The organism is Pseudomonas sp. NPDC086581 (assembly GCF_044746165.1).
Taxonomy (GTDB): Bacteria; Pseudomonadota; Gammaproteobacteria; order Pseudomonadales; family Pseudomonadaceae; genus Pseudomonas.
In genome coordinates, this window is the sequence record NZ_JBIVBR010000001.1 from 778,561 (window position 1) to 835,141 (window position 56,581).

A 56,581-nucleotide genomic window follows, 5' to 3' on the forward strand; every position below is an offset into this window, starting at 1 on the left:
GCCTTCAGGGACGGGGCCAGCCGGGTAATATCATCGGGAGTGATCATTACTATCGCCCCAAACGAATTCATATCGTTTTTGACCGATATATAGTTCGTCTCAACGCGATATACCGATGTGCCCCATGACTGAACAAACCTATCTCGATCCTGACATCGACCTCGAAGAAATCTTCAAGGCCCTGGCCCACCCAGTGCGGCGCGACATGCTGCACTGGCTCAAGGACCCAGAGCAGTTCTTCGTCGAGCAGGAACACCAATCCTTCGAGATCGGCGTCTGCGCCGGCAAGTTCGACCAGCGCACCGGCCTGTCGCAATCCACCGTCTCCGCGCATCTGGCCACCCTCCAGCGCGCGGGCCTGGTGACCAGTCGAAAAGTCGGCCAGTGGAACTTCTTCAAACGCAATGAAGAGACCATCCAGGCCTTTGTTCGCCACCTGAGCGAAGCGCTGTAACCGGCTACTGCCAGCCAAGACAATCCCACTTTCCAGGAGCAGGCACATGCCCACTTCGCTTCTCGTCCTCGCTTTGTCCGCGTTTGCCATCGGCACCACGGAATTCGTGATCATGGGCCTGCTGCCCGAGGTTGCGGGCGACCTCTCCGTGACCATTCCCGCCGCCGGCTGGCTGGTCAGCGGCTATGCCTTCAGCGTCGCCATCGGCGCGCCGATCATGGCCCTGCTCACCGCCCGCCTGCCGCGCAAGACCGCGCTGCTGATGCTCATGGGCATCTTCATCCTCGGCAACCTGCTCTGCGCGGTGGCCGCCAACTACGGCCTGCTGATGCTGGCGCGGATCATCACCGCCCTGTGCCACGGCGCCTTCTTCGGCATCGGCTCGGTGGTCGCCGCCAGCCTGGTGCCAGCCAACCGCAAGGCTTCCGCCGTGGCCCTGATGTTCACCGGCCTGACCCTGGCCAACGTGCTCGGCGTACCGGCCGGCACCGCCCTGGGGCAGATCGCCGGCTGGCGCTCGCCGTTCTGGGCGGTGACCCTGATCGGGGTGTTCGCACTGATCGGCCTGTGGAGCGTGCTGCCGAAGAAACACGATGAAGAAGCCGTGGACATGCGCAAGGAAGTCGCCGCGCTGCGCAACGGCCAGCTGTGGCTGGCGCTGGGCACCACCGTGCTGTTCGCCGCGGCCGTCTTCGCCCTGTTCACCTACGTCGCGCCGCTGCTGGGCGAAGTCACTCAGGTCTCGCCGCGCGGCATTACCTGGAGCCTGGTACTGATCGGCCTCGGCCTGACCCTGGGCAACATCCTCGGCGGCCGCCTCGCCGACTGGCGCCTGGGCACCACCCTGGCCGGCGTGTTCGCCACCATGGCAGTGGTCTCCACCGTCCTGAGCTGGACCAGCGCCGCGCTGATCCCGGCCGAAATCACCTTGTTCATCTGGGCCGCAGCCGCCTTCGCCGCAGTGCCCGCCCTGCAGGTCAACGTGGTGCGCGTCGGCGGCGCCGCGCCGAACCTCGTCGCCACCCTGAACATCGGCGCCTTCAACGTCGGCAACGCCATCGGCGCCTGGGTCGGCGGCAGCGTCATCGACCACGGCCTGGGCCTGACCCGCGTGCCCCTGGCCGGCGCCGTGCTCTCCGTACTCGCCCTGATCGCGGTGATGAACGCCTTCAGCGGCAAACCCAACCAGCCCCAACCTGCCCTCGATTAATCCTCCACCCTCACGCCCCGGAGTAACGCAATGACCACGCTTTTCGACCCCATCGTCATCGGTGACCTGGAACTGCCCAACCGCATCGTCATGGCCCCGCTGACCCGCTGCCGCGCCGATGAAGGCCGCGTGCCCAACGCACTGATGGCCGAGTACTACACCCAGCGCGCCGATGCCGGCCTGATCCTCAGCGAGGCCACCTCGGTGACCCCGATGGGCGTCGGCTACCCGGACACCCCCGGCATCTGGTCCGACGACCAGGTGCGTGGCTGGACCAACATCACCAAGGCCGTACACGCCAACGGTGGCCGCATCATGCTGCAGCTGTGGCACGTGGGCCGCATCTCCGACCCGCTGTACCTGAACGGTGAACTGCCGGTAGCGCCGAGCGCCATCAAGCCCGCCGGCCACGTCAGCCTGGTGCGTCCGATCAAGGAATTCGTCACCCCGCGCGCCCTGGAAACCGAAGAGATCGCCGACATCGTCGAGGCTTACCGCATCGGTGCCGAGAACGCCAAGGCCGCCGGTTTCGACGGCGTGGAAATCCACGGCGCCAACGGCTACCTGCTCGACCAGTTCCTGCAGAGCAGCACCAACCAGCGCACCGACCAGTACGGCGGCTCCATCGAGAACCGTGCACGGCTGCTGCTGGAAGTCACCGACGCCGCCATCGGCGTCTGGGGCGCCGGCCGCGTCGGCGTGCACCTGGCCCCGCGCATGGACTCGCACGACATGGGCGACGCCGATCCGCTGGCCACCTTCGGCTACGTAGCCCGCGAGCTGGGCAAGCGCGGCGTGGCGTTCATCTGCACCCGCGAGAAGGCAGGCGACGACAGCATCGGCCCGAAACTGAAGGAAATCTTCGGTGGCGTGTACATCGCCAACGAACGCTTCACCAAGGACAGCGCCAACGAGTGGCTGGAAAGTGGTAAGGCTGACGCAGTGGCCTTCGGCATTCCGTTTATCGCCAACCCGGACCTGGTGACCCGCCTGGAAAAAGGCGCCGCCTGGAACGAGCCGCACCCGGAAACCTTCTACGGCAAGGGCCCGGTCGGCTACCTGGACTACCCGCGCCTGTAACGGCGGGTTCCAGCGCCAATGAAAAGGGCGCCTTCATTCGAAGGCGCCCTTTTTGTTGTCCTGAAAATTCGCAGCCGACCTGTAGGAGCGAGCTTGCTCGCGAACCGCCCGGCATCGCGACTGAGCCTGTTTGCGAGCAAGCTCGCTCCTGCGAAAAGCCGCCGTTGTGGCGGATAACCCGTGCCGGGTTATGCGCCCTACGCATTGCTCCAGCGCAGCGGGACGGCCACGGTTCGCCCCGCCAACCGATACCCAGTGGTCGAACACCGCGTCGCCTCCGCGCAACCCTTGCAGCTCCCGCACGCAGCTGGCTCGGGCTCGACCTTTTCCACCACGCCCATCGCCAGGAGGCGCTCCAGCAGTGCTTCGAGCAGAGCCTTCGAGGCGCCGAGGCGCTGGGCCAGGGTCGGTACATCCGCCTCGCCCATCTCTCCGAGGAGGTTGCGTACAGCGATTGCCGTGGCCATCAGTGGCAGCTCCCCGCCGGAGCCGCGCGCAGTTCACGCTCGCCGTCCAACTCCAGGCCGCGCCGACCGACCCAGCGCAGTATCAGGAACAGCACCAGGTTGAACGCCAGCACCAGGCCGATGGCCACGGCGCTGTATTGCGGATGTTCGGCGAAGCTGAAGACCTGGTAGCACAGGGTCGCCAGGGAGTAGGCGACATTGAGGCCCCAGAACACCGCGAAGGTCATCCAGCCACGGCCGCTCTCGCGGGTCAGCGCACCGAGGGTCGCCACGCAGGGCACGTAGAGCAGCACGAACACCAGGTAGGCGTACGCGGCCAGCGGGCTACCGAACTTGGCGGCGAAGGTGCCCATAGAGCCCTCCTCCATCTCGCCATCGGCCATGCTCGCGGCGACCGGGTTGGCCAGCACGCTGAGGCTGAACGAGTCACGCAGGCCATCCAGGGTATCCGCGCCGGCCTGCTTGAGCTGGCCCCAGAGGTCGTAGCCGTCGGCATCGAAGGCTTCGCCCTGGATGTGCTCGGCGGTGTACAGGGTGTTCAAGGTGCCGACCACCACTTCCTTGGCCAGCGCGCCGGTGACCAGGCCGACCGTGGCCTGCCAGTTGTCCTCGTGTACGCCCATGGGTTTGAGCAGCGGCGTGACCTTGTGGCTGAGGCTGGCCAGCGCCGAGTCGGCGATGTCGCCCTGCACCGGGCGGCCGTCAAGGGTGACGCTGTTGAGGCCGCCGATCACCAGGCTGACCAGGATGATCACGGTCCCCGCGCGGACCACGAAGGCGCGCAGGCGCATCCAGGTCTGCAGCAGCAGGCTGCGCAGGTGCGGCACGTGGTACAGCGGCAGCTCCATGACGAAGGGCGAGGCCTCGCCACGCATCAGCGTGTGCTTGAGCAGCAGGCCGGTGAGCACTGCCACGACGATGCCCAGCAGGTACAGCGAGAAGATAGCCAGCGCGCCGTTCTGGCCGAAGAAGGCTGCGGCGAACACGGCGAAGATCGCCAGCCGCGCACCGCAGGACATGAACGGCGCCATTATCGAGGTCATCAGGCGCTCGCGCGGGTTGTCCAGGGTGCGGGTGCCCATGATCGACGGTACGTTGCAGCCGAAGCCGACGATCAGCGGCACGAAGGACTTGCCCGGCAGGCCGAGGGCCTGCATCAGGCGGTCCATGACGAAGGCCGCGCGGGCCATGTAGCCGGAGTCTTCGAGCAGGGCGAGGAACAGGTACATCAGGCCGATCTGCGGGATCAGCGGCAGCACCGCGTTGATGCCACCGCCCAGCCCCTGGGCGAGCAGCGCGGTCAGCCAGTCCGGCGCGCCGCCTCGGGCACCCAGCCATTGGATGCCATCGATGAAGAGTGCCGAGGAGCCCTGATCGAAGATCGGCTGCAGCGCGCCGCCCAGGGTGATGGCGAAGAAGAACATCAGGTACATCACGAATAGGAACACCGGGATGCCCAGCCAGCGGTTCAGCGCGATGCTGTCCAGCAGCTGGGTCAGGCGATGCGGCGCGGCCTGGCGGTGATTGCTGGCGCGCTCGCAGAGTTCGCCGATCAGCCGGTAGCGCGCGTCCACCAGCAGCAGTTCCGGGTCCTCGCCGCAGGCGCAGCGGATCGCGTCGCGGGCGGCCAGCAGGCTCGCCGGGTCGAGCTCGAGTTGACGGGCGCTGTGCAGGTCGCCCTCGAGCGCCAGCAGGGCCATCCAGGCCTGGGTCGGCGGTGCATCGGCGGGCAGCAACTGCGTGACGACATTGTGTAGCGCGGCGGGATACGGCACGTTCAGCGGCGGCTGATCAGTGACGCTATCGAGGGCGTCCTTCAGCGCGTCTATGCCTTCGCCACGGGTCGAGACCAGCGGCACCACCGGGCAACCCAGCTCACGCGACAGCGCCTCGCGGTCGATGTTCAGGCCCTGGGTGCGGGCGATGTCGAGCATGTTCAGCGCCACCACGCAGGGCAGGCCCATCTCGCGCAGCTGCACGGTGAGGTAGAGGTTGCGTTCCAGGTTGGTGGCGTCCACCACGTTGACCAGCATGTCCACCTCGCCATCGACGATACAGCGCCGTGCGATCTGCTCGTCCAGCGAGGCCTGGGTCGACAACGTGGTCAGCGAGTAGGTGCCGGGCAGATCCACCAGGCGCACACTGTGGCGCGCGGTGCGGAAGCTGCCTTCCTTGCGCTCCACGGTGACGCCGGCCCAGTTGCCGACGCGCTGGCGCGAGCCGGTGAGCTGGTTGAACAGGGTGGTCTTGCCAGCGTTGGGGTTGCCGATCAGGCCGATGCGCAGTTCGTCCATGCTGGATCAGTCCTGCGCTTCGAGCTGGAGGAAGGCCAGGTCGCGGCGGCGCAGCACCAGGCTGCACTGGCGGGTATCCACCTGCACCGGATCGCCCAGCGGCGCGACTCGACGCACCTTCAACTCGGCGCCCGGCAATAGCCCCATGGAGAACAGTCGCTGACGGAAGGCGGCGCCGATCCCGGGGCGGTATCCGGCAATGCGGTACCGGCGTTGCGCTTGAAGATCGTGCATGGGGTGCCTCCGGGCGGATGATCGAACAAGGGAGAATCAGAATGACTCTCATTTGTTTGCAATTATTCGCCCGATACCCTGCGCTGAAACTGATTCAGGACAAGTTTTGCCGTCGCTACCCCGAAAGAGGCATGGCCAACAAAAAGCCCCCGGACCTTTCAGTGCGGGGGCTTCTTCGTTTGCAGCGCCATCAGCGAGTGCTGATCTGCTGCTGAAGGTTCTGCATCTGCTGCTGCAGGGTATTGATGTTGCGCATCACCTGGATGCGGAACACGTCGAACTCCTTGGTATCGTTGCTGGCCTGGCCCTGGCGGCCGTCAACCTCGGCGCGCAGCAGCATCAGGTCGTCCTGGAGGCTCTTGATCGCCTGGCTCTGGTTGCCCTGCTTCTTCAGGTTGGCGATCTCGGTGTTCAGCGCCTGAATCTGCTGGTTGGCGGCAGTGAGATCAGCCTGCACGTTCTTCAACTTGGCCTGTTCGTCGGTGATGGACTTGAGCCTGACGTCCAGTTGCTGCATGAGCAGCGCGGCGCTTTCCTGCTGCTCCTTGAGCTCGGCGCTGACCTGCGCCAGGCGCTTGCCCTGGGCGCCGTCGAATTCCGACAGCGAGGCCTGCTGGGCCTTGGCCTGCTCGGCGAGACGGCCCTGCAGTTGCTTGACCTGCAACTTCAGCGCTTCGCGGTCGGTCATGACGTTGGACTCGTTGGCGACGAACTTGCCACGAATGTCATCCAGACGACCGGCGGCTTCCTCGCTGATCTTGGCGAAGCTTTCCTGGGTGGCAATGAGTTGCTGCTCCATGAGCATCAGTTGCTGGTGACTCCACCAGCCCACGCCGCCCAGGGCGATGGCCATGGCCGCAACCAATGCCCAAAGCGCTCCGGTACCGCCGCCACGCTTCACCGGCTGGGGCTGCGGGCGGCCGTTGGGCTCGACCACGCGGCGCGGGTGATGACCGAACTCGTCGCGGTCGGCGGCGTCGGTGGAAAGGTGGGGCACATCATCGAATTCGTCGAACGTGTCGTTACGCATGGAGTGAACCTGTGGGGATAAAGCGGCGTGTTGCCTGCGCAGGGCGCAGTATATCCGTTCGCGTGACGCTCAGAGCAGCGTGCCATCACAGGGCGTCACGCACCTCGTCGGCGCACAGAAGACCCGTGACGGAGGTCGCAGTTCCCCAGGCGACCCGCCAATAGTGGCTTTGCGACATCGTGGCACGCCCCTTGCTCCCGCTCCAGGTACTTGGCGCCGCTTTGGCGCCCTTCGCGGGGAGGAAGTCGGGTGATCGAACTCAACAAGGCCATCCTGGATTGCATGCGCGAACTGCGCCGCCGTCTGCGTGAAGAACAGGCACTGGAGATCCAGTACCAGCAGAGCGACGCCATCGAGCGCATGCTCCGCGCCTGCGCCGACTCAGCGCGGGAAGAAACGCGCCAGCTGGGCGAACGCCTGAGCGAGCTGAGCGGCGTGAAGCTGCCCCGCGTGGTGCAGGAGCCGAGTTTCCTGCCAATGCAGGGCAGTGGCGACCAGCAGTACTCCGGGCCGCTGCGGGGCGGCGCTCGGCGCTGACCGAGCCTCGAAAGCGTAGGGCGCATAATCTGGAACAGGTTATCCGCCGGCACCCGCACGGCGGATAACGCTGGCGCGATTTTCGTCCTGCACGCTGCGGAGTTGATCCTGCAGGAGCGCGCCATGCGCGATCGCGGGCATGGCCCGCTCCTACAGGTAGAGCCAACCGTCAGACGCCGCGCAACCGCCACCAGTCGCAGAACTCGTCCAGCGCATCCCACAAGCTCGCCTGCGGGTCGTAGTCGAGGTACTGGCGGGCGCGGGAGATGTCCAGGGAGAAATCCTTGGCCATCACCGCCATCCCCAGGCGATGCAGGGTCGGTTCCGGGCGGCCGGGCAGGACCTTGCACACGCCCTCGTTGAGCAGCGCCAGGTTGTAGGCCAGCCCGTAGGGCATGTGGCGCTCCACCGGCTGCATGTCCAGCCGGCGCAGGACGTAGTTCACCACGTCCCACAGCGGCAGCGGCTGGCCGTTGCTGATGTTGTAGGCCTGGCCGAGCGCCTCGTCGCCCGCCATCAGGCTGGCGAACAGCGCGTCGTTGAGGTTCTGGATACTGGTGAAATCGACCTTGTTCAGGCCCTGGCCGATGATGCGCAGGCGGCCCTTGCGGTGCGCGGCGATCATCCGCGGGAAGATGCTGGTGTCGCCGGCGCCGGTGACGAAGCGCGGGCGCAGCGCCAGCACTTCCAGGCCGAATTCCTGGGCGCCGAGGGCGACCAGCTCGGACTGGTACTTGGTCGAGCCGTAGTGGTTGGCGAAGCGCTTGGGCACCTGCTGCTCGGTGATGCCGACATGGGACTGGCCATCGAAGTAGATCGACGGCGAGGACAGGTGCACCAGCCGGCGCACCTTCTGCTTGAGACAGGCCTCGACCACCGACTCGGTCATGGTCACGTTGGCCTGGTGGAAGTACGCCTGGCTGCCCCACACACCCACCGCACCGGCGCAATGCACCACGGCATCGACGCCGCTGCACAGCGCGCGGACCAGTGCCGGGTCCGACAGGTCGCCCGCCATGAACTCGGCCCCGCGTGCCACCAGCGGCTGCAGCGCCTCTTCGCGGCGTCCGTTCACCCGAACCGCCAGCCCCTGTTCCAGGGCAAAACGGGCAAAACGCCCGCCAATGAACCCGCTGGCTCCGGTGACCAGAATCTTCATGCACGCCACTCCCGTTCTTATAGTCCGGCGACTCTAGCAGGCGCCGTACCGTACTACTCTGGCCTTGCACGCCAGAAACGAATCCTTGCAGACCGCGCCGCTGCACCAGGGTTGCACGACTTGCGATCGGCGACATGCAGCGGGCGGTTGCGGCTACCCTTGAAACACCCTTCGCTTTCTACCGAGGCCGCATGATGAGCAAGCCCCACTGGATGATCTACGGCGCCAACGGCTACACCGGCCGGCTGGTGGCCGAGCAGGCGCAGCGCGAGGGCCTGAAGCCTGTCCTCGCCGGCCGCAACCCGGCCAGCCTGCATGCGCTGGGCAGTTCACTGGGCCTGGAATGCCGGGTGTTCGACCTGAACGACAGCGCCGCCGCCCTGGCCGCGCTGGAAGATGTCGGCGTGGTCGCCAACTGCGCCGGGCCCTTCTCCGCCACCGCCGCGCCGATGATCGAGGCGTGCATCGCGAGCGGCGCGCATTACGTGGATATCACCGGGGAGATTTCCGTCTTCGAATACGCCCACAGCCTCGACGAAGTCGCGCGCACGGCGGGCGTAGTGATCTGCCCCGGCGTCGGCTTCGATGTGATCCCCACCGACTGCGTTGCCGCCTGCCTGAAGGAAGCCATGCCCGATGCCGCGCACCTGGCACTGGGCTTCGACAGCGGCAGCGGTCTCTCGCCAGGCACCGCCAAGACCACCGTGGAAGGACTCAAGCTGGGCGGTAAGGTGCGCGAGGCCGGGCGTCTGCGTGATGTGCCGCTGGGCTACAAGCGCCGCGACATCGACTTCGGCCGTGGCCTCAAGCACGCGGTGACCATTCCTTGGGGCGACGTCGCGACGGCCTATTACTCCACCGGTATCGGCGACATCGAGGTCTACCTGCCCGTACCGCCGGCCGCCGCCATCGGCATGCGGGTGATGGACAGTTTGCGCCCGCTGCTGGGCCGCGACCGCGTGCAGGACTGGCTCAAGCAACAGGTAGACAAGCGCGTTCGCGGCCCTGACGAACTGGCCCGCAGCAAGCTGCGCACCTGGGTCTGGGGCGAAGTGCGCAACGCCCGTGGCGAGCGCCGCACTGCACGGCTGGAAACCGCCAACGGCTACGACGTGACTATCCACGGCGTGATCTTCGCGGTGCGCCACCTGCTGGCCAACCCCAATACGGTCGGCTACTTCACCCCGTCGAAACTCTTCGGCGCGCGCTGCATCGAGCAATTGCCGGGCAGCGGGAGCATCGTCATTCGCGGCTGATCGGCACCATGAGCCCCGGCGCCTTTGCCAGCAGGTGGCGGGTCAGCGCAGTGAGCAACTCACCGCCGTTGCGCCAGTGGTGCCAGTAAAGGGGAACGTCGATCACCTGCCCCGGCAGCATGTCCACCAGCTCACCGCGTTCCAGCTCGCCGCGCACTTGCTGTTCGGGAACAAGGCCCCAGCCGAGGCCGCCGCTGGTCATGCGCACAAAGCCTTCGGAGGACGGGCACAGGTGATAGCTGAAGTGGCCATCGACGCCGAGGTCCCTCAGGTAGCGGTGCTGCAGTTGATCGTCCGGACCATAGACGATGGCCGGAGCACGCACGAGCCCGGCGGGGCTCACGCCCTTGGGAAAGTGCCGGGCGATGAATTCCGGGCTGGCCAGCCCGCGATAGCGCATGGCGCCCAGCGGCTCGGAGCGCCCGCCGGCCACCGGGCGCGGACTGGCGCAGACACAGCCGGCCACCTCACCCGCGCGCATGCGCTTGAGGCCGACTTCCTGGTCCTCCACGACCAAGTCCAACAGCACATGGCGCTCGCCGCAGAAATCGCCGACCGCGTCCGCCCACCAGGTGGCCAGGCTGTCGGCGTTCAACGCCAGGCGCAGGCGCTCGGGCGCCGCGCCGTCATCCAGCGCAGGCACCCATTGCTGCAGATCGCCCTCCAGCAGGCGCACCTGCTGCACATGGTTGAGCAGGCGCTGGCCGAGATCGGTCGGCTGCGGCCTTGCCGCGCGCACCAGCACCGGCTGGCCGACCCGCGCTTCGAGCAGCTTTATGCGCTGGGAAATGGCCGACTGCGACAGCCCCAGCACCTGGGCGCCGCGTTCGAAACCGCCCTGTTCCACCACGGCGGCCAGGGCGGCAAGCAGCTTGTAGTCGAACATGATCAGTTTCCCTAATGAGATATCAGCAGTATTGCTTTTTCTTATACAGGCCAAAGCCGGACAATCGCCAGCATTCCCACTCTTTATGGACTGCCCACCATGGCTGGCGAAACCTCCCTGGCCGCGCTGCTGCGCGACATGACCCCGGTGCTCAACGACGGCGAGTACGTCTTCTGCACCCTGCCGGACGGCCAGCTCCCGACCGGCCTGCAGCCGCTGGGCAGCTTCCGCGAGAGCGAGGGTCTGACGCTGATCCTGTCGCGCGCCGAAGCCGAACAAGCCGGGCTGGCCTTCGACTACGTCGCCGCTTGGCTGACCCTGGAAGTGCACTCGGCGTTGCAGGCGGTCGGTCTCACCGCTGCCGTGGCCGGCGCCCTGGCCAAGGCCGGAATCAGTTGCAACGTGATCGCCGCCTGGTACCACGACCACCTGTTCGTCGCCTACGCCGACGGCCCGCGAGCGCTGGACGTGCTGCGCGCCCTCGCCCGCAACCCGGAAGGAGCCTGAATCATGTGGCAGAGCTACCTCAATGGAGTGCTGGTCGCCGCCGGCCTGATCATCGCCATCGGTGCACAGAACGCCTTCGTCCTCGCCCAGAGCCTGCGTCGCGAACATCACCTGTCGGTGGCCGCGCTGTGTGTGCTGTGCGATGCGATCCTGGTCAGCGCCGGGGTGTTCGGCCTGGCGAAGATTCTCGCCGAGAACCCGACACTGCTGGCCATCGCCCGCTGGGGTGGCGTCACCTTCCTGGTCTGGTACGGCCTCAAGGCGCTGCGTCGTGCAGTCGCACCCGAAGCCATGGCCGATGCGCAGGAAACCGGCCCGCGCTCGCGCCGCACCGTGCTCATGGCAGCACTCGCGGTGACCCTGCTCAACCCCCACGTGTACCTCGACACCGTGCTGCTGATCGGCTCACTCGGCGCCCAGCAGGCAGCGCCCGGCGCCTACGCCATGGGTGCGGCCAGCGCTTCGCTGCTGTGGTTCTTCACCCTGGCCTTCGGCGCCGCGTGGCTTGCGCCATGGCTGGCGCGGCCGGCGACCTGGCGCCTGGTGGACCTGATGGTCGCGGTGATGATGCTGGGCATGGCCGCGCAACTGGTGTTCGCCAGCTGATCTCCGGCCCGCCGACGGAAGCTTTTCGAACGACGTTCCGTCATCCCGGTCTGTGCATAGTGAGCGTCGCGCTCCGACGCAAGCCGCTGTGCAGGGCCTTTGCCCCTACAGTTGCTGCGTGGATATGCCGCAGGTCGGGTGCTATGATCCGACCTTCGCGGCGCCGGCGGGCTCTGAGCCTTCCGGACGCAACTGGCGCGCTGCCTGCCTCTTGATGGGGCGCATTGCAGCTACGCCCGGATGCCGCGACAAACATCGAACCGGCCCCGTGTACCGGTCGCGCGCACGTCGCGCTAGCCCAGACTGAGTGAGATAGGAGAGAGACCATGGCTTTCGAATTGCCGCCGCTGCCTTACGCGAAGAACGCCCTTGAGCCGCACATTTCCGCGGAAACCCTGGAATTCCACCACGACAAGCACCACAACACCTACGTCGTGAACCTGAACAATCTGGTTCCGGGTACCGAGTTCGAAGGCAAGAGCCTGGAAGACATCGTCAAGACCTCTTCCGGCGGCATCTTCAACAACGCCGCCCAGGTGTGGAACCACACCTTCTACTGGAACTGCCTGAGCCCCAACGGTGGTGGCCAGCCCACCGGCGCCCTGGCTGACGCCATCAACGCTGCCTTCGGTTCCTTCGACAAGTTCAAGGAAGAGTTCAGCAAGACCTCCATCGGCACCTTCGGCTCCGGCTGGGGCTGGCTGGTGAAGAAGGCTGACGGCTCCCTGGCCCTGGCCAGCACCATCGGCGCTGGCTGCCCGCTGACCAGCGGCGACACCCCGCTGCTGACCTGCGACGTCTGGGAACACGCCTACTACATCGACTACCGCAACCTGCGTCCGAAGTACGTCGAGGCGTTCTGGAACCTGGTCAACTGGGACTTCGTGGCTGAGCAGTTCGCTGCCTGAATGCACCCTGCTTGATAGGAAAAACCCGGCCTTGCGCCGGGTTTTTTCGTAATGGACGCGTATCACCTTCGTGTCAGCTAACCTGAAAGGCCGGTACAGTCACGAAACACAACGATGGCCCTTTGACGTCATTGCGCCAATTGCCAATACTCAGCCCCAGTCGTTCGCCCCTGGCGAGAAACAAGGAAAGCCCTTGAAACTGGATCCCCGGCACAGCCTCTCCCTCAAGCTGCTGCGAATGGTATTGCTCGCGGCCCTCGTGGTCGGAGTGGTACTCAGCTGTGCCCAGATCGTCTATGACGCCCACAAGGCCCGCCAGGCCGTGCACAACGATGCCCAGCGCATCCTGGCGATGGTCCGCGACCCGTCCACCCAGGCCGTCTACAGCCTCGACCGCGACATGGCGATGCAGGTCCTCGAAGGCCTGTTCCAGCACGAAGCCGTACGCTACGCCGCCATCGGCCATCCCGACGAACCCATGCTGGCGGAGAAATCCCGCCCGCTGCTGGACTCCAACACCCGCTGGCTGACCGACCCGATCCTCGGCGCCGAGCAGAACTACTCCATTCGCCTCGCCGGCCGTGGCGGCTCCAACGAGTACTACGGCGACCTGAAGATCACCCTCGACACCGCCCCCTATGGCGACGACTTCGTCGCCACCTCGGTGATCATCTTCATCTCCGGCATCCTCCGCGCCATGGCCCTGAGTCTGGTGCTGTTCATGGTCTACCACTGGCTGCTGACCAAGCCGCTGTCGAAGATCATCGAGCACCTTGCCTCGATCAACCCGGACCGCCCGAGCCAGCACAAGCTGCCGATGCCCGACGGCCACGAGAAGGACGAGCTGGGTTTATGGGTGAATACCGCCAACCAGCTGCTGGCCTCTATCGAGCGCAACGGCCATTTGCGCCGGGAGGCCGAAGACAGCCTGCTGCGCATCTCCCAGTACGACTTCCTCACCGGCCTACCCAACCGCAAGCTGCTGCAACAGCGCCTGGACCAGATCCTCGAAGGCGCCTCGCGCCTGCAACGCCGCGTCGCCGTGCTCTGCCTGGGCCTGGATGACTTCAAGGGCATCAACGAGCAATACAGCTACCAGTTCGGCGACCAGTTGCTGATCGCCCTCGCCGACCGCCTGCGCACCCGCAGCGCGCACCTCGGCGCCCTGGCGCGACTGGGCGGCGACCAGTTCGCCCTGGTCCAGGCCGACATCGAACAGCCCTACGAAGCGGCAGAGCTGGCCCAGCAGATCCTCGACGATCTCGAAGCTCCCTTCGAGCTCGACCAGCACCTGGTGCACCTGCGCGCCACCATCGGCATCACCCTGTTCCCCGAGGACGGCGAGACCACCGAGAAGCTGCTGCAGAAAGCCGAGCAGACCATGACCCTGGCCAAGAGCCGCTCGCGCAACCGCTACCAGTTCTACATCGCCAGCGTCGACAGCGAGATGCGCCGCCGCCGCGAGCTGGAGAAGGACCTGCGCGAAGCCCTGGCGCGCAACGAACTGCACCTGGTGTATCAGCCGCAGGTGGATTACCGCGATCACCGCGTGGTCGGCGTCGAGGCGCTGCTGCGCTGGCAGCACCCGACCCAGGGCTGGGTCGCGCCGGACCTGTTCATTCCGCTGGCAGAACAGAACGGCAGCATCTTCAGCATCGGCGAATGGGTACTCGACCAGTCCTGCCGCCAACTGCGCGAATGGCACGACCAGGGCTTCGACGACCTGCGCCTGGCGGTCAACCTGTCCACCGTGCAGCTGCGCCACAACGCCCTGCCACGGGTGGTCAGCAACCTGTTGCAGATGCACCGCCTGCCGCCGCGCTCGCTGGAGCTGGAAGTCACCGAGACGGGCCTGATGGAGGACATCTCCACCGCCGCCCAGCACCTGCTCAGCCTGCGCCGCGCAGGCGCCTTGATCGCCATCGACGACTTCGGCACCGGCTACTCCTCGCTGAGCTACCTGAAGAGCCTGCCGCTGGACAAGATCAAGATCGACAAGAGCTTCGTTCAGGACCTGCTGCTGGACGACGACGACGCCACCATCGTTCGCGCCATCATCCAGCTGGGCAAGAGCCTGGGGATGCAGGTGATCGCAGAGGGCGTGGAGACGGTGGAGCAGGAGGCCTACATCATCGCCCAGGGCTGCCACGAAGGTCAGGGCTACCTCTACAGCAAGCCGCTGCCGGCGCGCGAGCTGACCCTGTATATCAAGCAGGCGCGGCGCCTGGCCGAAGCGGCCGGCGGCAATCCGGGCGGGTCCGTCGAGCGGCATTGATCCCTTCGGGTGGAAAACGCCCTCCTCACGCCAAATCCTCCCTGTAGGAGCGAGCTTGCTCGCGAACAGCCCGAGCGCCGGTGCCAAGAGGTTCGCGAGCAAGCTCGCCCCTACAAAGAACGACTCTCCCTGCGCGCTGATAGCGACTTGCTGGCCCCGCGACCGAACCGCGCTATCGAACGCCCTTTTCAAAAATGCAAATCTTTCGCATTATGTTGCAGATTTTCTTGCGCAGTCCTTTTTCGTGCGCCTCTTTTCCATGCAAAGGAACCCGTCATGACTCGTATGCCCTGGGCCACTGCCAGCCTGCTCGCCATCGCCATCTCCCTCGCCGGCTGCGGCGATGACAAGAAAGCCGAAGCCCCTGCCGCCGCGCAGGCGCCCAGCACCCAGAGCGCTGCACCGGCGGCCGCCAAGGTCGACGAGGCCGCGGTCAAGGCCGTGGTGAAGAACTACCTGGACATCGCCGAAGCCACCTACGGCGACGCCCTGACCACCGCCAAGGCCCTGCAGACCGCCGTCGACGCACTGATCGCCAAGCCCAGCGAAGAAACCCTGAAGGCCGCCCGCGAAGCCTGGATCGCTTCCCGCCCGTCCTACTCGCAGAGCGAAGCCTTCCGCTTCGGCAACTCGATCATCGACGACTGGGAAGGCGCGGTTAACGCCTGGCCGCTGGACGAAGGTCTGATCGACTACGTCGCCAAGGACTATCAGCACGCTGAAGGCAACGCTGGCGCCAGTGCCAACATCGTCGCCAACACCGAGATCCAGGTTGGCGAAGACAAGATCGACGTCAAGGAAATCACCGGCGAGAAGCTCAAGGGCCTGAACGAGCTGGGCGGTTCCGAAGCCAACGTCGCCACTGGCTACCACGCCATCGAATTCCTCCTGTGGGGCCAGGACCTGAACGGCACCAAGCCGGGCGCCGGCGATCGCAAGTACACCGACTACGCCCAGGGCAAGGACTGCACCAACGGTCATTGCGACCGTCGTGCCGCCTACCTGAAGGCCGTCACCGACCTGCTGGTTTCCGACCTGGAAGAAATGCACGGCAACTTCAAGGCCGGCGTTGCCGACAACTACCGCGCCAAGGTCGAGGCCGACACCGCCGAGAACAACCTGCGCAAGATGTTCTTCGGCATGGGCTCGCTGTCCCTCGGCGAGCTGGCTGGCGAGCGCATGAAGGTCGCGCTGGAAGCCAACTCCACCGAAGACGAGCACGACTGCTTCAGCGACAACACCCACAACACCCTGTTCTTCAATGCCAAGAGCATTCGCAATATCTACACCGGCGAATACAAGCGCACCGACGGCAGCGTCGTGAAGGGCCCGAGCCTGTCCGACCTGGTCGCCAAGGTCGACGCCGCCGCCGATACCGATCTGAAGAATGACCTGGCCAACACCGAAGCCAAGATGCAAATCATCGTCGACCGTGCCGAGAAGGACGGTGTGCACTTCGACCAGATGATCGCCCCGGAAGACAAGGACGATCAGCAGAAGATCCGTGACGCCATCGCCTCGCTGGTCAAGCAGACCGGCGCCATCGAGAAGGCCGCCACCGCGGTCGGCGTGCAGGACCTGAAGCCGGACAACGCCGATCACCAATTCTGATCAGCCTGACCTGAAGGGTTGCAGGCGCTGCGGCTCCACGCCGCAGCGACCTTGAAACCAAGGCAAAGCCCCGCCTCGCGGGGCTTTGTCATTTCTGGACGGCAAACGATGTCGTTCGCAAATACAAATTTTTCATATTTGCATTTGACACCCCTGCTACCATGGCGCGCTGCCATATACCGCCCTGGAACCCCCGCCAATGCTCCACCGCCGTACCGCCCTGTGCCTCGTGCCGCTGCTGTCTGCCCTCGCCCTTGCCGCATGCAAGCCGGAGACCTCCCAGCACGCCGTGGCCGAGCCTGGCGAAGCACTTTCTGGCGGCGCCACTACGGTGAAGCAGAGCGACCGTAACGCCTTCTCCATGCCCTCGGGCAACCTCACGCCGAGCCGCCGCCTTGACTTCGCCGTGGGCAACAGCTTCTTCCGCAACCCCTGGGTGATTGCGCCGAGCACCACCACAGCCCGCGATGGCCTCGGCCCGCTGTTCAACACCAACGCCTGCCAGAACTGCCACATCAAGGACGGCCGTGGCCATCCGCCGGAGTTGAACGACATCAACGCCGTATCGATGCTGGTACGCCTGTCGATCCCCGCCGGCGCCGCCGACGTCGAAACCATCAAGCGCCTGGGCGTGGTGCCCGAGCCGGTGTACGGCGGCCAGTTCCAGGACTCGGCCATCCCCGGCGTGGCACCCGAGGGCAAGGTGCGGGTGGACTACGAGCCGGTGAAGGTCAGCTTCAAGGACGGCACCGTGGTCGAGCTGCGCAAGCCCATGTTGCGCATCAGCGACCTGGGCTACGGGCCGATGCACCCGGACACGCTGTTCTCCGCCCGCATCGCCCCGCCGATGATCGGCCTGGGCCTGCTGGAGTCCATCAGCGAGGCGGACATCCTCGCCAACGCGGACCTCCAGGCCAAGGGCAGCGACGGCATCCACGGCCGGCCGAACCGGGTCTGGGACGACGAGAAACAGGCCACAGTCCTCGGCCGCTTCGGCTGGAAGGCCGGGCAACCCAACGTCGCCCAGCAGAACGCCCACGCCTTCTCCGGCGACATGGGCCTGACCAGCGACCTGCTGCCCAGCGATGACTGCACCCAGGCCCAGGTCGATTGCCTGAAAGCCATCGACGGAGGCAAACCGGAAGTCAGCCAGCACATCTTCAACCAGGTCGCCTTCTACGCCCGCAACCTCGCTGTGCCGGCACGGCGCAAAGTCGACGACCCGCAGGTGCTCACCGGCAAGGGCCTGTTCTTCGATTCCGGCTGCGCCAGCTGCCACACGCCCAAGTTCACCACCGGCATCAATGCCGCCGAGCCCGAGCTCGCCAACCAGGTCATCCGCCCCTACAGCGACCTGCTGCTGCATGACATGGGCGAGGGACTAGCGGACAATCGCCCGGAATTTCTTGCCAGCGGCCGCGACTGGCGCACCGCGCCGCTGTGGGGCATCGGCCTGACCGAAACGGTCAACGGCCACACCCAGTTCCTGCATGACGGCCGCGCCCGCAACCTGCTCGAAGCCGTGCTCTGGCATGGCGGCGAAGCCGAAGCGGCCAAGCAACGCGTACTGAATTTCGACGCCGGGCAGCGCGATGCCCTGTTGGCGTTTTTGAACTCACTCTAAGGAGCCGAGCCCACCATGTTCCGCCCCCGACTTCTGATCACCAGCCTCGCCATCGCCCTGGGCGCCTGCTCGCCCACCGACCCGCAGGCCACCACCAGCGCCACCCTGGCCCAGCAGGTGATCCTGCCGACCTACAGCCGCTGGGTCGACGCCGACCGCGCGCTGGCCGCCAGCGCCCTGGCCTACTGCCAGGGCAAGGAAGACCTGACCAAGGCACGCGCCGACTTCATGGCCGCGCAGAAGGCCTGGGCCGAGCTGCAGCCGCTGCTGGTCGGCCCGCTGGCCGAGGGCAACCGCTCCTGGCAGGTACAGTTCTGGCCGGACAAGAAGAACCTCGTGGCGCGCCAGGTCGAGCAACTGCTGAGCAGCGGCAACGCGATATCCCCGGAGACCCTGGATAAATCCAGCGTCGTGGTGCAGGGCCTGACCGCCTACGAATACATCCTCTTCGATGCGAAGATCGACCTGGCCAACGCCGAGACCAAGGCTCGCTACTGCCCGCTGCTGGAAGCTATCGGTGCGCACCAGCAAACCCTGGCCGAAAGCATCCTGGCGCAGTGGAAGCAGGACGGCGGCATGCTCGCCCAGCTCTCCAAGTTCCCCAACGAGCGCTACGCCGATGCCCACGAGGCCATCGCCGAACTGCTACGCGTGCAGGTCACCGCGCTGGACATGCTGAAGAAGAAACTCGGCACCCCGCTGGGCCGCCAAAGCAAGGGCATCCCGCAGCCGTTCCAGGCCGAAGGCTGGCGCAGCGACGCCTCCCTGGCTAGCCTGGACGCCAGCCTGACCGGCGCCCAGGCGCTGTGGGACGGCACCGACAAGAAGGGCCTGCGCGCCCTGCTGCCGGCCGAACAGAAAGAGCTGGCCGGGAAGATCGACGCCGCCTACGCCGACGTCCACGGCAAGCTGAAGGCGATCAACCAGCCGCTCAGCGAACTGCTCAAGGACGAAGCCGGCCTCAAGCAGCTGAACGAGCTGTACGACAGCCTCAACGTCGTCCACCGCCTGCACGAGAGCGACCTGGCGAAGGCGCTGGGCGTGCAGCTGGGCTTCAACGCCAACGACGGCGACTGATCGAGAGCGGACGAGGTGAAAACCATGTTGCGACGTCACGTGATCGGCCTGGGCAGCCTGCTGCTCGGCGCCCTGACCTTCGGCGGCTGGACGCTGTCACGCAAGGGCAAGGAGCCCCTGGTGCTGTCCGCCCGTGACGACGCGGATGGCAAGCACTATGCCGTGGGCTATCGCCTGGACGGCAGCTGCGCCTTCGCCACCGAGGTCGGCCTGCGCTGCCACGACGTGGTGCAGCATCCCAGCCTGCCGCTGGCGCTGTTCGTCGCCCGTCGTCCGGGCCGGCAGAGCTACCTGATCGACCTGAACGACGGCCGCCTGCTGCAGACCGTCGATTCGCAGGCGGACCGCCACTTCTACGGCCACGGCGTTTGGCACAAGGACGGCGAGTGGCTGTACGCCACCGAGAACGACACCTCCGATCCGGGCCGCGGCCTGCTCGGCGTATACCGCTTCGACGGTGAGCGCCTGAGCCACGCCGGCGAGGTCTCCACCCACGGCCTCGGCCCGCACCAGGTGTCCTGGATGCCCGATGGCGAGACGTTGGTGGTGGCCAACGGCGGCATCCGCACCGAAGCCGAAAGCCGTGTGGAGATGAACCTCGACGCCATGGAGCCAAGCCTGGTGCTGATGCGCCGCGACGGCGTGCTGATCTCCAAGGAAACCCTGCCGCAGCCGATGAACAGCGTGCGCCACCTGGCCATCGCCGCGGACGGCACCATAGTCGCCGGGCAGCAGTACATGGGCGACGCCCATGATCGCGCCGACCTGCTCGCCATCAAGCGCCCCGGCGAGGCCTTCCAGGCCTTCCCGCTGGCCGACGAGCAGCGCCTGGCGATGACCCAGTACACCGCCAGCGTCGCCGTGCACAACGACCTGCGCCTGGTCGCCCTCACCGCCCCGCGCGGCAACCGCTTCTTCATCTGGGACCTGGACTCCGGCGCCGTGCGCCTGGACGCGCCGCTGCCCGACTGCGCCGGCGTCGGCGCGGTGAAGGACGGCTTCGTCGTCACCTCCGGCCAGGGCCGCTGCCGCTTCTACGACTGCCGCGGCGAACGCATTGCCGGCACGCCGCTGGACCTGCCCCCGGCGTTCTGGGACAACCACCTGCACCTGGCCTGACTCCGGCGAGCGTAGGAGCAACTGTCTTCTCCCGGATAATTCGGCGCCTGCATTTCCCCCTCACCCCAACCCTCTCCCTCAGGGAGAGGGGGCAAACCGTGCCGGCTGACGCTGTGGTTTCATCCTGCACCATTGGGTCCCCTCTCCCCCCGGGAGAGGGCTAGGGTGAGGGCCGGCCCGTGTACAGAAGTTTCCCGTAGGAGCGGACTCCGTCCGCGATGTGCAACCGTCAAGCTCGGAACCGCCGGATAGCGATCGCGGATGAATCCGCTCCTGCGACACCGGCAGCCCATGGCATCAGGCCAGAACGCCCGTACCAGAGCGCCCGAAAACCCCTACCACTCGTCTGCCTGTCCTCAGGAAGACACCCACCCGGCCGATGCAAAAGCTGACCGATCCCACCCTGCGTCTTAGAGGCGTAAACAAGATGTCCCCCAATACTTCCCTGCGTACCCAGATCCTTTCGCTGCTGGGCGGCAGCCTGCTGCTCGTGCTGCTGATCGCCCTCGCCTGCTTCCATTTCCTGTCCGGCAGCGTCAGCGCCTACCAGCGCCTGCTGGACGGCCCGTTGCAATCCTCGCAACTCGTGGACCAGGCCAACCTGGCTTTCAAGGCCCAGGTGCAGGAGTGGAAGAACGTCCTGCTTCGCGGCCAGCAGCCGGCGGACCTGAACAAGTACTGGAGCCAGTTCGAAGACCAGGAACGCGCCGTGCAGGACCTGCTCCAGCGCCTGGAGCAGAACGCCGCGGATGATGCGACGCTCAAGGCCCAGGTCACCCGTCTGCGCGACGAGCATCGCCAGCTCGGCCAGGCCTACCGCAAAGGCCGCGACGCCTATGTCGCCGCCGGCAGTGACCCGCGCGCCGGTGACGTCGCGGTGAAGGGCATCGACCGTGCCGCCAGCGAGCAGATGGCCGCCCTGGTGGACAGCCTGCATCACGACGCCCAGGAGGAAGCCAAGAGCATCTCCGCCAGTGCCGACAGTACCGTTGTCAGCGGCACCCTGGTCCTGCTGCTCTCGGGCATCGCGCTGGGCCTGCTCAGCCTGTGGCTGGTCAACCGCAACCTGATCGGCCCGATCGCCCGCCTGATCGAACACATCGCCCAGCTCAGCGAGGGCTACTTCGGCGAGCGCGTCGACGCCAGCCGCCGCGACGAACTGGGCCGCCTGGCCCGTGCCGCCAACACCCTGCGCGATTTCCTGGCCGAGACCTTCACCCGTCTGAAACACAGCACCACCGAACTGGACACCGCCAGCGGCGAGCTGAACGCCATCGCCACCCTGATGGCCGAAGGCACCCGTGAGCAGTTCTCGCGCACCGACCAGGTGGCCACGGCGATGCACGAGATGTCCGCCACCGCCCAGGAAGTCGCCCGCCACGCCTCCGACGCCGCCCGCGCCGCCGACGATGCCGACCAGCACGCCCAGGAAGGCGGCGAAGTGATGAAGACCACCATCGTCACCATCACCGAGATGAGCAACGAGATCGCCAACACCGCCGACGTCATCCGCCGCCTGGAAAGCGACAGCGGACGCATCGGCAAGGTGCTGGAAGTGATCCGCGGCATCGCCGACCAGACCAACCTGCTGGCCCTCAACGCCGCCATCGAGGCCGCCCGCGCCGGTGAAGCCGGGCGTGGTTTCGCCGTGGTCGCCGACGAGGTCCGCACCCTGGCCCAGCGCACCGCCGAATCCACGGCCGAGATCCACCAGATCATCGACACCGTGCAAACCGGCTCGGTGAACGCCCTGCGCGCCATCGAGAGCGGCAAGACCCGCAGCGAACAGGGCGTGGAGCGCGTCACCCAGGCCGGCGAAGTGTTGCGCAGCATCACCCATGCCGTGGAAGCGATCCGCGACATGAACCGCCAGATCGCCACCGCCGCCGAGGAACAGACCTCGGTCGCCGAGGACATCTCGCGCAACCTCACCGAGATCACCGCCATCGGCGCCACGAACGAGGAAAACGTGGTCCGCACCCAGGGCGCCAGCCGCCACCTGCACGGCCTCTCCGGCGAACTCGCCGACGTCACCCGCAAGCTCAGCGCCTGATCCTTCTCAGCCACATGGACGTGGCTTCCCCTCCAGCGCACTTCTCCGCACCGATCCAGCGCACATCCTCCGCAAACAACCTTACTTTTCGTGGGAAACCTCTTGTAATCCCAGCCCTTTGACTCTCCGCGCATTCAGGCATAAGGTGCGCAATTCCGCCCCGCAATGGGGCGTCCCACGTATCGGCTTCAAAGCCTGATCGATATCTGCGCGAACGGAAGGCCGCCCGGCAACTTGTGGGCGAGCGATCGCGCCCGATTGCTGCCAGGCACGTACCAAGGAACAGGAAGATGTTGCGCCGCATGCTGATCATGCTGGGCGTAGTTGCCGTCATCGTTGCGGTGCTCGCCGGCTCGAAATACCTCTCCATCAAGAAACAGATCGCCATGTTCTCGGCGCCGCGTCCGCCGGTGAGCGTGAACGCCGCCAATGCCGAAGAACGCGACTGGCAGAGCCGCCTGCAGGCCATCGGCACCCTGCGCGCCATCCAGGGCGTAACCCTGACCGCCGAGGTTTCGGGAACGGTCAGCGCGGTGCAGTTCGTCTCCGGCGACAAGGTCAAGGTCGGCCAGCCGGTGGTGCAGCTCGAATCCGACGTCGAGCAGGCCACCCTGCGTACCGCCGAGGCAGACCTCGGGCTGGCCCAGGTCGAGTACGAGCGCGGCAAGAGCCTGGTGGGCCGCCAGGCCATTTCCAAGAGCGAGTACGACCGCCTCGCCGCCCAGTTGAACCGCTCCACCGCCACCGTCGCGCAACTGCGCGCGGCGCTGGCGAAGAAGCGCATCCTCGCGCCCTTCTCCGGCACCATCGGCATCCGCCAGGTGGACGTCGGGGACTACGTTTCCCCGGGCACCGAGATCGTCACCCTGCAGGACCTGACGACCCTGCAGGTGGACTTCTTCCTGCCCGAGCAAGACTTCCCCCTGCTCAAGCGCGGGCAGAAAGTAGTGGTTCGCGTGGCGGCCTATCCGGGCCAGAGCTTCGACGCGCAGATCGACGCCATCAGCCCGCGCGTGGACAACCAGACGCGCAACCTGCTGGTCCGCGCCAGCATGGCCAACCCCGACGGCAAGCTGCTGCCGGGCATGTTCGCCAACCTCGAAGTGCAGTTGCCGGACAGCGCGCCGCGCATCGTGGTCCCGGAGACCGCCGTCGCCTTCACCTTGTATGGCAACTCGGTGTACGTGGTGGTGCCGCAAAAGAAAAAGGCTGACGACAAGGAAGCTGACGTGGCCAGCACCAGCCAGACCAAGGTCACGGAGTCTTCGCAGAAAAAGCTCGAAGTCGAACGCCGCTTCGTGAAGACCGGCGAACGCCGCGAAGGCAGCGTGGTGATCCTCGAGGGCCTGAAGGCCGGCGAGCAGGTGGTGACCTCCGGCCAGCTCAAGCTGGACAACGGCACCGCCGTGGCCATCGCCAAGGACCCGCAGTAATCGCATAGCCGGCGCGTCGCTCGATGTGGCGCGCCAACAGACCCCGCCGTCATCCGGCAGGGTCCGCATTAAAGGATTGAGCTATGTTCACCGATCCCTTTATTCGTCGCCCGGTGCTGGCCACCGTGGTCAGCCTGCTGATCGTCCTGCTCGGCATGCAGGCCTTCAGCAAGCTGGTGATCCGCGAGTATCCGGCGATGGAAAACGCGCTGATCACCGTCACCACCTTCTATGCTGGCGCCAACGCCGAAACCATCCAGGGCTACATCACCCAGCCGCTGCAGCAGAGTCTCGCCAGCGCCGAAGGCATCGACTACATGACCTCGGTGAGCCGGCAGAACTACTCGGTGATCTCGATCTACGCGCACATCGGCGCCAACTCCGATCGCCTGGTCACCGAGCTGCTGTCGAAGATCGGCGAGGTGAAGACCCAGCTGCCGCCCGACGCCGAAGACCCGGTGCTGGACAAGGAAGCGGCCGACGCCTCGGCGCTGATGTACATCAGCTTCTTCAGCGAGCAGATGAACAACCCGCAGATCACCGACTACCTGTCGCGGGTGATCCAGCCCAAGCTCGCCACCCTGCCGGGCATCTCCGAAGCAGAGATCCTCGGCAACCAGGTGTTCGCCATGCGCCTGTGGCTGGACCCGGTGAAGATGGCCGCCTACGGCATCACCGCCGGCGACGTGGCCGACGCGGTGCGCCAGTACAACTTCCTCTCCGCCGCCGGCGAGGTGAAGGGCGAGCTGGTGGTCACCTCGGTGAACGCCTCCACCGACCTGAAATCCCCGGAAGCCTTCGCCGCCATCCCGCTGAAGACCGCAGGCGACCGTCGCGTGCTGATGGGCGACGTGGCGCGCATCGAACTGGGTGCGGCGAGCTACGACGCGGTCAGCTCGTTCAACGGCATCCCATCGGTGTACATCGGCATCAAGGGCACGCCCAGCTCCAACCCGCTGGACGTGATCAAGGAAGTCCGCGCCAAGATGCCGGAGCTGGAAGAGCAGCTGCCGCCCGGCCTGCAGGTATCCATCGCCTATGACGCCACGCGCTTCATCCAGGCCTCCATCGACGAGGTGGTGAAGACCCTGGGCGAGGCGATCCTGATCGTCATCGTGGTGGTCTTCCTGTTCCTCGGCGCGTTCCGCTCGGTGATCATCCCGGTGGTGACCATCCCGCTGTCGATGATCGGCGTGCTGTTCTTCATGCAGGTGATGGGCTACTCGATCAACCTGCTGACGCTGCTGGCCATGGTGCTCGCCATCGGCCTGGTGGTGGACGATGCCATCGTGGTGGTGGAGAACATCCACCGCCACATCGAGGAGGGCAAGTCGCCGTTCCAAGGCGCCATCGAGGGCGCGCGGGAAATCGCCGTGCCGGTGGTGACCATGACCATCACCCTGGCCGCCGTGTACGCGCCCATCGGCTTCCTCAGCGGCCTGACCGGCGCGCTGTTCAAGGAGTTCGCCTTCACCCTGGCCGGTGCGGTGATCATCTCCGGCATCGTAGCCCTGACCCTGTCGCCGATGATGTGCTCGCGTCTGCTGCGCCATGACGAAAACCCCAGCGGCCTGGCCCATCGCCTGGACCTGATCTTCGAAGGCCTCAAGCAGCGCTACCAGCGCGCCCTGCACGGCACGCTGAACAGCCGCCCGGTGGTGATCGTCTTCGCCCTGCTGGTGCTGGCGATCATTCCCCTACTGGTCATGTTCAGCCACGACGAGCTGGCGCCCGAGGAAGACCAGGGCATCGTCTTCCTCATGGCCAACGCGCCGCAGACGGCGAACCTCGACTACCTGTCGAAGTACACCGCCGAGTTCGAGGGCATCTTCCGCAAGTTCCCCGAGTACTATTCGGCGTTCCAGATCAACGGCTACAACGGCGTGCAGACCGGCATCGGCGGCATGCTGCTCAAGCCCTGGGACGAGCGCGAACGCAGCCAGATGGAACTGCTGCACGCGGTGCAGGGCGAGCTGGACAAGATCCCCGGCCTGCAGATCTTCGGCTTCAACCTGCCGTCGCTGCCGGGCACCGGCGAGGGCCTGCCGTTCCAGTTCGTCATCAACACCGCCAGCGACTACCAGTCCTTGCTGCAGGTGGCCGAGCGGGTGAAGAAGCGCGCGGAGGAGTCGGGCAAGTTCGCCTTCCTCGATCTCGACCTGGCCTTCGACAAACCCGAGCTGGTGGTCGACATCGACCGCGCCAAGGCCGCGCAGATGGGCGTATCCATGCAGGACCTGGGCGTCGCGCTGGGGGCGCTGCTGGGTGAAGGCGAGATCAACCGTTTCACCATCGACGGGCGCAGCTACAAGGTGATCGCCCAGGTCGAGCGCGCCTACCGCGACAACCCGGGCTGGCTGAACAACTACTACGTGAAGAGCCAGAGCGGCCAGCTGATCTCGCTGTCGACCCTGGTGACCTTCCACGAGCGCGCGCGCCCGCGCCAGCTCAACCAGTTCCAGCAGCTGAACTCGGCGATCATCTCCGGCGTGCCGATGGTCAGCATGGGCGAAGCCATCGACACCGTGCGCGGCATCGCCGAGCAGGAATCACCGCGCGGCTTCTCCTTCGACTACGCCGGCGCCTCGCGGCAGTTCGTGCAGGAAGGCAGTGCGCTGATGATCACCTTCGCCCTGGCACTGGCGGTGATCTTCCTGGTGCTGGCGGCGCAGTTCGAGAGCTTCCGCGATCCGCTGGTGATCATGGTCACCGTGCCGCTGTCGATCTGCGGTGCGCTGATTCCGTTGTTCCTCGGCCTGTCGAGCCTGAACATCTACACCCAGGTCGGGCTGGTGACGCTGATCGGGCTGATCAGCAAGCACGGCATCCTCATCGTCGAGTTTGCCAACCAGCTGCGCCACGAGCGCGGGCTGTCGGTGCGCGAGGCGGTGGAGGAGGCCGCGGCGATTCGCCTGCGCCCGGTACTGATGACCACCGCCGCCATGGTGCTCGGCGTCATCCCGCTGCTGCTCGCCACCGGCGCCGGCGCGGTGAGCCGCTTCGACATCGGCATCGTCATCGCCACCGGCATGAGCATCGGTACGCTGTTCACCCTGTTCGTGCTGCCCTGCGTGTATACGCTGCTGGCCAAGCCGGACAAGAAGCCCGCCGAAAACCCCGCGCTGGCCACGGCGCACTGAAGAAAAAAGCCCCGCATCAGCGGGGCTTTTTTCTGGCACCTGCGATTCATCCGTAGGGCGGATAAAGCGTTCCGCTTTATGCGCCCTACGACAACAGGAAAACTCCGGCGCAATGTCTCCTACAGGCAACCGTCACGGCTTGGGAATGGAAAACGCCACCAGCCGATACCCCTCGGCGGTACGGATGAAGTCGAAGCTGGCATGCCGGGCCGGCTCGAACGAGCCTTGCTGCCAATGTTCCATGACCGACACCTTGGGCGTCTTCCACTGGGCGAACTCGCCGCAACCGTCGAAGTACTGCGGGTCACGCTCGGGGTCGAAGGGCCAGCCCATGTCGTCCGCGCGCACGCCATAGCCTGCGGAGGTACGCAGTGCCACCAGCCGCTTACGCAGCTCCGCGCCGTGCTTTTGCAGCACTTCATCCGGCGTGGCGGCCTGCCAGTCATCCAGCGGCTCACCGCCCTGCCCGCTCCAGATTCGGGAGTAGCTGTGGGCTTTCAGAGAAGCATCATCGAGGTGCGCGAGGAACTCGTCGCGGAACCAGACGGCAAAGTCCTTCTCGATATCGACGAAGCTGATATAGCGACCATCGACAGCCTTGAACGAAACGCGGCGCGCATCGCTGGAAGGTTGCTCGCCCACCTGCCTGGAGTACCAGTCCAGCGCCTCGGCGCGCGAAGCGTCGAAGCCTTGCACCAGCGTCCTGCCGTGGCGATCCAGCAGCAGTTCAGTGCCGCCGCTCCAGCCCTTGTGCTCGCACTGCTCCAGGCTCACGCCCGGATCGGCACAGCTGCGCGTGGCGCCCTTCAGCGCCACCACCATGCCGTTGCGCATGGCCGTCGCATCGCTCAGCTCGGCCGCGATCAGCACCTGGCCGTTGCCGTCGAGGAAGCCGACCTTGTCGCGCTGACGGTCGCGGAAGCGGATGCTGTTTTCGCTCTCGCAGATCGGTGCATTGTCGAAGAAGTACAGCGAGTCCGGCGCCACCTGGCGGCCGTCGCGCAGCAGGTAGTAGTTGCGGTAACCGTCGGTCGTTTCCTCACCGGTGGCGATGATGTGCTCGAAGCGCCGGGCCATCGTGAACATCGGGCTGAGCGTCGGCTCGATCTTCACCACGCCCTGCGCATCCTTGAATCCGATCAACTCGTTCTGTGTGAACGCCACCCATGGCTCATCCGCTGCGGCCGCAACGCTCAGCGCCAGCGCCGCGAGGCCTGCCAGCCATGCACCGATGCCCTTTCCTTCCATGCTGGAAACCTCCCCTCGATTCCGTGTTCTGCCGCATTGTGCCATGGGCAAAGAAAAGCCCCCGCGCATCACTGCGCGGGGGCTCGGTCTCGCGAAGAGCTATCAGGCCGGCTGGCGCTGCATCGCGCCGCTCTCGCTCTCGCCTTTCAGGCTCCAGCTCTTCAGGTGTTCCAGGCTCGCGCGGTACGGCTTCAGACCACTGGCCAGCAGCAACGCCCCGGCGACCAGGGCCACAACGCTGACAATCAGCAGCGAGTAACGCAGCGCCATGTCGTCGGCGAACACGTAGTCGGTCACCAGGGCGATGGCGGTCGGGCCGATGCCCAGGCCGAGCAGCGTCACCACGAACAGGTAGATCGCCGAGGCCTGGCCGCGCATGGAGTTGGGCATGATTTCCTGGATCGCCGCCGGGGCGACGCCGAAGGGCATGCTGAGGAAGAACACAATGGGCGCCATCATCGCTGCCGCCGCGTTGCCGCTGTCCAGCAGCGGATAGACCAGGCTCAGCGGGATGGCCAGGCAGGCGGCCAGCAGGCCCACGCGCATGTTGGCATCGGTGCGCCCGCGCTTGGCCCAGTAGTCGGCCAGGCGGCCGCCGCAGACGATGCCCAGGCAGCCGAACACCGCAACGATGCTGCCGTATACCACGCCGACGTGGCCGGCATCCCAGCCGTAGGTGCGGACGAAGAAGGTCGGCACCCAGGCTCCGCTGCCGTAGCTGGCGAAGGAGATACAGGCGAAACCGAAATTGTGGCAGAGCACAGTCTTGCGGTTGGCACGCAGGTAGGCGCCCACTTCGCTCATTGGTACGACCACGCCGGCGCCCACGCCACGGCGGGTCGGCTCCTTCACCGCGAGCATGAGCAGGGTGAAGAGCACCCCGGCGGCGCCGAGGATCAGGAAGATCAGCTGCCAGGGCCGCACTTCACCGAGGATTGGCAGGTGTACATCGCCCTGGGCGGAAGCGAACTTGATCACCAGCCCGCCGAGCAGGAAGGCCAGCCCCGAGCCAAGGTAGATGCCCATGGAATACACGCTGATGGCGGTGGCCCGACGCTGGGCCGGGAAGCTGTCGGCGATCAGCGAGTAGGCCGCCGGGGATAAGGCCGCCTCGCCCACGCCGACACCGACGCGGAACAGCAGGAAGTGCCAGTACTGGCGGGCCAGGCCGCAGGCGGCGGTCATGGCGCTCCAGATCAGCACGCCGACAGTGATCAGCCCGCGACGGCTGCGGCTGTCGGCCATGCGCCCGAGGGGGATGCCGCACAGCGTGTAGAACAGCGCAAAGGACAGGCCCATCAGCAGGCTCATCTGCGTATCGCTGATCTCCAGATCGCGGCGGATGGGGCCGACCAGCAGGTTGAGAATCTGTCGGTCGATGAAGGAAAGCACGTAGGCGACCATGAGGATCGCAACCGTGGACCAGGCCACGGCACTGGAGGGGTAGCCGTTATTGTTGTTGTTCATGCCGGGCTCCTGAAACGCCGCCAATCGCGGCGAAGGCGAAGGGGAGAAGCCGCAGAGTAGGCATTGCGAACGCGTCGCGCGCGCACTATCAGATCTCTGAATGCGCGCGTTGGCCGTTGGCTGATGAATGGGTGGTCAGGGATTGGACGGAGGGTTCTAGCCCAGCCCATGTAGGAGCAAGCTTGCTCGCGAACCCGTTACCCGAGAGCCGCGGCATCCGGCGAAGAACAGGGCTTCCATGTAGGGCGCATAACGCTTGAGGCGTTATTCGCCCTACCTGACTAGAGTCCACGTGAATGCGGAGCCCCTCTCCCCCGCCCTTTCCCTTCCGAGCGTGGCGCGCAGCCAGGGTCAGGGAGAGAGCAATGTCCCGCGGCGATGCAGCATCAGATCGCCACCGGCAACCGCTCGCAAAGCTTCGCCAGCGCCCGTGCCCAGAGTTCCTGATCGTTCAGGCAAGGCACCAGCACCAGCTCCTCGCCGCCCGCCGCGCGGAACTGCTCCTGGCCGCGCTGGCCGATCTCTTCCAGCGTTTCGATGCAGTCGGCGACGAAGGCCGGGCACATCACCAGCAGGCGCTTCACGCCCTGCTTGCCGAGTTTGTCCAGCTGCGCCTCGGTGTAGGGTTCGATCCACTTGTTGCGGCCCAGGCGTGACTGGAAGGACACCGACCAGCGCCCGTGCTGCAGACCGGCACCCGCGGCGAAATCCTCCGCCGTGCGCAGGCACTGGCTGCGATAACAGACGGCCATAACGTCCTCGTGCACGCCCCGGCTGGAACTGGCAGTGAGATCGTGACTCTTGTCCTTCACCAACTTGCGAATGTGCGACTCGGGCAGGCCGTGGAAGCTCAGCAGCAGGTGATCGTAGGGTTGCTCCAGATACGGTTTCACGCTGTCCACCAACGCCTGTCGGTACTCCGGCTCGGCATAGAACGGCGGCAGCACCTTCAGCTCCAGCTTGAGGTTGTGCTCGCGCATCACCCGACGGGCTTCCTCGATGGCGGTGGTGGTGGTGCTGTCGGCGAACTGCGGGTACAGCGGCGCGAAGGTCACCTGGGTGATGCCCTGCTGGCTCAGGCGCAGCAGCGCCTTCTCGATCGACGGTTCGCCATAGCGCATGCCCAGCTCGACCGGGCCGTGTGGCCAGAATGGCCGGACGGCCTCCTGCAGGCGGCGGCTCAGCACGACCAGCGGCGAGCCCTCGTCCCACCAGATCGACGCGTAGGCGTGGGCGGACTCCTCCGGGCGCTTGCGCAGCACCAGGGACACCAGCAGCCGGCGGATCGGCCAAGGCAGATCGATCACGTAAGGGTCCATGAGGAACTGATCGAGGTAGCGGCGCACGTCCTCGACCTGGGTGGAGGCCGGTGATCCCAGGTTGACCAGCAGGAGGGCGTTTTGGGTCATGCAGTTTCCTTAAACCGGTACGGTAGGAGGTCGTCGTGCAGGCTGCGCAGTTTACACGCAGCGATTCATATCAAGTTCTGTCGCCGATGCCGCAGGCCTTCAGCGCTGTTCGCGCAGCACATCCGCCAGCGCTTCCTTGAATTCCGGGAAGCGGAACACGAAGCCGGCGTCCAGCAGGCGGCGCGGCACGATGCGCTGGCCGCCCAGCAGCAGGGTCGACATCTCGCCCAGCAGCAGGCGCAGGGCAAAGCCCGGAACCGGCATCAGTGTCGGCCGGTGCAGCGCCTGGCCCAGTTCCTGGGTGAAATCGCGGTTGCGCACCGGCTGCGGCGCGCACGCATTATAAGGACCGGCCGCGTCCGCCTTGCGCAAAAGAAAATCGATCAGGGCTATCTGGTCGTCGATATGAATCCAGGACATCCACTGCCGGCCATCCCCGAGCCGTCCGCCGGCGCCCATGCGAAATGGCGGCAACAGGCGCTTGAGGAAACCACCTTCGGGCGCCAGGACCAGACCGGTGCGCACCAGGACCACACGTATGCCCAGCGCCTCGGCCTCGCGGGCGATCTGCTCCCAGGCCAGGCACAGTTCGCTGGCGAAGTCCTCGCCGGCGGCCGCGCTGTTCTCTTCCAGCGGTCGCTCGCCGGCGTCGCCGTACCAACCGACCGCCGAGCCGTTGATCAGCACCGCCGGGCGCTGGCTGCGCCCCTCCAGCCAGCTCACCAGGCGCTCGGTCAGGCGCACCCGGCTGTCCCACAGCAGGGCCTTGCGCCGGGCGCTCCAGGGCTTGTCGGCGATGGGCTCGCCGGCCAGGTTGACCACCGCATCCAGCGGCACGTCTCCGTAAGCCTCGAAGTCGGCGATACCGCGCACCGTCTCACCGCACAGCGAGGCGACGCGCTGGGGCTGACGGCTCAGCACGGTGAGCTGGTGCCCATCGGCGCTCCACTGGCGGCAGAGGCGGCGGCCAATCAAGCCGGTGCCGCCGGTCAAGAGAATATGCATGGCGAACTCCTTGTTGGGCTGTTCCACCTTCCATCAGTCTGGACGAGAGGGAGGCGATTGCATTGACACTCCCTCTACGGCGAGGTCTACGCTGTAAGTGCCGGAACCGGTGCCGGGCTCATTCCTGAATGAACCGATGCGGCGCCGAAGGTTCCGATGATCGAAATCCTATCGTTGACGAGCGCGGACAGCTGAAACGTAATTGTACATATAGTTTCGTTTGTACAAGAACACTCCGCTCGTTACGCTGAAAGAAACAGACTACGAGGCATGTCATGAGCGCCCCCATTGCCATCATTGGCACCGGTATCGCCGGACTCTCGGCCGCCCACGCCCTGCGCGATGCCGGGCAGGACGTCCATCTGTTCGACAAGGGCCACGGCAGCGGCGGCCGGATGGCGAGCAAGCGCAGCGAAGCCGGCGCCCTGGACCTCGGCGCGCAGTACTTCACCGCCCGAGACCGGCGTTTCCTCGATGCCATACAGAAGTGGCGCGAGCACGGCTGGGTCGCCGAATGGGACCCGGCTCTCTACCAGTACCGCGACGGTGAACTGAGCCCCTCGCCCGACGAGCAGCCACGCTGGGTCGGCAGCCCACGCATGAGCGCGATCACCCGTGCGCTGCTGCAGGACCAGGTCGTCACCTTCACCTGCCGTATCACCGAGGTCTACCGCGGCGAGGAGCACTGGCACCTGCAGGACTCCGAAGGCCAGACCCACGGCCCCTTCAGCCGCGTGCTGGTCGCCACGCCGGCGCCACAGGCTGCGGCGCTGCTGGCCAGTGCGCCGAAGCTGGCCGCCGCCGCCGCGAGCATCCCCATGGAGCCGACCTGGGCCGTTGCCCTGGCCTTCCGCGAGCCCCTGGACACGCCCGTGCAGGGCTGTTTCGTGCACGAGGGCCCGCTGTCCTGGCTGGCCAGCAACCACTCAAAACCCGGTCGTGACGAGCAGCTCGACACCTGGGTGCTGCACGCCGCCAGCGGATGGAGCAAGCAGCACATCGACCTACCCAAGGAAAGCGTGATCGAGCACCTGCGCGGCGCCTTCGCCGAGCTGATCGGCTGTGCCGTCCACGCCCCCGACTTTGCCCTCGCCCACCGCTGGCTCTATGCCCGCCCCATGGAAGCACACCAGTTCGGCGCCCTCGCCGACGCCGACCTGGGGATATACGCCTGCGGCGACTGGTGCCTCTCCGGCCGGGTCGAAGGCGCCTGGCTGAGCGGCCTGGAAGCCGCCCGCCGCCTGCTCGAACACCTCTGACCGACCACGGCCATCTCCCTGCGGAGATGGCCGTCGAATCCCCGCACCCGTCCCCTTCCTTGTACAAGTCTTTGCACTTGTACAAGCCTGCGCCTATCCTTGCCGATAGTTGTACAAAGAAACCAACCTGTACAAGAAATCGGTCGCCGCAATGTCCATCGCCAAACCCACCAACCCCTCACGCCCCAAGCTCGCCATCAGCGCCTGTCTGCTGGGCGAGTCGGTGCGCTATAACGGCGGACACAAGGCCTCGCGCCTGTGCCTGGACGTCCTGAGCCGCCACTTCGACTTCCGCCCGGTGTGCCCGGAAGTCGCCATCGGCCTGGGCGTGCCGCGGCCGACCCTGCGCCTGGTCGGCGACCACGATGACCCAAGAGCGCTGATCCAGCGCGAAGGCGGCCGCGACGTCAGCGAAGCCCTGCGCGATTTCGGCCACAAACAGGCCGGGCTGCTGCAGGACATCTGCGGCTACATCTTCATGCAGCAGTCGCCCTCCTGCGGCCTGCAGCGGGTGAAGCTCTATCGCTTCGACGGCCAGCTGCGCCCGCCGGGCGTGCGCGGTCTCTACGCACAAGCCTTCTGCGCCGCGCGCCCGGAGCTGCCGGTGGAAGAAGAAGGCCGGCTCAACGACCCGGTAATCCGCGAGAACTTCCTCACCCGCGTGTTCGCCTACGCCGCCTGGCAGAAGCTCTGCGCGGATGGGCTGACACGCCACGCGGTAATCGGCTTCCACTCCCGCTACAAGTACCAGCTGATGGCCCACAACCCGCGCCAGTACAGTTCCCTCGGCCAGCGCCTGGCGAAGATCGCCGAGCAACCGCTGGAAGACTTCGCCCGGGACTACTTCCACGACTTCATGCAGGCGCTGGGCACCTGCGCCACACGCGGCACCCACAGCAACGTGCTGCAGCACCTGGCCGGTTACCTCAAGCATGACCTGCTCTCCACCGACAAGGCCGAGATGCAGCGGTTGATCGAGCAGTACCGCGAAGGCGTTATCCCGCTGGTGGTGCCGCTGACGCTGCTCAAGCACCACTTCCGCCTGCACCCGCACCCCTACATCGATGCCCAGGCCTACCTGCAACCGCACCCCGAAGACCTGAGCCTGCGCAATGCCATCTGACGTAGCCCTCAGACGTATAGAAAGGATGCCCATGAACCCCGACCACCCTCACCGCGAATCAGACGACGACTACCGTCAGGCCCTGGCAGAAGGCTGGCTGCCGATCCGTGAAGTCTCCCGCCGCACCGGCGTCAACCCGGTCACCCTGCGCGCCTGGGAGCGCCGCTACGGCCTGGTCGTGCCGCAGCGCACGCCCAAGGGCCATCGCCTTTACTCCGAGGCGCAGATCGCACGCATCCAGGCCATCCTCACCTGGCTCGGCCGGGGTGTGGCGGTGAGCAAGATCCGTGCGCTGCTCGACGAGGACGCGCCGCCACCGCCGGAAGCCACCGCCTCCCCCTGGGACGACCTGCGCCAGCAGTGCATCGCCGCCATCGGCCGGATCAATGAGCGCCAGCTGGACGAGCTGTTCAACGGCGCGCTGGCGATCTACCCCGCGCAAACCCTTTGTGAGCAGTTGATGCTGCCGCTGCTGGAAGAGCTTGAGCGGCGCTGGCAGGGCCAGTTCGGCGCGCAGCTGGAACGGGTGTTCTTCCACACCTGGCTGCGCACTAAGTTCGGCACCCGCCTCTACCACCACAACCGCCAGCAACGCGGCGCCCCGCTACTGCTGGTGAACCAGTCCGGCCTGCCGCTGGAGCCGGGCCTGTGGCTCACCGCCTGGCTGGCCAGCAGCGCCGGTTGCCCGCTGGAAATCTTCGACTGGCCCCTGCCGCCTGGAGAGCTGGCGCTGGCGGTCGAACGCCTGCAACCCCGCGCTGTGCTGCTCTATTCCAGCCGCACGCTGAACTTGTTGCAGTTGCCCCGGCTGCTGGCCGGCATTGACTGTCCGCGCCTGCTGGCCGGACCCGCCACCGCCATCCACCCCGATGCACTGCAGGAACTGGCCATCGCCGAGCCGCCGCTGTACCTGGCCAGCGATCCGATCGCCGCGTTCGAACTGCTGCGCGAACTGCTTCTGCTCAACGGGGAAACCGCATGAAACGCCAACTCGTCTGGCTGCGCACCGACCTGCGCCTGCGCGACAACAGCGCCCTGCACGCCGCCGCCGAGCGCGGCCCGGTGATCGCCCTCTACCTCCTCAGCCCCGGGCAGTGGCAGCGCCACGATGACGCGCCGTGCAAGGTCGACTTCTGGCTGCGCAACTTGCGCGAGCTGCGCGCCGGCCTCGACAAGCTGCGCATTCCGCAGCTGATCCGCACGGCAGATCACTGGGACGAAGCGCCGAACCTCATCAGCCAGCTGTGCCAGGAGCTGGACATCGAGACGGTCCACGTCAACGAGGAATACGGGATCAACGAAGCCGCGCGTGATGCCTCCGTGGAGAAAGCACTGGCGGACGACGGCATCCGTCTGCGCAGCCATCTCGATCAACTCTTCTTCACACCGGGGACCATCCTCACCAAGGGCGGCACCTACTTCCAGGTCTACAGTCAGTTCCGCAAGGTCTGTTACGAACGGCTGAATCTCGGTGTACCCAGCCTGATGCCGGCCCCCCGCGCGCAGCAGGAGCTGCATATCGCCAGCGACGAGATCCCCGAACAGGTCGAGGGCTTCGATACGCCGCCGAATTCGCTACGCAAGGAATGGCCCGCCGGCGAGGAAGCCGCCCACGAGCGCGTAGAGCTGTTCACCGACGAAATCCTCAAGACCTACCAGGACACCCGCGACCTCCCCGCACGCGACGGAACCAGTCGCCTCTCGCCGTACCTGGCCGCTGGCGTGCTATCACCCCGGCAGTGCCTGCACGCGGCGCTGGCGAACAACCACGGCGAGTTCGAGACCGGCAACAGCGGCGCGGTCAGTTGGATCAACGAGCTGCTCTGGCGCGAGTTCTACAAGCACATCCTGGTCGGTTTCCCGCGCGTGAGCCGGCACCGCGCCTTCCGCGAGGACACCGAAAAGCTGAAATGGCGCCATGACCCGAAGGGCCTGGAGGAGTGGCAGCAGGGCCGCACCGGCTTCCCGATCATCGACGCCGCCATGCGCCAACTGCTCGCCACCGGCTGGATGCATAATCGCCTGCGCATGGTGGTGGCGATGTTCCTCACCAAGAACCTGCTGATCGACTGGCGCGAAGGCGAGCGCTGGTTCATGCGCCACCTGATCGACGGCGACCTGGCGGCGAATAACGGCGGCTGGCAATGGAGCGCGTCCACCGGGACAGACGCCGCCCCCTACTTCCGCATCTTCAACCCGATCTCGCAGTCCGAACGCTTCGACCCGGACGGCCGCTTCATCCGCCGCTGGGTGCCGGAGCTGGCCGGGCTGGAGGGCCGGGCGGTGCACGATCCGTCGAAGCTCGGGCTGTTTGGCGTAAAGGGTTATCCACAGCCGATGTGCGACCTGTCGGCCACACGGGAGCGGGCGCTGGAAGCATTCAAGAACCTCTCAGCCGCGCACTGACATGTGCGAAAACGCCGACGCAGCCAGGAACACCGAAGCCCCATGAAGAAGCGCAGCATGCGCGCGATCGCAGTCATACTGCGCTCTTGGACCACCCGGCTGGCAGACACAAAAAAGCCGGGCGCAAGGCCCGGCTTTCTTTGTCAGCGCTCTGTTTACAGCGGATGCGTGTAATAGAGGCTGTAGGATTCGATGCCGTCGTTCGGCTGGCTGATGCCGGCGTTGGAATAGTGCGTCGCGCGGACACCCAGTGCCTGGCCTTCACCGAAGCGCAGGCCAGCACCGATGCGATCTTCGAAGTTGAATGCGCCGCCCAGGTTCTGGTCACCCACGCGGGAGCCGCTGAATACGGCCACACCAATGCCGGCCTCGACGAAGGGTTTGACCGTCTCGCCGGAGAACTCGTACACAAAGACCGGGCTGAAGGACAGTGAGTGGCGGCCGCTGGCTTCATCGCCGCCTTCCCAGTAGGTGTAGCCGGCGTCCCAGTAGCCGGTCAGGCGACCGGTCGAGGTCTGCCACCAGCTCTTGTCCCAATCGAAGCTCAGGCCCAGGCGATAGGTCATGTCGTTCTGCCCTGTGAAGCCCACGGCGCCGGTCAGGCTGGCAGCCTGAGCGGTGAACATGTGTCCAAGGGACAAGGCTGCCACAGCGGCAAGCGAGAGCAGTTTCTTCATCGAAACGTCCTTTATTAGAAAGCTGAATGAAAAATCCCCGCGAATAGCTGGCAATTATAAGGCCATTTGTCAGCATTCGCTGACAGACCAAAGTCCATAGCTAGCTATTTTTTCGATCAGCCAGGGAAATGACCGACGATCTCGTCAGATCCCCAAAGCGCTGGAAGTACGCGTTCAAGGGCTTCGACTGCGCCACTGGTCCAGAGCTCAATTTTTTTTCCCGAGGCCTCGGCCAGCAACTCACGCGATTGCAACAGTCGCTCAAGCTGGCGGGCCACGGCGGCCCCGGTGTCGATCAGAGAGACGTCCGCCGGCAGAAGTTCTCGCAGAAGCGGACGCAGGAAAGGGTAATGCGTGCAGCCGAGAATCAGCGTGTCGCAGCCCTCGGCCAACAATGGCGCGACGTAACCTTTCAGCAATTCACGGGTCTGCGGGCCGCCAAGGTCGCCCAGTTCGATGCGCTCCACCAGGCCTGGGCAGGGCTGGGTGATGACGCGCACGTCGCTGGCGAAGCGATCCAGTAGTGCAGCGAAGCGGGCGCTCTTCAGGGTGCCGGTGGTGGCGAGCACACCGACCACGCCGCTGCGGGTCGCTTCGGCCGCCGGCTTCACGGCCGGCTCCATGGCGACGATGGGCAACTGCGGATACAGCTCGCGCAGGTCCGCCGCGGCTGCGGCCGTGGCCGTGTTACAGGCCAGCACCAGCGCCTTGGCGCCACGGGACAAGAGGAATTCGGCGATGGCGCGGCAGCGCGCGCGGATGTACTCGGGAGTCTTCTCGCCGTAGGGCACGTGGCCGCAGTCAGCGAGGTAGATCAGGGATTCGTGGGGAAGCCGCGCCCGGATTTCGTGCAGGACGCTGAGGCCGCCCACACCGGAATCGAACACGCCGATCGGCGCGGCATCAGCCATGCGCGGCTCCGCACACGGCACACAGCGGATCGCGCTTGACCCGCAGTTCGCGGAAGCGCGTGCCGAGGGCATCAATCAGCAGCAGGCGACCTACCAGCGGCTCGCCGAAGCCGGCCAGCAGCTTCAATGCTTCAAGCGCCTGCAGGCTGCCCACCAGCCCCACCAGCGGGCCGACCACGCCGGCCTCGCTGCAGGTCAGTTCGGCTTCGCTGCCATGGCCATAGAGGCAGTGGTAGCACGGGCTTTCGTCGCGGCGAGGGTCGAACACCGAGAGCTGCCCTTCCAGGCGAATGGCCGCGCCACTCACCAGCGGTTTCTTCGCCGCGACGCAGGCGGCGTTCACCGCTTCGCGGGTGCCGAAGTTGTCGCAGCAATCCAGAACCAGGTCGACGCCCGCCACGGCGGCGTCGAGGGAGTCGGCGTCCAGCGCCTGGCGATGGGCGATCAGCTTCACGTCCGGATTCAGCGCAGTCAGGCGGGCGATGGCAGAGTCCACCTTGCTCACGCCGACGCTGTCGGCGCCGTGGATGATCTGCCGCTGCAGGTTGGTCAGGTCGACGGTGTCGAAGTCCGCCAGGTGCAGCTCGCCGACACCGGCCGCAGCCAGGTACAGAGCCACAGGGGCGCCGAGGCCGCCGAGGCCGACGATCAGCACGCGGCTGTCCTTCAGGCGCAGCTGGCCGTCCACGTCGATCTGCGGCAGGAGGATCTGCCGGCTGTAACGCAGCAGTTCGTTATCGGTCAGCATGTCCAGCGTCCCAGACTGATGCGCTCGTGGCCGCCGAGGTCGCGACGGCTTTCCACCGCGCTGAAGCCACGGCTGAGCAGCAGGTCGCGCACCGCATCGGGCTGGTCGAAGCCATGTTCGAGCATCAGCCAACCGCCATTTTCCAGGTGGTTCGGCGCCTGGTCGATGATCAGGCGGATGTCGTCCAGACCGTCTTGCCCCGAGACCAGCGCGCTCGAAGGTTCAAAACGCACATCGCCCTGCCGGAGGTGAGGGTCGGTACTGGGGATGTAGGGCGGGTTGCTGACGATCAGAGAGAAGCGCTCGCCCTCTACCGCGGAGAACCAGTGGCTGGCGCGGAAGGCGACGTTAGCCAGGCGCAGGCGTTCGCGGTTGCGCTCGGCCAGGGCCACGGCCTCGGGAATACGGTCGACGCCCAGCACCTGCCAGCTCAGGCGTTCGCAGGCCAGCGCAAGGGCGATGGCGCCAGTGCCGGTGCCCAGGTCGAGCACGCGCGACGGCGAGGCCGGCAGCAGCGCCAGCGCGGTCTCCACCAGTAGCTCGGTGTCCGGGCGCGGAATCAGGGTGTGCGGGGCGACTTCCAGGTCCAGGCTCCAGAAGCCCTGGCGACCGAGAATGTAGGCCACCGGCTCGCCTGCCACGCGGCGGGCCAGGTAGCGGCCATAGAGGTCGTGGGCCTCGCGGCTGACCACGCGCTCGGGCCAGGTTCGCAGGAAGCTGCGCGGTTTGCCCAGCGCGGCGGCGAGCAGCAGCTCGGCATCCAGGCGCGCGCTGGGCGAGTCCGGCAGTTGCGCCTCGTTGAGCAGGGTCATGATGGTTGCCATGGTCTGTCGCTCACTCAGTCGCCGAGCGCGGCCAACTGGTCGGCCTGGAACTCTTGCAGCAGCGGCTCGATGACCTGCTCCACCGCGCCTTCCATGACTTCACCCAGGGAATACAGGGTGAGGTTGATGCGGTGGTCGGTCACCCGGCCCTGGGGGAAATTGTAGGTGCGGATGCGCTCGGAGCGATCCCCTGATCCGACCAGCAGCTTGCGCGTGCTGGCAATCGCCTGCTGGGCGGCAGACTGCTGCTGGTCGTTGAGCTTGGCCGCCAGCCAGGCCATGGCCTTGGCGCGGTTCTTGTGCTGCGAGCGCTCTTCCTGGCACTCGACCACGATGCCCGACGGGATGTGCGTGATACGCACCGCCGAGTCGGTCTTGTTCACGTGCTGGCCGCCAGCGCCGGAGGAGCGGTAGGTGTCCACGCGCAGGTCGGCCGGATTGATCTCGATGGCTGCTTGCTCGTCCGGCTCTGGCAGCACCGCCACGGTGCACGCCGAGGTGTGGATGCGGCCCTGGGATTCAGTGGCTGGCACACGCTGCACGCGGTGGGCGCCGGATTCGAACTTGAGCTTGGCGTAGACGCTCTCGCCTTCCACACGGGCGATGACTTCTTTATAGCCGCCGTGCTCGCCCTCGTTCTCGGACATGATCTCCACACGCCAGCCCTGCTTCTCGGCGTAGCGCGAGTACATGCGGAACAGGTCGCCGGAGAAGATCGCCGCTTCGTCGCCACCGGTGCCGGCACGGATTTCCAGGAAGACGTTGCGGCCGTCGTTGGGGTCCTTGGGCAGCAGCATGCGCTGCAGGCGATCTTCCAGGCTGAGGAGCGCGATCTTGGCCTCGGCGACTTCCTCCTCGGCCATCTCACGCAGGTCCGGGTCGCTATCCTTGAGCAGCGCCTGGGCGCCTTCGAGGTCGGACTGCACCTTGCGGAACTCGCGGAAGGCGAGAATGACCGGCTCCACTTCCGCGTATTCACGGGAGTAGGCGCGGAACTTGGTCTGGTCGCTGATCACCTCGGCGTCACCCAGCAGAGCGGTGAGCTCTTCGTAGCGGTCGCTGAGGATATCCAGCTTTTTCAGGAGGGACGCTTTCATCGCTTGTCAGTGCCCTCCTCGAGGGCGAACAGTTCCTGCGCGACAGCCAACGCATCGATGCGGCCCTCGGCGGAGAGTTTCTTCATCTGCACGCTGGGGGCGTGCAGCAATTTATTGGTCAGGCCACGGCTGAGCTGGGCGATGACTTCCATTGGGTCGGCCCCATTGGCCAGCAGGCGCTGGGCCTTCTGGGTTTCTTCGTCACGCAGGCGCTCGGCCTGCTGGCGGTAGGCACGCAGCACGTCGACCGCGGCCAGCTCGCGCAGGCGCAGCATGAACTCGTGCACGCCGTCGCCCACCAGCTCCTCGGCGGCCTGGGCGGCGCCCTGGCGGCTTTTGAGGTTCTCGGCGACCACTTCGTGGAGGTCGTCGACGCTATAGAGGTAGACGTCTTCCAGCTCGCCGACTTCCGGCTCGATGTCGCGCGGCACCGCAATGTCGACCATGAACATCGGCTTGTGCCGGCGCTGCTTCAGCGCGCGCTCGACCGCGCCCTTGCCCAGGATCGGCAACTGGCTGGCGGTGGAACTGATGACGATGTCGCTGTTGACCAGTTCGTCCGGCATGTCCGCCAGCAGGATGGCGCGGGCGCCGAACTGTTCGGCCAGCAGGCTGGCGCGCTCCAGGGTGCGGTTGGCGACCACGATGCGCTTCACGCCCTGCTCGTGCAGGTGGCGGGCGACCAGGGTGATGGTCTCGCCGGCGCCGATCAGTAACGCCTGGCTACGGCTCAGGTCGCTGAAGATCTGCCGGGCCAGACTGACCGCGGCGAACGCCACGGACACCGGGTTCTCGCCGATGGCGGTATCGGTGCGCACAGTCTTGGCGGTGCTGAAGGTAGCCTGGAACAGACGCCCGAGCATCGGCCCGACGGTGCCGGCCTCGCGGGCCACGGCGTAGGCGGATTTCATCTGGCCGAGGATCTGCGGCTCGCCCAGAACCATGGAATCCAGGCCCGCGGCGACGCGCATCATGTGGCGCACGGCCTCCTCGTCCTGATGGACGTAGGCGCAGGCGCGCAGGTCGTCGATTCCCAGATTGTGGTAATCGGCAAGCCAGGCCAGCACGTCGCCGGCGTCCGGATGCTCGATTTCCAGATAGAGTTCGCTGCGATTGCAGGTGGAGAGGATCGCGGCTTCACGGCTGGAAGTCAGCCTGCAGAGCAGTTGCAGGGCCTCGACCATCTGCTCGGGAGTAAAAGCCACGCGCTCGCGGACGGCCACGGACGCGGTCTTGTGGTTGATGCCGAGAGCAATGAAGGCCATGCAGAATCGCTGAGCTGATCGGAAAGCCCGCAATTGTCCTACTTAGCCTTGTGAAGGACAACCACCCGCGACGTATCGCACACTGCAAATCGTATACAGGCCCGTCAGCGGCGCTTCCCCATGGGATTGGCACTTTCCTTATGTCATGATGGTCCCATTTCGCAGGTCAGGCCCTCGTCCTTCCTCTATGAACAAGTCTCTTGCGCTGCTGACTGCTCTGCTGCTGCTCGGCGGCTGCCAGTCTCTTACACAGAAAAACACCGACAGTGCTTCCACCGAGAAGGACAAGGCTGCGGCTGCGCAGAAGGACCAGAAATACGGCTCCTTCAGCGAAGACACGATGTTCTCGCTGCTCACCGCCGAGCTCGCCGGCCAGCGCAACCGTTTCGATATCGCCCTCGCCAACTATGTCGAGCAGGCCAAGGAAACCCGTGATCCGGGAGTCGCCGAACGCGCCTTCCGCATCGCCGAATATCTGGGCGCCGACCAGGAAGCCCTGGACACCTCGCTGATCTGGGCCAAAGCCGCGCCGGACAATCTCGACGCCCAGCGCGCCGCCGCCATCCAACTGGCGCGCACCGGCCAATACGACGAATCCATGGTCTACATGGAAAAAGTCCTCAACGGCCAGGGCGACACCCACTTCGACTTCCTCGCACTGTCCGCCGCCGAGACCGACCCGGATACCCGCGCCGGCCTGCTGCAGAGTTTCGACCGCCTGCTGAAGAAGTACCCCGACAACGGCCAGCTGCTGTTCGGCAAGGCCCTGCTACTACAGCAGGACGGTCGTCCGCAGGAAGCCCTGCACCTGCTCGAAGACAACTCCGCCAGCAAGCACGACGTCGCCCCGCTGCTGCTGCGCGCCCGCCTGCTGCAAAGCATGAAGCGCAGCGACGAAGCGCTGCCGCTGCTCAAGGCTGGCATCAAGGAACATCCGGACGACAAGCGCGTCCACCTCGCCTACGCCCGCCTGCTGGTGGAACAGAACCGTCTGGAAGACGCCAAGGCCGAGTTCTCCGCGCTGGTCGAGCAATTTCCCGATGACGACGACCTGCGCTTCTCCCTCGCGCTGGTCTGCCTCGAAGCCCAGGCATGGGACGAGGCCAAGGTCTACCTGCAGGAGCTGGTCGAGCGCGACAGCCACGTCGACTCCGCCCACTTCAACCTGGGCCGCCTGGCCGAGGAGCAGAAGGACCCGGAAACCGCACTCAAGGAATACGCGCTGGTCGGCCCGGGCAACGACTTCCTCCCGGCCCAGCTGCGCGCCACCGAGATCCTGCTGGACCAGAAGCGCTATGACGATGCCTCGCGCCGCCTCGCCGAAACCCGCGATCGCCAGCCGGACTACGCCATCCAGCTGTACCTGATCGAAGCCGAAGGCCTGTCCAACCGCGACCAGGTGGACCGCGCCTGGAGTGTTATCCAGCAAGGCCTCAAGCAGTTCCCAGACGACCTCAACCTGCTCTATACCCGCTCCATGCTCGCCGAGAAACGCAACGACCTGGCGCAGATGGAGCAGGACCTGCGGCTGATCATCCAGCGCGAGCCGGACAACGCCATGGCGCTCAACGCGCTGGGCTACACCCTGGCCGACCGCACCACCCGCTACAGCGAAGCCCGCGACCTGATCCAGAAGGCCCACTCGCTGAACCCGGACGACCCCGCGATCCTCGACAGCCTGGGCTGGGTGAATTACCGCCTCGGCAACCTCAGCGAAGCGGAAACTTACCTGCGCAAAGCGCTGGAACGCTTCCCCGACCACGAAGTGGCCGCGCACCTGGGCGAAGTGCTCTGGGCCCAGGGCAAGCAGAGCGAAGCCCGCAAGGTATGGGCCACCGCCCTGCAAAGCCAGCCTGACAGCGCCGTCCTGCGCGACACCATGTTGCGCCTGACCGGCTCCGGAACCCACTGATTCATGCGTTTACGTCACCTGATCGGCGCCGCCGCACTTGCCTTGCTCGCCGGCTGCTCCAGCTTCGGCACCCACGAAGCCCTGGAAGGCCAGGGCAACGCCACCGCCTGGAACGCTCACAAAGCCCGCATCGCCACCCTCGACGGCTGGCAGATCGATGGCAAGGTCGGCATTCGCGCGCCCAAGGACTCCGGCAGCGGCACCCTGTTCTGGCTGCAACGCCAGGACTACTACGACATCCGCCTGTCCGGCCCACTCGGCCGCGGCGCCGCGCGCCTGACCGGACGTGAAGGCGCGGTGACCCTCGAAGTCGCAGGACAAGGCCGCTATGAGGCCGCCTCCCCCGAAGAACTGCTGGAACAGCAGATGGGTTGGCGCCTGCCGGTTTCCCACTTGCTCTGGTGGATTCGCGGCCTGCCCGCGCCGGACAGCAAGAGCCGTCTGACCCTGGACGGCAACAGCCGCCTGGCCAAAATGCAGCAGGATGGCTGGGACGTGGAATACACCCGCTACAGCGAGCAGAACGGCTACTGGCTGCCCGAACGCCTGAAGCTGCACGGCCAGGATCTCGACGTCACCCTGGTGGTAAAGACCTGGCAGCCGCGTCAATTGGGCGCAGGCCAGTCGAACCCGGCGGACCCGCAGTAACATGCAGGACCGCCTGACCCTGCCGGCACCGGCCAAGCTCAACCTGTTCCTGCACATCACCGGCCGCCGCGCCGATGGCTACCACGAACTGCAGACCCTGTTTCAGTTTCTTGACCACGGCGACGAACTGCAATTCGCCGTGCGCGAGGACGGCGAAATCCACCTGAACACCGAGATCAAGGGCGTTCCCCACGACAGCAACCTGATCGTCAAGGCCGCTCGCAGGCTGCAAGAACAATCGGGCTGCCAACTGGGCGCCGACATCTGGCTGGACAAGCGCCTGCCCATGGGCGGCGGCATCGGGGGCGGCAGCTCCGATGCAGCAACCACCCTACTCGCACTTAATTATCTGTGGCAGCTGGATTGGGACGAAGATCGCCTCGCCTCGCTAGGTCTGAGCCTGGGCGCAGACGTCCCGGTGTTCGTGCGCGGCCGCGCGGCGTTCGCCGAGGGCGTCGGCGAGCAGCTCACTCCGGTGGAACTCGACGAACCCTGGTTCCTCGTCGTCGTGCCGCAAGTCTTTGTCTCCACAGCAGAAGTTTTCTCCGATCCCGAGTTGACACGGGATACTCCGCCCATTAAAGTTCGCAGCCTTCTCGGGGTGGACGGTCATAATGACTGCCAGCCGGTCGTCGAGAAGCGTTACCCGGATGTACGTAACGCACTGATCCAGCTAGGTAAATTTACCCAAGCGAGATTGACCGGCACCGGAGCTTGTGTGTTTGGGAGCTTCCCAAACAAGGGCGATGCTGATAAAGTTCGCCGCCAACTTCCGGCCACTCTGCCGAGTTTTGTTGCCCAGGGCCGTAACATCTCGATGTTGCACCGAAAGCTGCAAAGCCTGGCCTGAGAAGAAAGCAATGTAATCGGTTGTACGATACAGGGGCGTCGCCAAGCGGTAAGGCAGCAGGTTTTGATCCTGCCATGCGTTGGTTCGAATCCAGCCGCCCCTGCCATTAACCCACAGGGTTACACGTACAGCGTCAACGAACACATTGCTCCGCAAGTTGTAAGCTACAGGGGCGTCGCCAAGCGGTAAGGCAGCAGGTTTTGATCCTGCCATGCGTTGGTTCGAATCCAGCCGCCCCTGCCATTTTCTTCTGGCTCAACCGGGCCTACCCTCAAGCCGACACAGGTACCGCAGCGTGTCCAAAATGATGGTTTTCACGGGGAACGCCAACCCCGATCTGGCACGCCGTGTCGTACGGCAGCTGCACATCCCCCTCGGTGACGTTTCTGTCGGTAAATTCTCCGACGGCGAGATCAGCGTTGAAATCAATGAAAACGTTCGTGGTAAGGACGTCTTCCTGATTCAACCGACCTGCGCACCGACCAACGACAACCTGATGGAACTGGTAGTGATGGCCGATGCCTTCCGCCGCTCCTCAGCGACTCGTATCACGGCAGTCATCCCCTACTTCGGTTACGCCCGCCAGGATCGCCGTCCGCGTTCCGCCCGTGTGGCCATCAGCGCCAAAGTCGTTGCCGACATGCTGACCGTCGTAGGCGTCAACCGCGTTCTCACCGTTGACCTGCACGCCGACCAGATCCAGGGCTTCTTCGATATCCCCGTCGACAACATCTACGGCTCGCCCGTGCTGGTCGACGACATCGAAGACCAGCGCTTCGAGAACCTGATGATCGTCTCCCCGGACATCGGTGGTGTGGTGCGTGCTCGCGCCGTCGCCAAGTCCCTGGGCGTCGACCTGGCCATCATCGACAAGCGTCGTCCGAAGGCCAACCAGTCCGAAGTCATGCACATCATCGGTGATGTCGAAGGCCGTACCTGCGTACTGGTCGACGACATGGTCGATACCGCTGGCACCCTCGGCCACGCCGCCAAGGCTCTGAAAGAGCACGGCGCCGCCAAGGTCATCGCCTACTGCACCCACCCGGTGCTGTCCGGCCGCGCCATCGAGAACATCGAGAATTCCGTACTGGACGAGCTGGTGGTGACCAACACCATCCCGCTGTCCGCTGCCGCACAAGCCTGTGGCCGTATCCGCCAACTGGACATCGCGCCGGTTGTCGCTGAAGCCATGCGCCGCATCAGCAATGAAGAATCGATCAGCGCCATGTTCCGCTAAGGCGGAACAGCGCTGACGTAAAGCGCCCCGTCACGTCGATGGGGCATTAGCAAAATCGCCCGAACGCTGGTCGCAAGCGTCCGGGCGATCTTGTCATTTTGGAGAGTGTGAAATGGTTGATTTTGTACTGAATGCACAAGAGCGTTCCGACCTGGGGAAAGGTGCGAGCCGCCGCCTGCGTCGTAACGAAGGCCTGATCCCGGCTGTGGTCTACGGTGGCGAGAAAGCCCCGCAATCCCTGACCCTGGAACTGCGTGAAGTTTCCAAGCTGCTCGAAAACGAGGCTGCCTTCAGCCACGTGATCACCCTGAACGTCGGTTCCGCCAAGGAAACCGTACTGATCAAGGCCCTGCAGCGTCACCCGTCCAAGGGTTTTGTCATGCACGCTGACTTCCAGCGCGTCGTTGCCGGCCAGAAACTGACCGCCCACGTACCGCTGCACTTCATCAACGAAGCCACTGCTGTTGGCGTCAAGGTTGGTGGCGGCGAGATCTCCCACGTGATCTCCGAAGTCGAAGTTTCGTGCCTGCCGGCCAACCTGCCGGAGTTCATCGAAGTCGACCTGGCCAAAGTAGAACTGGGTCAGATCGTTCACCTGTCCGACCTGAAACTGCCGAAAGGCGTAGAGCTGGTGCAACTGGCCCACGGTAACGACCTGGCCGTCGCCAACATCCACGCTTCCCGCGTAGTGAAAGAAGAAGGTGAAGGCGAAGCTGCTGCCGAGTAATCGCGCGCACCATTGCCTTTAAGGAAGGGGCCCCCGTCGTGACTGCCGTACAACTGATCGTTGGCCTGGGAAATCCAGGCCCCGAATACGACCAGACCCGGCATAACGCGGGGGCCCTTTTCGTTGAGCGGCTGGCGGACGCGCAACGCGCGAACCTGTCGCTGGACAAGAAGTACTTCGGCCTGGTCGGCAAATTCAGCCACAAGGGCCGCGACGTTCGTCTGCTCATCCCCACCACCTACATGAACCGTAGCGGCCAGGCCGTGGCGGCGCTCGCCGGATTCTTCCGTATTCCGGTCGAAGCCATCCTGGTGGCCCACGACGAACTCGACATGCCTCCCGGCGTCGCCAAGCTCAAGAAGGGCGGCGGACACGGCGGGCACAACGGGCTGCGCGACATCATCGCCCAACTCGGCAACCAGAACGGTTTCCACCGCCTGCGGCTTGGCATCGGCCATCCGGGGCACAGTAGCCTGGTCTCCGGTTTCGTCCTCGGCCGCGCCCCGCGCTCTGAGCAGGAACTGCTCGACACCAGCATCGACTCCGCCCTCGGCGTGCTGCCAGAAATGCTCGACGGGGACTGGACCCGCGCGATGCAGAAGCTGCACAGCCAGAAGGCCTGATCACACCTCTATTTCCGCCACCTGGCGCGAGGGACCTAGCATGGGATTCAATTGCGGCATCGTCGGCCTGCCCAACGTCGGCAAGTCCACCCTGTTCAACGCCCTGACCAAATCCGGCATCGCGGCGGAAAACTTCCCCTTCTGCACCATCGAGCCGAACAGCGGCATCGTACCGATGCCCGACGCCCGCCTCGATGCGCTGGCCGAGATCGTCAAACCCGAGCGCGTGATCCCGACCACCATGGAATTCGTCGACATCGCCGGCCTGGTAGCGGGCGCCTCCAAGGGTGAAGGCCTGGGCAACAAGTTCCTCGCCAACATCCGCGAGACCGACGCCATCGCCCACGTCGTGCGCTGCTTCGAAGACGAGAACGTCATCCACGTCTCCAACAGCGTCGACCCCAAGCGCGACATCGAGATCATCGACCTCGAACTGATCTTCGCCGACCTCGACAGCTGCGAGAAGCAACTGCAGAAGGTTGCGCGCAACGCCAAGGGCGGCGACAAGGACGCCCTGGTGCAGAAAGCCCTGCTGGAAAAGCTCATCCCCCACTTCAGCGAAGGCAAACCCGCCCGCTCGCTGATGAAGAACATGGGCGATGACGAGAAGCGCCTCGTACGCAGCTTCCACCTGCTCACCAGCAAGCCGGTGATGTACATCGCCAACGTCGCCGAAGACGGCTTCGAGAACAACCCGCACCTGGATGTCGTGCGCGCCATCGCCGAAGAAGAAGGCGCCATGGTCGTACCGGTGTGCAACAAGATCGAAGCCGAGATCGCTGAACTTGATGATGGCGAAGAGAAGGACATGTTCCTCGAGTCCCTCGGCCTCGAAGAGCCCGGCCTGAACCGTGTGATCCGCGCCGGCTACGAGCTGCTGCACCTGCAGACCTACTTCACCGCCGGTGTGAAGGAAGTCCGCGCCTGGACCGTCCGCGTCGGCGCCACCGCCCCGCAGGCTGCCGCCGTGATCCACACCGACTTCGAAAAAGGCTTCATCCGCGCCGAAGTCGTCGCCTACGACGACTTCATCCAGTTCAAGGGCGAACAGGGAGCGAAAGAAGCCGGCAAATGGCGCTTGGAAGGCAAGGAATACATCGTCAAGGATGGCGACGTGATGCACTTCCGCTTCAATGTCTAACCCCCGCTAGACCCGAAAAAGCCCCGGCCACCCGCCGGGGCTTTTTTCATGGGCGCCCTAACCCGCCGCTCATCGCGAAAACCTCGCGCGACCGGCTAAACGATTGATAGATCAGAATAATATTCAAGAAAAGGGGTTGACACCCCCCCTCGATCTGCGGAAAATGCGCGCCACTCGGCTACATAGCTCAGTCGGTTAGAGCGCAGCATTCATAATGCTGATGTCCCAGGTTCAAGTCCCGGTGTAGCCACCATACAAAACAAAGGGTTAGCGAAAGCTAGCCCTTTGTGCTTTCTGGGGTAGTGACTACGAAGTGACTACACCCTGCCTACGGTCAGCCTCCCTCGAGCCGAGGTCTGCTTTCGACGAGTTTTTCGAGCACGTCATTCCGGCCGATCCTTCGCAAGTAATCATCCAGATCCGGCCGCCGTTTTAGAACCCATTCTGCCGGCGCTCCAAGGCTAGTCCAGATCGCGTCCTCTACGTACCAGCTCTTACCCACCTTATCCCGCCACAGATCGGGAATCAGACCAGCCCCCTGATCAAGCTTTGAAAGTCGCTCTGAGGACATTACTCGCCCCCAAATCGGGATCGAGTGTAGATGCGCAACTGCAGCAATGCTCATCAGCTGCAGGAAGCACTTGTAATGCTCAAAGTGAGCACCGTGGGTGAGGTAGTAGTAGCGGTAAACACCGTCGAACTCCTCATCATCCAGATGGGTAAAGCACTCTTCCAGAATGACGCAAAAATCGCCCTTGCTCTGATGGATCGGGGAGTCATCTGTCTTGAACACATAGATATCGAATCGCTCAGTCGTAGACTCCTTGAAGGTCTTCGACAGAAGGAACTCTTGTAAGTCGTCGATATCCTTATGCGCCCTGGATGTCCTTCCTTTGAACCACGCAGGATCTAGTTGGAGTAGTTCAGCGGCCCAAGGGGTAATCCTTCTGAGATGAGGCTTGAGATCCTTCGGACGTTCGAAAACCGATGGGTCCTCAATCAGCCCCTCCTCCATTAGGTCTGCAGCCACGTTAGGCGCAAGGCCATGAGCTTTGAAAGCAGCGATTACTCGCGCAGCCTGTTGATGAAATGAGTCGCGGCGTTCAAGTACATATGCCACTCCCTCTCGCAGCAGCTTTACAGCGCCAAATAGGCCTCCCAGAAAATCCACGCCCGTATCCCTTCAAGCGAATAATGGCAGGATGATATTCCAAATCAGGTGGGGCCACTAATCACCGCAGATAAACGAGCGACACCGCCGGATATCAGCTCAACCTAACCAAGGATTAACCAAGGGAACACCAAAGCTTTCAAAGTGACGGACATTCCGTGTAGCGATCTTGACTCCGTGTAACTTGGCAATTGCAGCAATCTGTCCATCAGCCATATCAGCAATTTTTCCTTTTGCCTCGCTCTCTGCGGCCAGTTCAGCGTAATGAACAGCGGCATCCGCATCGAAGGGCAGGATCCTGCCGCCGAAGTCCTCTTCGAACATTGCAATGGCCAGATCCTGCAGAGCTTGTCTGCGCTTCCCCTTCGGCATCCTGGCTATGCCATAGAGGATCTCTGCCACAGTGATCGAGCTGGTCAGCAAATCCTGGGCGGGTTGAGCATCGATCCAAGCAACCACAGCCGGATCCGGTTTGGCCCGCATTAACTCTGACAGGACATTGGTGTCGAGCAGGATCATTCGTCGAAGTCCGCAGCCCGAGCCTTAGTGTTGCGAGCGGGCAGCTCAATATCAGCCCCGCCAACCGACGCAAAGCGGGCGTGAATCCGGCTCCCCAAGCCCCCCTTCTTCTCATCCCGAGAGAGAGCCTGCGCAAGGATCACGCGAACTTCTTCTTCCATGGAGCGGCCATGGTTTGCAGCGGCCACGCGAAGCTTGGCCTTGAGGTCTTCGTCTAGGTTTCTAATCGTGATGCTGGCCATGAAATCCCCCAACGCAATCAATGAAATCATTGACAGCATACGGGAGATTGCCCGAGCTGTGCGAGCGGTGATAGACGCATGGCTGATTCCAGATGCTCCGGCGACAGGTGCGCGTACCGCATCGTCATCGTGATCGACGAGTGCCCTAGGATCCGCTGCAGCGTGAGGATGTCCCCTCCTCCCATCATGTAATGGCTCGCGAAGGTGTGGCGGAGGATGTGGGTGAGCTGCCCCGGCGTCTGGAATCCACAGCGCTCATAGGCGCAACGGAAGGCGGCGCGGCAGGACATGAACAGGCGGCCGGTGCCCGGCATGCCCACCTTGAACATCAGCTGCTCCAGCTCGGCCGGGATCGGCACTGAGCGACTCTGGCGGTTCTTGGTCCGGTGATAGTGGACCTTTCCCCCATGCACAGCCCCACGGGCGATGCTTTCAGCCTCTTCCCAGCGGGCACCTGTAGCGAGGCACAGGAGAGCGACCGGGTACGTGTGGTTGTTCGTGCTGGCCTTGCACTCCTCGAGGAGCTGGGCGACCTGATCCAGGGTGAGGAAGGTCAGCTCGACCTGATCGGTCTTGATCTGCCGGACGTTGGCAAGCGGGTTCGCCTTGTGCCATGAACCGAGGCGGATCAGCTCGGAGAAGATGGCCGACAGGTAGCGCTGTTCATGGTTGACCGTCTCCGGCTTCACTTCGGTCAGACGGCGTTGCCGGTAGCGTGCCCACGCGAGCGAATCGAACTCGAAGGCCTGTGGATCGCCGAGGCGTTCGGCCAATGCTTGGCAACGAGCGAGGCGCTGTTTGCCGTCTTTCAGGGTGCATCCGTGGAGGTCGTACCAGACCTTCACCAGATCCGAGAGACGATCATCCAGTGGGCGGCCAGTCTCGCCCAGGACGGTGAAGAAGTCCTGCTCGTAGCGAATGGCTGCGGACTTGGTGGCGAAGCCCTTCTTGCGGATCCGGCGACCGGAGCGACCGTTCTCGTAGAAGTCAGCCGTCCACGTCTTCCCATCCTTGCGCGCGGTCATATCGCGTAGCCACGCCGGATGTAGCGATCATTTATGAGTCCAATGACGTGCTTTTCGAGGTCGCGAGTGCTGTAGCCCTTGGCGGTGTAGTGATCTTCGATCACGTGCCAAAAGGGCAAAGTACGCCCGACCTCTAAGGCTTTTTTTGGCGGGATGCGCTCCCGTGCGATCAGGCTGGCGAACTGACCCAGGAACATCTCGCAGTTCTTGCCGGAGAAGCCCTGAGCGGTCTTGTAGTAGCGGCGGTACTCGGTGCGTTCAATGAGTGGATCCGCTTCCACCTGGACCTTGGTGTCGAGGCTGATCAGCGACCAGAAGGCATCGAAGATCCCTTCCCGGGAAATAAGCTTGTAGTTGTCGCAGGCGTACTGCCAGAGGCCTTGCAGGTGCGGGCAGAGCCCCTCATAGGTACGGCAGCCGATCACCTCGCCAGAGGACATGGTGGAGCCTTCGGAGAACTGCTGGACGATGGAATGGTGGAAGCGGAATTCGATACGCCACACCGTTTCCAGCGGGTTGAAGGCGGGTTCACCATCGCCGAAGGGATCACCGTTCAGGGATGCCCACACCGACTCCCAATAGTCGAGTTTGTCGGTCGCTCTCGCCTGCAGCGTCTTGTTGTAGAGGCACATCTGCAGGCCGTTGGCCGAACCGAACATGAAGGTCTCACCACGCCCATAGACCGAGGCGTTGCCGTCGTACTCGATGCGGTCGATGCCGCTGATCTGGCGTACACGCCGGGACCGGCAATGCATGCGATCCACGAAATCGGCTGGCGGGCTCCAGCCCTGTACGTCGAGGGCGATATGGACGGCGCACTGGTTCACCTCACAGGCCGAGAGAACGCCGGCGGCCAGGTCATCCATTACGCCCTGCAGGATCTTCGGATCGGCACCATCCAGGGCGTGCGGGGATACTTCGATCTTGAGGTGCGGGCCGATGTTTTCGAGCTTCACGTTGTGGTTCTTGATCAGCAGGATCAGACCCATGTCGGCGTTCTGTAGCCGGTACTGGTAGCCCGAGTCGCGACCGATGCGGCCTTTGGCCCACTTGTATCCGGCGAAGTTGACGAGATCCTCGGGCTCATCGAACAGCGCCATCACTTCCGGGCGGATCATGCCGTTGTACAGCTGTCGGACCGTATCGACGCCACAGCGAAGCAGGCGCACACCCGACAGGTCGGCGAATCTGCCGTTGCTCGGGTCCATGAAAATCCGTCCTTCGGACGACTCATAAAAATCCCCGGTCTCCTTGAGGATCAGGCGGAGGGGGTGAACTGCCTTTTTCATTCTTTCGTACCTTCAATGAGGTTTATTGAGGTGCTTACTCGTTAGCTATACGACGTGTTACAGGGTCGTCGGCCCGCCCCGCCGGGCCGTTTGCGGGTGGCCTCCTGCGTCGGCTCAAACCGCAAAACGGCCCTGGCGGGCTCACCACAGGAATCTGCCCTTCTCATAGGGGATGACCGTCACCGTAGGCCCGCTGGGCTCATTGCTGGCCGCTGGCTGAGCGCTCGGGTAGATCGGGGGCGGAGGTGACGGCTGCGCCATGCGCGCGTCAGGGCCGGTGCCTCGGTCGGGCAAGGTGGGATCGAAATAGCCATTACGCGCCACGCTGATGCAGAACTCGAAGCTGGTGGCGAACTTGGTCGCCTGCTGCGTGTAGCACTGGCACGACTGGCCGTCCTTCACCGTCTCCGGCGGCCGGCGCTCCACCAGCCTGGGATCACTGGTGGACAGGCAGTAGATGCGCGGTTTGCTGACCGGGGTGTTGAGCTGGTCGTACACCGGGGCCGACGCAGGTAGATCCGCGATGCGGGGTTTTCGCTGCTCGATGTACTGCTCAGGAGTGACGGCCTTCGGGGCGTCGCCGCCGCTGGGGCTGATCAGCGAGCCCACCATCGACTTCGCCTGATCGACCATGCCGGGCTGGTCCTTCGGTGCGGTGGTGGTCGCCGCCGCTTCTGCCGGCTTGCTGCCCTGCTGGTAGCGCTCGAAGGCGCGATACACCATGAAGCCGGCGCCGATGATCACCGCCAGCGCGAGAATCATTTTCTTCGGCGGCTTGAACTTGAAGTGGTGCTGCGCCTGGGTGCTGGTGTAGACCCCGAAGTACTTCTTATCGAGCTTGATGACGGTCTTGTCGGCGTCCTTGAAGCTGGTCTTTTTCTCGACCGCCTCGATGACCGCCTCAGATTCGAAGCGCAGCAATTGCTGGCTCTTGAAGACCCGCCAGTAGTGAATATGTCCGTTGCACAAGCGGCGCAGGTGCACGTCGATATAGCGCGGATCCTGGGTCACCAGATGCACTTCGTGGCCTTGGTGGCGCATGGTTTCGAAGCGGGTAATGTGCTCCGGCGGGCGATTGCGCGGGTCGCGGGCACCAAACCAGCCCTGGGCCTCATCCACCACGATGATCGCGTCCTGGGGCAACTCGTACCATTTGAACGGGTCTTCGAACTCGAACCAGGCCGCTTCGAGTTTTTCGGGCTTGAGGCCGGCGACGTTGTGGAAGTAGACGATGCGGCCTTCGGCTTTGGCCTTGGCGTCGACTTCGCGGATGGTGTTGAGGGTTTTGCCGTGGCCGGGCTTACCGGTGCGGATATAGAGCATGACCGGTCTCCCTTAGGCGTCGATGTAGTCGCGGCCCGGCGGGTTCCACACCTGCCGACGCAACCGGTCCTGAGCCTTGAGCCAGCCCGCCATGAGCGCGCGGGTGGTGACGGCGGCGAGGTACATGTTGATCGCCACATCGATCTTCGCGAGGCCAAGGATCTGCTGGATCGGTACGGCGACGCTGCCCATCTGCGACATCAGGTAACTGCGCGCCATGTCGATCAGCAGGTTGAAGCCGACGTAGCTGACGACCGCAAAGCCGATGGCGCGCAGGACCATCTTCACGATGGGCACGGCGATGATCAGGAGCATCTGGACGATAAAGGCGTATTGCATCATTCACCTCCTAAAGAGCGCCCGACGTAGAGGACGCAGAAAGCCCCGACCGCAATGACGATCAGGTAGCCAAGGTCAGTGGCAGCCGCGCAGAGCGGCTCGTAGGTCACGGCGAAGGTGCGGCCGCCGTTGGTTCTGAGGGAGAAGGTCTTGTCAGCCGGGCAGGAGGCGGGGAGAAAGCGCGTGCCCTGGTTGATGAAGGAAGGAATCTGAATCTCGGTGCTGTCGTCCATTTCGAACTTGGCACCGGTGACGGCGGCCTTGATGTCGGCCTCATGCTTCTCGTAGTCGCTCTGCTTTTCGTAGGCGCAGCGCAGGGCTTTTTCCTGGGTCAGGACTGCGCAATCGATGGCGTCGCCGGAGCAGGACAGCGGCACGTCGCAAGGCTCGCCGGAGGCAAGGCGTTCGGGCTTTTCCTCTTCCTCCTTGTCCTTCTCTTCGTCGGGCTTTTCCTGCGGCTCACCTTCATCCGAGGTGGTTTGCTCGCCGGTCTTCTGGCCGTCCTGATAGGTCGTGGTGGTGGTGACGGTGTCGTAGTCGAAGTACGAATCGCCGTAGCGGATGTTGTAGGTGGTGTTGGTCGTGGTGGAGGTATTGCCGAGGGTGCCGTCCGGGCGGTTGTAGGTGCCGGTTGTGGTTTGCTTCGGCCCCTGGACGGAGGCCGGGCCGGTGATGATCGCTTTCGATTGCTTCTGCAGGTCGTCGTAGCAAGCCTGCGGAGCCAGCGACCCCTCGCAGGTGGCTTTCAGCAGGTCGCGCAGGAATGGAGCCGTTTGCGCGCTCACCCACGGGTCCAGCTGGTTCAGGTCGGAGTCGGTGAGGTCCATCTTCACGGACTGAACTTCATCGATGGAGATAGTCCGCGTGGCGGAGGACGGCCAGTAGCCGGTGGTCTTGTTCCAGTCGTAGCCCAACTTGGTGTTGGTGCAGTTGTTGACGAGCGTGTAGCCCGATGGAATCCCATCGCCGGGCGTGGCTCCGGACGGCCATGCGCCGATGGCGTAGGTCACGCCGCCACTGGTCACGACCTTGATCTTGTTGAGGACTTCGGCAGCGGGGTACGAACAAGCATCGACGGAGCCGGTGCCACTGCCTGACACCGGGATGCCGTCGACCGACTCCTGTTTCTTTTGCAG

The 56,581-nt window shown here is 64.9% G+C and carries 51 protein-coding genes, 3 tRNA genes and 1 pseudogene (1 of these 55 cut by a window edge); 31 read left to right on the forward strand and 24 right to left on the reverse strand.

Annotation, left to right across the window (positions count from 1 at the left end; all coding sequences use genetic code 11):
• The first annotated feature begins 124 nt into the window (after positions 1–124).
• From ACIPK7_RS03785 to ACIPK7_RS03795, 3 genes are read left to right on the forward strand one after another with little or no spacing between them, the layout of a single operon-like run.
• Positions 125–454 (forward strand): ArsR/SmtB family transcription factor, encoded by a 330-nt coding sequence (locus ACIPK7_RS03785; protein WP_401085393.1) that lies wholly within the window; start codon positions 125–127, stop codon positions 452–454.
• 46 nt (positions 455–500) lie between these two features.
• Positions 501–1,664, forward strand: a complete 1,164-nt coding sequence (locus ACIPK7_RS03790) for an MFS transporter (protein WP_401085396.1) — start codon at positions 501–503, stop codon at positions 1,662–1,664.
• Positions 1,665–1,694: 30 nt separating this feature from the next.
• On the forward strand, positions 1,695–2,744 hold the full coding sequence (locus tag ACIPK7_RS03795) for an alkene reductase (RefSeq protein WP_401085399.1): 1,050 nt from the start codon (positions 1,695–1,697) through the stop codon (positions 2,742–2,744).
• A gap of 197 nt (positions 2,745–2,941) precedes the next feature.
• On the opposite strand, the gene ACIPK7_RS03800 is transcribed toward ACIPK7_RS03795, so the two are convergent.
• From ACIPK7_RS03800 to ACIPK7_RS03815, 4 genes are all read right to left on the reverse strand, one after another.
• Entirely contained in the window at positions 2,942–3,211 is a 270-nt protein-coding gene (locus ACIPK7_RS03800) for a FeoC-like transcriptional regulator (RefSeq protein ID WP_401085402.1), read from the reverse strand.
• Positions 3,211–5,505: a Fe(2+) transporter permease subunit FeoB gene (gene feoB / locus ACIPK7_RS03805; RefSeq protein WP_401085405.1), complete on the reverse strand. Its 2,295-nt coding sequence runs from the start codon at positions 5,503–5,505 to the stop codon at positions 3,211–3,213. Before feoB ends, ACIPK7_RS03800 begins: the two co-directional genes overlap by 1 nt.
• 6 nt (positions 5,506–5,511) lie before the next feature.
• Positions 5,512–5,739 (reverse strand): ferrous iron transporter A, encoded by a 228-nt coding sequence (gene feoA, locus ACIPK7_RS03810; RefSeq protein ID WP_024762599.1) that lies wholly within the window; start codon positions 5,737–5,739, stop codon positions 5,512–5,514.
• A gap of 190 nt (positions 5,740–5,929) precedes the next feature.
• Positions 5,930–6,769, reverse strand: a complete 840-nt coding sequence (locus ACIPK7_RS03815; protein ID WP_401085408.1) for an ATPase — start codon at positions 6,767–6,769, stop codon at positions 5,930–5,932.
• 252 nt (positions 6,770–7,021) lie between these two features.
• On the opposite strand from ACIPK7_RS03815, the gene ACIPK7_RS03820 reads away from it, so the two are divergent.
• Positions 7,022–7,306: a hypothetical protein gene (locus ACIPK7_RS03820; protein WP_230986100.1), complete on the forward strand. Its 285-nt coding sequence runs from the start codon at positions 7,022–7,024 to the stop codon at positions 7,304–7,306.
• Positions 7,307–7,475: 169 nt separating this feature from the next.
• On the opposite strand, the gene ACIPK7_RS03825 is transcribed toward ACIPK7_RS03820, so the two are convergent.
• Positions 7,476–8,465, reverse strand: a complete 990-nt coding sequence (locus ACIPK7_RS03825; protein WP_081516370.1) for an NAD(P)-dependent oxidoreductase — start codon at positions 8,463–8,465, stop codon at positions 7,476–7,478.
• 194 nt (positions 8,466–8,659) lie between these two features.
• Here ACIPK7_RS03825 and ACIPK7_RS03830 point away from each other — a divergent pair, with 194 nt between their 5' ends.
• Positions 8,660–9,721 (forward strand): trans-acting enoyl reductase family protein, encoded by a 1,062-nt coding sequence (locus ACIPK7_RS03830; protein ID WP_192430866.1) that lies wholly within the window; start codon positions 8,660–8,662, stop codon positions 9,719–9,721.
• On the opposite strand, the gene ACIPK7_RS03835 is transcribed toward ACIPK7_RS03830, so the two are convergent.
• Positions 9,708–10,613: a LysR family transcriptional regulator ArgP gene (locus tag ACIPK7_RS03835; RefSeq protein WP_192430930.1), complete on the reverse strand. Its 906-nt coding sequence runs from the start codon at positions 10,611–10,613 to the stop codon at positions 9,708–9,710. The two genes, ACIPK7_RS03830 and ACIPK7_RS03835, sit on opposite strands and share 14 nt — an antisense overlap.
• A 93-nt stretch (positions 10,614–10,706) precedes the next feature.
• On the opposite strand from ACIPK7_RS03835, the gene ACIPK7_RS03840 reads away from it, so the two are divergent.
• From ACIPK7_RS03840 to ACIPK7_RS03895, 12 genes and pseudogenes are all read left to right on the forward strand, one after another.
• Positions 10,707–11,114, forward strand: coding sequence for an ACT domain-containing protein (locus ACIPK7_RS03840; protein WP_192430867.1), 408 nt, complete (start codon positions 10,707–10,709; stop codon positions 11,112–11,114).
• Between the two features lie 3 nt (positions 11,115–11,117).
• On the forward strand, positions 11,118–11,720 hold the full coding sequence (locus ACIPK7_RS03845) for a LysE/ArgO family amino acid transporter (RefSeq protein ID WP_401085413.1): 603 nt from the start codon (positions 11,118–11,120) through the stop codon (positions 11,718–11,720).
• 326 nt (positions 11,721–12,046) lie between these two features.
• Positions 12,047–12,628, forward strand: a complete 582-nt coding sequence (locus ACIPK7_RS03850; RefSeq protein ID WP_045211147.1) for a superoxide dismutase — start codon at positions 12,047–12,049, stop codon at positions 12,626–12,628.
• A gap of 193 nt (positions 12,629–12,821) precedes the next feature.
• Positions 12,822–14,903 (forward strand): putative bifunctional diguanylate cyclase/phosphodiesterase, encoded by a 2,082-nt coding sequence (locus ACIPK7_RS03855; protein WP_401085416.1) that lies wholly within the window; start codon positions 12,822–12,824, stop codon positions 14,901–14,903.
• Positions 14,904–15,179: 276 nt separating this feature from the next.
• The gene (locus tag ACIPK7_RS03860) at positions 15,180–16,514 is read left to right on the forward strand and encodes an imelysin family protein (protein WP_401085419.1); all 1,335 of its coding nucleotides are present in this window, start codon (positions 15,180–15,182) and stop codon (positions 16,512–16,514) included.
• 199 nt (positions 16,515–16,713) lie between these two features.
• Entirely contained in the window at positions 16,714–18,138 is a 1,425-nt protein-coding gene (locus ACIPK7_RS03865) for a di-heme oxidoredictase family protein (protein ID WP_401085422.1), read from the forward strand.
• A gap of 15 nt (positions 18,139–18,153) precedes the next feature.
• Positions 18,154–19,215 (forward strand): imelysin family protein, encoded by a 1,062-nt coding sequence (locus tag ACIPK7_RS03870; protein ID WP_401085425.1) that lies wholly within the window; start codon positions 18,154–18,156, stop codon positions 19,213–19,215.
• Positions 19,216–19,239: 24 nt separating this feature from the next.
• A complete protein-coding gene (locus ACIPK7_RS03875; RefSeq protein WP_401085428.1) occupies positions 19,240–20,334 on the forward strand; it encodes a DUF1513 domain-containing protein in 1,095 nt (364 codons plus the stop codon).
• 910 nt (positions 20,335–21,244) lie between these two features.
• Positions 21,245–21,454 (forward strand): annotated as a pseudogene (locus tag ACIPK7_RS03880) (methyl-accepting chemotaxis protein); the annotation flags it as partial.
• Between the two features lie 228 nt (positions 21,455–21,682).
• Positions 21,683–22,387 carry a methyl-accepting chemotaxis protein gene (locus tag ACIPK7_RS03885; protein ID WP_401085619.1) on the forward strand — a complete coding sequence of 235 codons (705 nt, stop codon included), beginning with the start codon at positions 21,683–21,685 and terminating at the stop codon, positions 22,385–22,387.
• A gap of 290 nt (positions 22,388–22,677) precedes the next feature.
• Positions 22,678–23,820 (forward strand): efflux RND transporter periplasmic adaptor subunit, encoded by a 1,143-nt coding sequence (locus ACIPK7_RS03890; protein WP_401085431.1) that lies wholly within the window; start codon positions 22,678–22,680, stop codon positions 23,818–23,820.
• 83 nt (positions 23,821–23,903) lie between these two features.
• A complete protein-coding gene (locus tag ACIPK7_RS03895) occupies positions 23,904–26,960 on the forward strand; it encodes a multidrug efflux RND transporter permease subunit (RefSeq protein ID WP_401085434.1) in 3,057 nt (1,018 codons plus the stop codon).
• Positions 26,961–27,092: 132 nt separating this feature from the next.
• Here ACIPK7_RS03895 and ACIPK7_RS03900 read toward each other — a convergent pair whose 3' ends face one another.
• The 4 genes from ACIPK7_RS03900 to ACIPK7_RS03915 form a co-directional block, all read right to left on the reverse strand.
• Positions 27,093–28,208: a hypothetical protein gene (locus ACIPK7_RS03900; RefSeq protein WP_401085437.1), complete on the reverse strand. Its 1,116-nt coding sequence runs from the start codon at positions 28,206–28,208 to the stop codon at positions 27,093–27,095.
• 102 nt (positions 28,209–28,310) lie between these two features.
• Positions 28,311–29,675, reverse strand: coding sequence for an MFS transporter (locus tag ACIPK7_RS03905; RefSeq protein ID WP_192430879.1), 1,365 nt, complete (start codon positions 29,673–29,675; stop codon positions 28,311–28,313).
• A gap of 386 nt (positions 29,676–30,061) precedes the next feature.
• Positions 30,062–31,084, reverse strand: a complete 1,023-nt coding sequence (gene hemH / locus ACIPK7_RS03910; RefSeq protein ID WP_192430880.1) for a ferrochelatase — start codon at positions 31,082–31,084, stop codon at positions 30,062–30,064.
• Positions 31,085–31,183: 99 nt separating this feature from the next.
• The gene (locus ACIPK7_RS03915) at positions 31,184–32,089 is read right to left on the reverse strand and encodes a TIGR01777 family oxidoreductase (protein WP_192430881.1); all 906 of its coding nucleotides are present in this window, start codon (positions 32,087–32,089) and stop codon (positions 31,184–31,186) included.
• 275 nt (positions 32,090–32,364) lie between these two features.
• Between ACIPK7_RS03915 and ACIPK7_RS03920 the strand changes: the two genes are divergently transcribed.
• The 4 genes from ACIPK7_RS03920 (at position 32,365) to phrB (ending at position 36,877) form a co-directional block, all read left to right on the forward strand.
• Positions 32,365–33,348 carry an NAD(P)/FAD-dependent oxidoreductase gene (locus ACIPK7_RS03920; RefSeq protein ID WP_192430882.1) on the forward strand — a complete coding sequence of 328 codons (984 nt, stop codon included), beginning with the start codon at positions 32,365–32,367 and terminating at the stop codon, positions 33,346–33,348.
• Between the two features lie 157 nt (positions 33,349–33,505).
• Positions 33,506–34,471 carry a YbgA family protein gene (locus ACIPK7_RS03925; protein WP_401085622.1) on the forward strand — a complete coding sequence of 322 codons (966 nt, stop codon included), beginning with the start codon at positions 33,506–33,508 and terminating at the stop codon, positions 34,469–34,471.
• A gap of 31 nt (positions 34,472–34,502) precedes the next feature.
• Positions 34,503–35,453, forward strand: coding sequence for a MerR family transcriptional regulator (locus ACIPK7_RS03930; RefSeq protein WP_401085442.1), 951 nt, complete (start codon positions 34,503–34,505; stop codon positions 35,451–35,453).
• On the forward strand, positions 35,450–36,877 hold the full coding sequence (gene phrB, locus ACIPK7_RS03935; protein WP_401085445.1) for a deoxyribodipyrimidine photo-lyase: 1,428 nt from the start codon (positions 35,450–35,452) through the stop codon (positions 36,875–36,877). The genes ACIPK7_RS03930 and phrB overlap by 4 nt, the downstream gene beginning before the upstream one ends.
• Before the next feature lie 155 nt (positions 36,878–37,032).
• Here the strand turns inward: phrB and ACIPK7_RS03940 are convergent, their stop codons facing one another.
• The 6 genes from ACIPK7_RS03940 to hemA all read right to left on the reverse strand — a co-directional run bounded on the left by ACIPK7_RS03940 (position 37,033) and on the right by hemA (position 42,399).
• Positions 37,033–37,554 (reverse strand): acyloxyacyl hydrolase, encoded by a 522-nt coding sequence (locus ACIPK7_RS03940; protein WP_401085448.1) that lies wholly within the window; start codon positions 37,552–37,554, stop codon positions 37,033–37,035.
• A gap of 116 nt (positions 37,555–37,670) precedes the next feature.
• Complete coding sequence (murI, locus tag ACIPK7_RS03945; protein WP_192436223.1) at positions 37,671–38,465, reverse strand: glutamate racemase; 795 nt, start codon at positions 38,463–38,465, stop codon at positions 37,671–37,673.
• On the reverse strand, positions 38,458–39,213 hold the full coding sequence (locus ACIPK7_RS03950) for a molybdopterin-synthase adenylyltransferase MoeB (RefSeq protein ID WP_401085452.1): 756 nt from the start codon (positions 39,211–39,213) through the stop codon (positions 38,458–38,460). The genes murI and ACIPK7_RS03950 overlap by 8 nt, the downstream gene beginning before the upstream one ends.
• Positions 39,207–40,037, reverse strand: a complete 831-nt coding sequence (gene prmC, locus ACIPK7_RS03955; RefSeq protein WP_401085454.1) for a peptide chain release factor N(5)-glutamine methyltransferase — start codon at positions 40,035–40,037, stop codon at positions 39,207–39,209. The genes ACIPK7_RS03950 and prmC overlap by 7 nt, the downstream gene beginning before the upstream one ends.
• A 14-nt stretch (positions 40,038–40,051) precedes the next feature.
• Positions 40,052–41,134: a peptide chain release factor 1 gene (gene prfA / locus ACIPK7_RS03960; protein ID WP_401085457.1), complete on the reverse strand. Its 1,083-nt coding sequence runs from the start codon at positions 41,132–41,134 to the stop codon at positions 40,052–40,054.
• Positions 41,131–42,399 carry a glutamyl-tRNA reductase gene (gene hemA / locus ACIPK7_RS03965; protein WP_045211202.1) on the reverse strand — a complete coding sequence of 423 codons (1,269 nt, stop codon included), beginning with the start codon at positions 42,397–42,399 and terminating at the stop codon, positions 41,131–41,133. Before hemA ends, prfA begins: the two co-directional genes overlap by 4 nt.
• Positions 42,400–42,544: 145 nt before the next feature.
• Here hemA and ACIPK7_RS03970 point away from each other — a divergent pair, with 145 nt between their 5' ends.
• From ACIPK7_RS03970 to ACIPK7_RS04015, 10 genes are all read left to right on the forward strand, one after another.
• Entirely contained in the window at positions 42,545–44,311 is a 1,767-nt protein-coding gene (locus ACIPK7_RS03970) for a tetratricopeptide repeat protein (RefSeq protein ID WP_192436218.1), read from the forward strand.
• Positions 44,312–44,314: 3 nt separating this feature from the next.
• Positions 44,315–44,959, forward strand: a complete 645-nt coding sequence (gene lolB, locus ACIPK7_RS03975; protein ID WP_401085461.1) for a lipoprotein insertase outer membrane protein LolB — start codon at positions 44,315–44,317, stop codon at positions 44,957–44,959.
• A gap of 1 nt (position 44,960) precedes the next feature.
• On the forward strand, positions 44,961–45,809 hold the full coding sequence (ispE, locus tag ACIPK7_RS03980) for a 4-(cytidine 5'-diphospho)-2-C-methyl-D-erythritol kinase (RefSeq protein ID WP_192436216.1): 849 nt from the start codon (positions 44,961–44,963) through the stop codon (positions 45,807–45,809).
• Between the two features lie 31 nt (positions 45,810–45,840).
• Positions 45,841–45,915: transfer RNA gene (locus ACIPK7_RS03985), tRNA-Gln, on the forward strand.
• Between the two features lie 62 nt (positions 45,916–45,977).
• Positions 45,978–46,052 (forward strand) — tRNA-Gln (locus ACIPK7_RS03990).
• Between the two features lie 52 nt (positions 46,053–46,104).
• Positions 46,105–47,046, forward strand: coding sequence for a ribose-phosphate pyrophosphokinase (locus tag ACIPK7_RS03995; RefSeq protein WP_015478849.1), 942 nt, complete (start codon positions 46,105–46,107; stop codon positions 47,044–47,046).
• A 112-nt stretch (positions 47,047–47,158) separates the two neighbouring features.
• On the forward strand, positions 47,159–47,773 hold the full coding sequence (locus tag ACIPK7_RS04000) for a 50S ribosomal protein L25/general stress protein Ctc (RefSeq protein ID WP_192436215.1): 615 nt from the start codon (positions 47,159–47,161) through the stop codon (positions 47,771–47,773).
• A 38-nt stretch (positions 47,774–47,811) separates the two neighbouring features.
• Positions 47,812–48,396, forward strand: a complete 585-nt coding sequence (gene pth, locus ACIPK7_RS04005) for an aminoacyl-tRNA hydrolase (RefSeq protein ID WP_081516404.1) — start codon at positions 47,812–47,814, stop codon at positions 48,394–48,396.
• Positions 48,397–48,436: 40 nt separating this feature from the next.
• The gene (gene ychF, locus ACIPK7_RS04010) at positions 48,437–49,537 is read left to right on the forward strand and encodes a redox-regulated ATPase YchF (RefSeq protein WP_192223855.1); all 1,101 of its coding nucleotides are present in this window, start codon (positions 48,437–48,439) and stop codon (positions 49,535–49,537) included.
• A 176-nt stretch (positions 49,538–49,713) separates the two neighbouring features.
• Positions 49,714–49,790 (forward strand) — tRNA-Met (locus tag ACIPK7_RS04015).
• Between the two features lie 81 nt (positions 49,791–49,871).
• On the opposite strand, the gene ACIPK7_RS04020 is transcribed toward ACIPK7_RS04015, so the two are convergent.
• The 8 genes from ACIPK7_RS04020 to ACIPK7_RS04055 all read right to left on the reverse strand — a co-directional run.
• Positions 49,872–50,708, reverse strand: coding sequence for a hypothetical protein (locus tag ACIPK7_RS04020; RefSeq protein WP_401085465.1), 837 nt, complete (start codon positions 50,706–50,708; stop codon positions 49,872–49,874).
• A gap of 99 nt (positions 50,709–50,807) precedes the next feature.
• Positions 50,808–51,227, reverse strand: coding sequence for a type II toxin-antitoxin system VapC family toxin (locus tag ACIPK7_RS04025; protein WP_401085468.1), 420 nt, complete (start codon positions 51,225–51,227; stop codon positions 50,808–50,810).
• Positions 51,224–51,469: a FitA-like ribbon-helix-helix domain-containing protein gene (locus ACIPK7_RS04030; protein ID WP_401085625.1), complete on the reverse strand. Its 246-nt coding sequence runs from the start codon at positions 51,467–51,469 to the stop codon at positions 51,224–51,226. The genes ACIPK7_RS04025 and ACIPK7_RS04030 overlap by 4 nt, the downstream gene beginning before the upstream one ends.
• 26 nt (positions 51,470–51,495) lie before the next feature.
• Positions 51,496–52,494: a tyrosine-type recombinase/integrase gene (locus ACIPK7_RS04035; protein ID WP_401085470.1), complete on the reverse strand. Its 999-nt coding sequence runs from the start codon at positions 52,492–52,494 to the stop codon at positions 51,496–51,498.
• A complete protein-coding gene (locus ACIPK7_RS04040) occupies positions 52,491–53,783 on the reverse strand; it encodes a hypothetical protein (protein WP_401085473.1) in 1,293 nt (430 codons plus the stop codon). The genes ACIPK7_RS04035 and ACIPK7_RS04040 overlap by 4 nt, the downstream gene beginning before the upstream one ends.
• Positions 53,784–53,924: 141 nt before the next feature.
• Positions 53,925–55,106, reverse strand: coding sequence for a zonular occludens toxin domain-containing protein (locus tag ACIPK7_RS04045; protein WP_401085476.1), 1,182 nt, complete (start codon positions 55,104–55,106; stop codon positions 53,925–53,927).
• A gap of 12 nt (positions 55,107–55,118) precedes the next feature.
• Entirely contained in the window at positions 55,119–55,445 is a 327-nt protein-coding gene (locus ACIPK7_RS04050; RefSeq protein ID WP_401085479.1) for a DUF2523 domain-containing protein, read from the reverse strand.
• Positions 55,445–56,581, reverse strand: the 3' portion of a protein-coding gene (locus tag ACIPK7_RS04055) for a virulence factor TspB C-terminal domain-related protein (protein WP_401085481.1). The gene runs 369 nt beyond the window's last position; only the last 1,137 of its 1,506 coding nucleotides appear in the window; its start codon lies off the right edge, out of view — the gene reads right to left on this strand; the stop codon is at positions 55,445–55,447. The genes ACIPK7_RS04050 and ACIPK7_RS04055 overlap by 1 nt, the downstream gene beginning before the upstream one ends.

Coding starts and splice junctions, on each gene's coding strand:
- ACIPK7_RS03785 (WP_401085393.1), top strand. CDS start 125: ATGACTGAACAAACCTATCTCGATCCTGACATCGACCTCGAAGAAATC.
- ACIPK7_RS04035 (WP_401085470.1), bottom strand. CDS start 52,494: ATGACCGCGCGCAAGGATGGGAAGACGTGGACGGCTGACTTCTACGAG.
- lolB (WP_401085461.1), top strand. CDS start 44,315: ATGCGTTTACGTCACCTGATCGGCGCCGCCGCACTTGCCTTGCTCGCC.
- feoB (WP_401085405.1), bottom strand. CDS start 5,505: ATGGACGAACTGCGCATCGGCCTGATCGGCAACCCCAACGCTGGCAAG.
- ACIPK7_RS03825 (WP_081516370.1), bottom strand. CDS start 8,465: ATGAAGATTCTGGTCACCGGAGCCAGCGGGTTCATTGGCGGGCGTTTT.
- ACIPK7_RS03845 (WP_401085413.1), top strand. CDS start 11,118: ATGTGGCAGAGCTACCTCAATGGAGTGCTGGTCGCCGCCGGCCTGATC.
- ACIPK7_RS04025 (WP_401085468.1), bottom strand. CDS start 51,227: ATGATCCTGCTCGACACCAATGTCCTGTCAGAGTTAATGCGGGCCAAA.
- ACIPK7_RS04000 (WP_192436215.1), top strand. CDS start 47,159: ATGGTTGATTTTGTACTGAATGCACAAGAGCGTTCCGACCTGGGGAAA.
- ACIPK7_RS04040 (WP_401085473.1), bottom strand. CDS start 53,783: ATGAAAAAGGCAGTTCACCCCCTCCGCCTGATCCTCAAGGAGACCGGG.
- feoA (WP_024762599.1), bottom strand. CDS start 5,739: ATGCACGATCTTCAAGCGCAACGCCGGTACCGCATTGCCGGATACCGC.
- ACIPK7_RS03830 (WP_192430866.1), top strand. CDS start 8,660: ATGAGCAAGCCCCACTGGATGATCTACGGCGCCAACGGCTACACCGGC.
- prfA (WP_401085457.1), bottom strand. CDS start 41,134: ATGAAAGCGTCCCTCCTGAAAAAGCTGGATATCCTCAGCGACCGCTAC.
- ACIPK7_RS03895 (WP_401085434.1), top strand. CDS start 23,904: ATGTTCACCGATCCCTTTATTCGTCGCCCGGTGCTGGCCACCGTGGTC.
- ACIPK7_RS03930 (WP_401085442.1), top strand. CDS start 34,503: ATGAACCCCGACCACCCTCACCGCGAATCAGACGACGACTACCGTCAG.
- ACIPK7_RS03840 (WP_192430867.1), top strand. CDS start 10,707: ATGGCTGGCGAAACCTCCCTGGCCGCGCTGCTGCGCGACATGACCCCG.
- ACIPK7_RS03800 (WP_401085402.1), bottom strand. CDS start 3,211: ATGGCCACGGCAATCGCTGTACGCAACCTCCTCGGAGAGATGGGCGAG.
- ACIPK7_RS03940 (WP_401085448.1), bottom strand. CDS start 37,554: ATGAAGAAACTGCTCTCGCTTGCCGCTGTGGCAGCCTTGTCCCTTGGA.
- ACIPK7_RS04030 (WP_401085625.1), bottom strand. CDS start 51,469: ATGGCCAGCATCACGATTAGAAACCTAGACGAAGACCTCAAGGCCAAG.
- ychF (WP_192223855.1), top strand. CDS start 48,437: ATGGGATTCAATTGCGGCATCGTCGGCCTGCCCAACGTCGGCAAGTCC.
- ACIPK7_RS03870 (WP_401085425.1), top strand. CDS start 18,154: ATGTTCCGCCCCCGACTTCTGATCACCAGCCTCGCCATCGCCCTGGGC.
- ACIPK7_RS03815 (WP_401085408.1), bottom strand. CDS start 6,769: ATGCGTAACGACACGTTCGACGAATTCGATGATGTGCCCCACCTTTCC.
- ACIPK7_RS03865 (WP_401085422.1), top strand. CDS start 16,714: ATGCTCCACCGCCGTACCGCCCTGTGCCTCGTGCCGCTGCTGTCTGCC.
- ACIPK7_RS03900 (WP_401085437.1), bottom strand. CDS start 28,208: ATGGAAGGAAAGGGCATCGGTGCATGGCTGGCAGGCCTCGCGGCGCTG.
- ACIPK7_RS03915 (WP_192430881.1), bottom strand. CDS start 32,089: ATGCATATTCTCTTGACCGGCGGCACCGGCTTGATTGGCCGCCGCCTC.
- ispE (WP_192436216.1), top strand. CDS start 44,961: ATGCAGGACCGCCTGACCCTGCCGGCACCGGCCAAGCTCAACCTGTTC.
- ACIPK7_RS03905 (WP_192430879.1), bottom strand. CDS start 29,675: ATGAACAACAACAATAACGGCTACCCCTCCAGTGCCGTGGCCTGGTCC.
- hemA (WP_045211202.1), bottom strand. CDS start 42,399: ATGGCCTTCATTGCTCTCGGCATCAACCACAAGACCGCGTCCGTGGCC.
- ACIPK7_RS03890 (WP_401085431.1), top strand. CDS start 22,678: ATGTTGCGCCGCATGCTGATCATGCTGGGCGTAGTTGCCGTCATCGTT.
- ACIPK7_RS03970 (WP_192436218.1), top strand. CDS start 42,545: ATGATGGTCCCATTTCGCAGGTCAGGCCCTCGTCCTTCCTCTATGAAC.
- ACIPK7_RS03950 (WP_401085452.1), bottom strand. CDS start 39,213: ATGCTGACCGATAACGAACTGCTGCGTTACAGCCGGCAGATCCTCCTG.
- ACIPK7_RS03790 (WP_401085396.1), top strand. CDS start 501: ATGCCCACTTCGCTTCTCGTCCTCGCTTTGTCCGCGTTTGCCATCGGC.
- phrB (WP_401085445.1), top strand. CDS start 35,450: ATGAAACGCCAACTCGTCTGGCTGCGCACCGACCTGCGCCTGCGCGAC.
- ACIPK7_RS04045 (WP_401085476.1), bottom strand. CDS start 55,106: ATGCTCTATATCCGCACCGGTAAGCCCGGCCACGGCAAAACCCTCAAC.
- ACIPK7_RS04050 (WP_401085479.1), bottom strand. CDS start 55,445: ATGCAATACGCCTTTATCGTCCAGATGCTCCTGATCATCGCCGTGCCC.
- murI (WP_192436223.1), bottom strand. CDS start 38,465: ATGGCTGATGCCGCGCCGATCGGCGTGTTCGATTCCGGTGTGGGCGGC.
- prmC (WP_401085454.1), bottom strand. CDS start 40,037: ATGGCAACCATCATGACCCTGCTCAACGAGGCGCAACTGCCGGACTCG.
- ACIPK7_RS03875 (WP_401085428.1), top strand. CDS start 19,240: ATGTTGCGACGTCACGTGATCGGCCTGGGCAGCCTGCTGCTCGGCGCC.
- hemH (WP_192430880.1), bottom strand. CDS start 31,084: ATGACCCAAAACGCCCTCCTGCTGGTCAACCTGGGATCACCGGCCTCC.
- ACIPK7_RS03850 (WP_045211147.1), top strand. CDS start 12,047: ATGGCTTTCGAATTGCCGCCGCTGCCTTACGCGAAGAACGCCCTTGAG.
- ACIPK7_RS03920 (WP_192430882.1), top strand. CDS start 32,365: ATGAGCGCCCCCATTGCCATCATTGGCACCGGTATCGCCGGACTCTCG.
- ACIPK7_RS03795 (WP_401085399.1), top strand. CDS start 1,695: ATGACCACGCTTTTCGACCCCATCGTCATCGGTGACCTGGAACTGCCC.
- ACIPK7_RS03860 (WP_401085419.1), top strand. CDS start 15,180: ATGACTCGTATGCCCTGGGCCACTGCCAGCCTGCTCGCCATCGCCATC.
- ACIPK7_RS03885 (WP_401085619.1), top strand. CDS start 21,683: ATGTCCGCCACCGCCCAGGAAGTCGCCCGCCACGCCTCCGACGCCGCC.